The 44,900-nt window shown below is 73.2% G+C and carries 42 protein-coding genes, 1 pseudogene and 1 riboswitch (1 of these 44 only partly in view); of the genes and pseudogenes, 22 read left to right on the top strand and 21 right to left on the bottom strand.

What is annotated here, in order from left to right; translation table 11 throughout:
* The 3 genes and pseudogenes from RM812_RS27040 to RM812_RS27030 form a co-directional block, all read left to right on the top strand.
* Window positions 1–382: pseudogene (locus RM812_RS27040) on the top strand (hydrogenase expression protein); the annotation flags it as partial.
* The gene (locus RM812_RS27035) at window positions 358–828 is read left to right on the top strand and encodes a hypothetical protein (RefSeq protein ID WP_311577299.1); all 471 of its coding nucleotides are present in this window, start codon (window positions 358–360) and stop codon (window positions 826–828) included. The pseudogene RM812_RS27040 and the gene RM812_RS27035, both read left to right, overlap by 25 nt.
* Window positions 829–930: 102 nt before the next feature.
* On the top strand, window positions 931–2,397 hold the full coding sequence (locus tag RM812_RS27030; RefSeq protein WP_311577284.1) for an RICIN domain-containing protein: 1,467 nt from the start codon (window positions 931–933) through the stop codon (window positions 2,395–2,397).
* Window positions 2,398–2,533: 136 nt separating this feature from the next.
* On the opposite strand, the gene RM812_RS27025 is transcribed toward RM812_RS27030, so the two are convergent.
* From RM812_RS27025 to RM812_RS27015, 3 genes are all read right to left on the bottom strand, one after another.
* On the bottom strand, window positions 2,534–4,558 hold the full coding sequence (locus RM812_RS27025) for an ATP-binding protein (RefSeq protein ID WP_311577296.1): 2,025 nt from the start codon (window positions 4,556–4,558) through the stop codon (window positions 2,534–2,536).
* A gap of 140 nt (window positions 4,559–4,698) precedes the next feature.
* Window positions 4,699–5,385 (bottom strand): DUF4255 domain-containing protein, encoded by a 687-nt coding sequence (locus tag RM812_RS27020; protein ID WP_311577281.1) that lies wholly within the window; start codon window positions 5,383–5,385, stop codon window positions 4,699–4,701.
* 152 nt (window positions 5,386–5,537) lie between these two features.
* Complete coding sequence (locus RM812_RS27015; protein WP_311577278.1) at window positions 5,538–6,293, bottom strand: helix-turn-helix transcriptional regulator; 756 nt, start codon at window positions 6,291–6,293, stop codon at window positions 5,538–5,540.
* A gap of 357 nt (window positions 6,294–6,650) precedes the next feature.
* Here RM812_RS27015 and RM812_RS27010 point away from each other — a divergent pair, with 357 nt between their 5' ends.
* Window positions 6,651–9,494 (top strand): AAA family ATPase, encoded by a 2,844-nt coding sequence (locus tag RM812_RS27010; protein ID WP_311577276.1) that lies wholly within the window; start codon window positions 6,651–6,653, stop codon window positions 9,492–9,494.
* A 294-nt stretch (window positions 9,495–9,788) separates the two neighbouring features.
* On the opposite strand, the gene RM812_RS27005 is transcribed toward RM812_RS27010, so the two are convergent.
* The 4 genes from RM812_RS27005 to RM812_RS26990 all read right to left on the bottom strand — a co-directional run bounded on the left by RM812_RS27005 (window position 9,789) and on the right by RM812_RS26990 (window position 14,714).
* The gene (locus tag RM812_RS27005; protein WP_394816522.1) at window positions 9,789–10,709 is read right to left on the bottom strand and encodes an aminoglycoside phosphotransferase family protein; all 921 of its coding nucleotides are present in this window, start codon (window positions 10,707–10,709) and stop codon (window positions 9,789–9,791) included.
* Window positions 10,710–10,930: 221 nt separating this feature from the next.
* A complete protein-coding gene (locus RM812_RS27000; RefSeq protein WP_311577271.1) occupies window positions 10,931–12,433 on the bottom strand; it encodes an MFS transporter in 1,503 nt (500 codons plus the stop codon).
* A 64-nt stretch (window positions 12,434–12,497) separates the two neighbouring features.
* A complete protein-coding gene (locus RM812_RS26995) occupies window positions 12,498–13,478 on the bottom strand; it encodes a zinc-binding dehydrogenase (RefSeq protein WP_311577268.1) in 981 nt (326 codons plus the stop codon).
* Between the two features lie 75 nt (window positions 13,479–13,553).
* Window positions 13,554–14,714 carry an NAD(P)-binding protein gene (locus RM812_RS26990; protein ID WP_311577265.1) on the bottom strand — a complete coding sequence of 387 codons (1,161 nt, stop codon included), beginning with the start codon at window positions 14,712–14,714 and terminating at the stop codon, window positions 13,554–13,556.
* 163 nt (window positions 14,715–14,877) lie between these two features.
* Here RM812_RS26990 and RM812_RS26985 point away from each other — a divergent pair, with 163 nt between their 5' ends.
* Window positions 14,878–15,567, top strand: coding sequence for a pentapeptide repeat-containing protein (locus RM812_RS26985; RefSeq protein WP_311577262.1), 690 nt, complete (start codon window positions 14,878–14,880; stop codon window positions 15,565–15,567).
* Window positions 15,568–15,741: 174 nt separating this feature from the next.
* Here RM812_RS26985 and RM812_RS26980 read toward each other — a convergent pair whose 3' ends face one another.
* Complete coding sequence (locus RM812_RS26980) at window positions 15,742–16,242, bottom strand: hypothetical protein (RefSeq protein ID WP_311577258.1); 501 nt, start codon at window positions 16,240–16,242, stop codon at window positions 15,742–15,744.
* Between the two features lie 63 nt (window positions 16,243–16,305).
* On the opposite strand from RM812_RS26980, the gene RM812_RS26975 reads away from it, so the two are divergent.
* Entirely contained in the window at window positions 16,306–17,286 is a 981-nt protein-coding gene (locus RM812_RS26975) for an NUDIX hydrolase (RefSeq protein ID WP_311577255.1), read from the top strand.
* Between the two features lie 21 nt (window positions 17,287–17,307).
* Here RM812_RS26975 and RM812_RS26970 read toward each other — a convergent pair whose 3' ends face one another.
* Both RM812_RS26970 and RM812_RS26965 read right to left on the bottom strand, forming a co-directional pair.
* Window positions 17,308–18,690, bottom strand: coding sequence for a M1 family metallopeptidase (locus RM812_RS26970; protein ID WP_394816523.1), 1,383 nt, complete (start codon window positions 18,688–18,690; stop codon window positions 17,308–17,310).
* Window positions 18,691–18,795: 105 nt separating this feature from the next.
* Window positions 18,796–19,353 (bottom strand): GlcG/HbpS family heme-binding protein, encoded by a 558-nt coding sequence (locus tag RM812_RS26965; RefSeq protein WP_311577249.1) that lies wholly within the window; start codon window positions 19,351–19,353, stop codon window positions 18,796–18,798.
* Between the two features lie 266 nt (window positions 19,354–19,619).
* Between RM812_RS26965 and RM812_RS26960 the strand changes: the two genes are divergently transcribed.
* Together RM812_RS26960 and RM812_RS26955 are read left to right on the top strand one after the other, a co-directional pair.
* On the top strand, window positions 19,620–20,846 hold the full coding sequence (locus RM812_RS26960; RefSeq protein ID WP_311577247.1) for a sensor histidine kinase: 1,227 nt from the start codon (window positions 19,620–19,622) through the stop codon (window positions 20,844–20,846).
* A 31-nt stretch (window positions 20,847–20,877) separates the two neighbouring features.
* Window positions 20,878–21,594: a response regulator transcription factor gene (locus tag RM812_RS26955; protein ID WP_311577244.1), complete on the top strand. Its 717-nt coding sequence runs from the start codon at window positions 20,878–20,880 to the stop codon at window positions 21,592–21,594.
* 62 nt (window positions 21,595–21,656) lie between these two features.
* On the opposite strand, the gene RM812_RS26950 is transcribed toward RM812_RS26955, so the two are convergent.
* Window positions 21,657–22,232: a TerD family protein gene (locus RM812_RS26950; protein WP_311577241.1), complete on the bottom strand. Its 576-nt coding sequence runs from the start codon at window positions 22,230–22,232 to the stop codon at window positions 21,657–21,659.
* A gap of 158 nt (window positions 22,233–22,390) precedes the next feature.
* Here RM812_RS26950 and arfB point away from each other — a divergent pair, with 158 nt between their 5' ends.
* A complete protein-coding gene (arfB, locus tag RM812_RS26945; protein ID WP_311577238.1) occupies window positions 22,391–22,828 on the top strand; it encodes an alternative ribosome rescue aminoacyl-tRNA hydrolase ArfB in 438 nt (145 codons plus the stop codon).
* Between the two features lie 90 nt (window positions 22,829–22,918).
* Here arfB and RM812_RS26940 read toward each other — a convergent pair whose 3' ends face one another.
* Both RM812_RS26940 and RM812_RS26935 read right to left on the bottom strand, forming a co-directional pair.
* Window positions 22,919–23,389: a GNAT family N-acetyltransferase gene (locus RM812_RS26940; RefSeq protein WP_311577235.1), complete on the bottom strand. Its 471-nt coding sequence runs from the start codon at window positions 23,387–23,389 to the stop codon at window positions 22,919–22,921.
* A gap of 48 nt (window positions 23,390–23,437) precedes the next feature.
* Window positions 23,438–23,929 (bottom strand): flavin reductase family protein, encoded by a 492-nt coding sequence (locus tag RM812_RS26935; RefSeq protein ID WP_311577293.1) that lies wholly within the window; start codon window positions 23,927–23,929, stop codon window positions 23,438–23,440.
* A 442-nt stretch (window positions 23,930–24,371) separates the two neighbouring features.
* Here RM812_RS26935 and cdgB point away from each other — a divergent pair, with 442 nt between their 5' ends.
* Window positions 24,372–26,036, top strand: coding sequence for a diguanylate cyclase CdgB (cdgB, locus tag RM812_RS26930; protein WP_311577233.1), 1,665 nt, complete (start codon window positions 24,372–24,374; stop codon window positions 26,034–26,036).
* 119 nt (window positions 26,037–26,155) lie between these two features.
* Window positions 26,156–27,118: a carbohydrate-binding protein gene (locus RM812_RS26925; protein WP_311577230.1), complete on the top strand. Its 963-nt coding sequence runs from the start codon at window positions 26,156–26,158 to the stop codon at window positions 27,116–27,118.
* A gap of 43 nt (window positions 27,119–27,161) precedes the next feature.
* On the opposite strand, the gene RM812_RS26920 is transcribed toward RM812_RS26925, so the two are convergent.
* The 3 genes from RM812_RS26920 to RM812_RS26910 form a co-directional block, all read right to left on the bottom strand.
* Window positions 27,162–28,094 (bottom strand): 1-phosphofructokinase family hexose kinase, encoded by a 933-nt coding sequence (locus RM812_RS26920; RefSeq protein WP_311577227.1) that lies wholly within the window; start codon window positions 28,092–28,094, stop codon window positions 27,162–27,164.
* A 174-nt stretch (window positions 28,095–28,268) separates the two neighbouring features.
* A complete protein-coding gene (gene nagA / locus RM812_RS26915) occupies window positions 28,269–29,414 on the bottom strand; it encodes an N-acetylglucosamine-6-phosphate deacetylase (protein WP_311577225.1) in 1,146 nt (381 codons plus the stop codon).
* Complete coding sequence (locus tag RM812_RS26910; RefSeq protein ID WP_311577290.1) at window positions 29,414–30,331, bottom strand: ROK family protein; 918 nt, start codon at window positions 30,329–30,331, stop codon at window positions 29,414–29,416. Before RM812_RS26910 ends, nagA begins: the two co-directional genes overlap by 1 nt.
* 153 nt (window positions 30,332–30,484) lie before the next feature.
* Here RM812_RS26910 and RM812_RS26905 point away from each other — a divergent pair, with 153 nt between their 5' ends.
* From RM812_RS26905 to otsB, 3 genes are read left to right on the top strand one after another with little or no spacing between them, the layout of a single operon-like run.
* Window positions 30,485–31,750: an ABC transporter substrate-binding protein gene (locus RM812_RS26905; RefSeq protein WP_449657848.1), complete on the top strand. Its 1,266-nt coding sequence runs from the start codon at window positions 30,485–30,487 to the stop codon at window positions 31,748–31,750.
* Between the two features lie 47 nt (window positions 31,751–31,797).
* Window positions 31,798–32,022 (top strand): DUF3263 domain-containing protein, encoded by a 225-nt coding sequence (locus RM812_RS26900; protein WP_311577219.1) that lies wholly within the window; start codon window positions 31,798–31,800, stop codon window positions 32,020–32,022.
* 35 nt (window positions 32,023–32,057) lie between these two features.
* The gene (otsB, locus tag RM812_RS26895) at window positions 32,058–32,927 is read left to right on the top strand and encodes a trehalose-phosphatase (RefSeq protein ID WP_311577216.1); all 870 of its coding nucleotides are present in this window, start codon (window positions 32,058–32,060) and stop codon (window positions 32,925–32,927) included.
* A gap of 71 nt (window positions 32,928–32,998) precedes the next feature.
* Here the strand turns inward: otsB and RM812_RS26890 are convergent, their stop codons facing one another.
* Both RM812_RS26890 and RM812_RS26885 read right to left on the bottom strand, forming a co-directional pair.
* A complete protein-coding gene (locus RM812_RS26890) occupies window positions 32,999–34,387 on the bottom strand; it encodes an alpha,alpha-trehalose-phosphate synthase (UDP-forming) (protein WP_311577213.1) in 1,389 nt (462 codons plus the stop codon).
* 67 nt (window positions 34,388–34,454) lie between these two features.
* Window positions 34,455–35,426: a glucosyl-3-phosphoglycerate synthase gene (locus RM812_RS26885; RefSeq protein ID WP_311577210.1), complete on the bottom strand. Its 972-nt coding sequence runs from the start codon at window positions 35,424–35,426 to the stop codon at window positions 34,455–34,457.
* Between the two features lie 141 nt (window positions 35,427–35,567).
* Window positions 35,568–35,715: riboswitch (SAM riboswitch) on the top strand.
* An 18-nt stretch (window positions 35,716–35,733) separates the two neighbouring features.
* Between RM812_RS26885 and thrC the strand changes: the two genes are divergently transcribed.
* From thrC to RM812_RS26855, 6 genes are all read left to right on the top strand, one after another.
* Window positions 35,734–37,050, top strand: coding sequence for a threonine synthase (thrC, locus tag RM812_RS26880; protein WP_311577207.1), 1,317 nt, complete (start codon window positions 35,734–35,736; stop codon window positions 37,048–37,050).
* Window positions 37,047–37,322, top strand: coding sequence for a MoaD/ThiS family protein (locus tag RM812_RS26875; RefSeq protein WP_311577204.1), 276 nt, complete (start codon window positions 37,047–37,049; stop codon window positions 37,320–37,322). The genes thrC and RM812_RS26875 overlap by 4 nt, the downstream gene beginning before the upstream one ends.
* A 406-nt stretch (window positions 37,323–37,728) precedes the next feature.
* Window positions 37,729–37,932, top strand: coding sequence for a cold-shock protein (locus tag RM812_RS26870; protein WP_004929928.1), 204 nt, complete (start codon window positions 37,729–37,731; stop codon window positions 37,930–37,932).
* Between the two features lie 443 nt (window positions 37,933–38,375).
* Window positions 38,376–40,001: a chaperonin GroEL gene (groL, locus tag RM812_RS26865; protein ID WP_311577154.1), complete on the top strand. Its 1,626-nt coding sequence runs from the start codon at window positions 38,376–38,378 to the stop codon at window positions 39,999–40,001.
* 240 nt (window positions 40,002–40,241) lie between these two features.
* Window positions 40,242–41,771: a carboxylesterase/lipase family protein gene (locus tag RM812_RS26860; RefSeq protein ID WP_311577151.1), complete on the top strand. Its 1,530-nt coding sequence runs from the start codon at window positions 40,242–40,244 to the stop codon at window positions 41,769–41,771.
* On the top strand, window positions 41,768–42,103 hold the full coding sequence (locus RM812_RS26855; RefSeq protein WP_311577149.1) for a hypothetical protein: 336 nt from the start codon (window positions 41,768–41,770) through the stop codon (window positions 42,101–42,103). Before RM812_RS26860 ends, RM812_RS26855 begins: the two co-directional genes overlap by 4 nt.
* On the opposite strand, the gene RM812_RS26850 is transcribed toward RM812_RS26855, so the two are convergent.
* Window positions 42,078–42,296 (bottom strand): DUF397 domain-containing protein, encoded by a 219-nt coding sequence (locus RM812_RS26850; RefSeq protein WP_311577146.1) that lies wholly within the window; start codon window positions 42,294–42,296, stop codon window positions 42,078–42,080. The genes RM812_RS26855 and RM812_RS26850 overlap by 26 nt on opposite strands.
* Window positions 42,280–43,119: a helix-turn-helix domain-containing protein gene (locus RM812_RS26845; protein WP_311577143.1), complete on the bottom strand. Its 840-nt coding sequence runs from the start codon at window positions 43,117–43,119 to the stop codon at window positions 42,280–42,282. The genes RM812_RS26850 and RM812_RS26845 overlap by 17 nt, the downstream gene beginning before the upstream one ends.
* Window positions 43,120–43,237: 118 nt before the next feature.
* Between RM812_RS26845 and RM812_RS26840 the strand changes: the two genes are divergently transcribed.
* Window positions 43,238–43,627: a hypothetical protein gene (locus RM812_RS26840; RefSeq protein WP_311577140.1), complete on the top strand. Its 390-nt coding sequence runs from the start codon at window positions 43,238–43,240 to the stop codon at window positions 43,625–43,627.
* A gap of 19 nt (window positions 43,628–43,646) precedes the next feature.
* Here the strand turns inward: RM812_RS26840 and RM812_RS26835 are convergent, their stop codons facing one another.
* Complete coding sequence (locus tag RM812_RS26835) at window positions 43,647–44,255, bottom strand: TetR/AcrR family transcriptional regulator (RefSeq protein WP_311577137.1); 609 nt, start codon at window positions 44,253–44,255, stop codon at window positions 43,647–43,649.
* A 96-nt stretch (window positions 44,256–44,351) separates the two neighbouring features.
* Between RM812_RS26835 and RM812_RS26830 the strand changes: the two genes are divergently transcribed.
* Window positions 44,352–44,900, top strand: partial view of an SDR family NAD(P)-dependent oxidoreductase gene (locus RM812_RS26830; RefSeq protein ID WP_311577134.1) — the 5' portion only. The gene runs 201 nt beyond the window's last position; only the first 549 of its 750 coding nucleotides appear in the window; its start codon is at window positions 44,352–44,354; its stop codon lies beyond the right edge, outside the window.

Genomic DNA, 44,900 nt, shown 5'->3' with positions numbered 1-44,900 from the left:
TGTGGAGGGTACGTACATCCAGCGGGGGTTCCTGCCGCGCTGGCTCGCGACGTTCTTCGGGATCGCGCTGGCGTTGACCATCGCGTTCGTGATGATCTGGATCGCGTACAAGCCGCAGGTCCGTACCAGTGCCACGGAGCAGGTCCAGCAGGCGGGCACCGCGCTCGCGCCGAGTCCCAGCGCCAGTGCCGCGCTGGAGGTGGCGCCCCCCAGCACGGCCGAGTCGCCCGTCCAGGCGCCGCCCCAGCAGCCCGAGACCGAGGAACCGAAGGCGACGGCGGCGACGGCGGAGGGGACAAGGACGGCGAGGGCGGCAAGGACAAGGGGAGCGGCGATTCCGAGAAGCCCGAGCCCCCGGTGCGCACCGCGGCCACGGCGGTGAAGGAGGTCGCCGCCCGCAGCGAGGGCCGGCACATCTGCTACCGCGCCTACGTGGCGGACCACGGCTGGCAGGACCCGGTGTGCGACGGCGCCGAGGCCGGCACGGTCGGCAAGAACCTCCCGATCAAGGCCCTGAACATCGCGGTGTCCGGGACCAAGGGCGTCTTGGGCAACGGGGCCCACGTCGTCGAGGGATGGCTGACCGGTTCCCGGTGGAGCAGCGCCGCCGAGGGCGTCGACATGTACCTCGGGAGCACCAAGGAGGTGGTCTCGCCCCTCGAGGGGTTCACCCTCAAGACCGTGGAGGGCACCGTCTGCCCGAACACCCACGTGAAGGACAAGGGCTGGCTGCGGCAGGGCTGCACCGAGCCCGCCGCTTGGCGGTACTTCGGCAGCGACATGGCGAAGGACAAGCTCCAGCTGGAGGCGGTCAGGATCACGGTCTGACGGCGCCGGGGTCCGGACAACCGTGTCATCAGGTACATCCGGGCAACCAGTACTGCCCCGAGGTCCGCTGACGGTTCGCCGACCCGCCCGTAGCCTCGCCATGTGAGCCTTTGGACTTCCCTGGAGCCCGCGTCCGCCACCGTCGACCCAGGCAGCAGCACGCGTGTGCGCCTGAGGGTGCGCAACACCGGTGACGTGGTGGACGAGTACCGGTTCGAGCCCGTCGGGGACGTGGCGCCCTGGACGACGATCGAGCCGCCGACGCTGCGACTGTATCCAGGGACGACGGGGACGGTGGAGCTGACCTTCGCGCCGCCCCGCACCCCTGACGCGACCGCGGGTCCGAATCCGTATGCGGTGCGGATCACGCCGACGGAGCATCCGGACGCGGTGACGGTTCCGGAGGGGAACCTGACGATCACTCCGTTCACCGAGGTGCGGGCGGAGTTGGTGCCTCCCACGGTGAAGGGGCGGTTCAGGGGGCGGCCCAGGCTGGCGGTGGACAACCTCGGCAATACGAAGGTGACGGCGTCGGTGTCCGGCAGTGACACCGGGGACCATCTGTCGTACGAGATCCGGCCGGGGAACGTGCAGATCGAGCCGGGGCGGGCGGCGTTCGTCGAGACGACGCTGAAGCCGCGGCAGATCATCTGGTTCGGGTCGAAGGAGGAGCGGCCGTACACGCTGGCCGTGCGCCGTTCCGGGGTCGATCCGACGGATGTGGAGGGTACGTACATCCAGCGGGGGTTCCTGCCGCGCTGGCTCGCGACGTTCTTCGGGATCGCGCTGGCGTTGACCATCGCGTTCGTGATGATCTGGATCGCGTACAAGCCGCAGGTCCGTACCGGTGCCACGGAGCAGGTCCAGCAGGCGGGCACCGCGCTCGCGCCGAGTCCCAGCGCCAGTGCCGCGCTGGAGGTGGCGCCCCCCAGCACGGCCGAGTCGCCCGTCCAGGCGCCGCCCCAGCAGCCCGAGACCGAGGAACCGAAGGGCGACGGCGGCGACGGCGACGGTGACGGGGGCGGAGGCGGCGGAGGGGGCGGTGAGGAGAAACAGCCCAAGAAGCCCGACGCGGAACCGGCCGTGGTGCCGGCCAGCAACGTCGTGCTGCGCAACACCACCACCACGTTCTGTGCCGAACTCCCGGGATTCGGGCAGGGGAAGGTCGACGGCCCCGTCCAGCAGTCCCACTGCGACCGGACCGACGGCGACAACCAGCTCTGGGACCTGGAGGTGAGGTACCCGAAGGGCGGCCCCGGCGGGACGGCGCTCTTCCAGATCCGGAACGTCAAGGACCGGCTCTGCATGGACCTCCCGAACAAGGGGTCGAACCCGTACACGACGCCCGTCACCGAGTTCCCCTGCGCCGGCACGACCGAGGACAACCAGCTCTGGTGGGTCGAGAAGCAGGAGAGCGGTGCCTACTGGATCCGCAACTTCGCCAGCAACAACGCTTGCCTGGACGTCGCCGGCTCGGCCGTCGAAGTCGTCGACGCCAAACTGGTGATCTTCGACTGCTCCGGCTCCGACGACGCGGAGTGGGAGATCCTCCCGAAGGAAGACGCCTGAGCCCCGCGCTCACCGGCCGCCTCGCCCCCACGGGGCCGGCGGCCGGGCGGGCAGGGGTGACCGGGGGACGGTCAGGGTAGGGGGAGACCAGGGGACGGCCAGGACGGTCAGGGGAGCCGAGGCGGGCGGTGGCCCGCTACCAGTTCGCCTCGCCCGGAACCAGCCGCCCCGCCTTGCGGTACTCACGGCGGGCGCCCTCCAGGAGGTCGCCCGCCGTCACCTTGTCCCCGCGTCCGGCGGCGAGGTAGGCGGCGGTGACCACCGCGCTGCGGATCGACCCGCCGGCCAGCTCGAAGTCCCGGGCCAGCGGGGCCGGGTCGATGTCGTCGGCGGACGGGACGTGCGACAGGCCGTGCCGCCACAGCGCCAGGCGCTGCCCGGCGTCCGGGAACGGGAAGTCGACCACCAGGTCCAGGCGCCGCGTGAACGCCTCGTCGATGTTGGCGCGCAGGTTGGTGGTGAGCAGGGCGATGCCGTCGAAGGACTCCAGGCGCTGCAGCAGGTAGGCGCTCTCCATGTTGGCGTACCGGTCGTGCGAGTCCTTCACCTCGGAGCGCTTGCCGAAGACGGCGTCGGCCTCGTCGAAGAGGAGCACGGCGTCGGTGCGGTCGGCCTCCGTGAAGATCCGTTCGAGGTTCTTCTCGGTCTCGCCGACGTACTTGTCCACGATCGACGAAAGCTGGACCACGTAGAGGTCCAGGCCCAGGTCGGCCGCGACCACCTCCGCCGAGAGGGTCTTGCCGGTGCCGGACTCGCCGGCGAACAGACCGAGGACGCCCCGGCCGCGCCCGCCGCCCGCGCTGAGCCGCCAGTCGCCGAGGACGCGGTCGCGGTGACGGGCGCGCAGGGCGAGTTCGCGCAGCTGGGTGAGGGGCCCTTCGGGCAGGACCAGGTCCCGCCAGTCCACGGCGGGCCGGATCCGGCGGGCATGGCTCTCCAGGCCGGAGGCCGACTGGCGGCGGGCGGCGAGCCGGACGTGGTCGGCGGTGAGCGGGCCGCCGTCGAAGGCCGCGAGGGCGCGGGCGGTGTGCGCGGCCCGCTGGATGCGGTCGCCGCCGAGGCGGTACGGGGCGACGGTGGCGGCCAGGTCGAAGCCGTCGGCGTCCGTGCCGAGCGCGGCCTGCCAGGCGCTCGTGCCGCCGGCCCGGCGGCCCGGCGCGTCGAGGACCAGGGGGTCGTCGGGGGACCAGTGCGGGTCGTACGGGCGGGGGTCCGTCATCAGCACGGTCACGTCCGTGGCGGCGGTCAGCGTCCGCAGCAGCGGGCCCGGTTGCTCGGGCAGCCCCACCACCACGACGGCACGGCCGCCGAGGCGGGCCTCGCGCAGCAGTTCGGGGACGTGGTCCTCGGGGGCGGAGCAGCGCAGTGCGTCGAGTCCCGCGGCGCGCAGGGTGGAGGCGAGGACGGCCAGACCGTCCCCCTCGCGCTGTTCCCGCAGGTAGGCGGTGAGCGGGCCGTCGTGGAGCCGGGCGGCCAGCCGGTGCGCGAAGGCCTCGGCGTCGGGGCCGGCGGGCAGCGGTTCCGGCATCGGGCGCAGCTTGCCGAGGAGCGCGGCGTCCGGGGTGTCGTCGCCGAGGAGATGGCCGATCAATCGGTCGGGAACGCGCAGGGAACGGGAGAGGAAGGGGCGCTCGGGCTCCTCGACCTCCAGCAGACCGAGGGCGCGCAGCGGTGCCGAGGAGTGCAGGCGGGCGCGGGCCGCCGACGTGTGCGCGGGCACCCCGCACAGGTCGAGGGCGAGGCCCACGGTGGCACGCCGGCGGCTCACGTCGTCGTTGAGGTAGCCGTAGAGCGGCTCGAACGAGCGGTCGACGTCGGGGGCGAGGGCGATGAGCAGGACGAGGGTGTCCCACTCGGTCAGCCCCATCCGCCCGGCCAGTGACACCAGCCGGTCACCCGGGTCCGCCGGGCCGTCGCCGACCCGGTGCGGCGGTGGGGCGTCGGCGGCCTCAGGGGCGTCCGGGGCGTCACCGGACGGCCAGGTGCGCAGCAGATGGCGTACGGCCTCGTCGGACAGGTACAGGCCGCGCAGCGGGTCGTCGGCCGTCGGGTCGCCGGCGGCGCGGCTCTCGACCAGCGCGGCCACCCGTTCCCGCAGGCCGCTGACGTGGGCGAGCAGCGCGTGGGCGGGGTCGTCGCGCGCGTCGGGGACGTCGGGCACGCCGTCGTACGTGTCCGGCGTCGGGGCGGTGGCGTACGTGTCCGGCGTCGGAGCGGCGGCGTACGTGTCCGGCGCCCGGACACCGGGGTCGTTCTCGTCCGGGCCGGGCGACGGGGCACCGGCGGCGGCGTACGGGGCGCTCACGGCGAGTCCGGGCGGCGGTCCGTCGTGCCGCGGCCGATGCCGCGGGCCGCGCGGGCGGCCGCCACCTGGTGGGGCCGGTGGGAGCGCCCGGTGGTCTCCGCCGCGTCGCCGTCCAGGTCGTGCACCCGGACCGTCACGCCCTCGGTGACCGGCGGTCCGGCGTCGTACTCCGGGTAGGCCGGGAAGGGCGCGGTCACCACCAGGTCCAGGGACGGCTTCAGCTCGCCGCCCAGCGCGGACCAGATCTCGGCGAGGGAACGGGACTCCGTCTGGACCCCGGACACCGTCAACGGCACCGACAGGCCCAGGGACCCCAGGGCGCCGGGGAGTTCGGTGGGGGGCAGGGACTCGCGCGGCAGCAGCGTCGCCAGGACCGCGGAGAGCAGCCGGTGTTCGTCCTGCGGGGTCTTCGTCCAGGCCGTCACCAGGTACGACAGCCGGAACCAGCGCGGCGGCTGGCGGCGGCGCACCACGATGTCGCGCTCGTCGCGCACCGGCACGTGGCCGCGCCGACGCCGGGCCACGTCCTCCCGTATGTCGTACAAGTACGTGTTGACCACGGGGGCGTTGCGTCGGGCCGCCCAGTCACGGGTGGGTGCCTCGAAGGCCACGTCGATGCCCGAGCCCGTCAACGCCCCGCCCGCGAGGAGGCGCTTGAGGGCCTCGTCCACCTCGTGGATCACACTCGTGCTCCCGCTCTGCCGTACTGCACGCTGCCGTCCGTCACCGATCGTGCCCCGGGTGCCGTCCTGCCCGCAGGCGCGTCAGGGACGGCGTCCGGGCAGGTCGCCTTGCCCGTGCGGCCCCGGAGGGCCGCTCTCGATTGCCCGTTCGGTCAGATGTAGCCTTCCCTGAGGGCATAGGCCACGGCGTGCGCACGGTTGCGCAGATGCAGTCGCGTGGTGAGCCCGTGCATGACGTTCTTGACGGTCCGTTCGGAGTAGGACAACTTGCCGGCGATCTCCCCGGTGTCGAGGCCCTCGGCGACCAGTCGCAGGACGTCCACCTCTCGGGGTGCGAGACCCAGCGACGGGGCGCCGGGGCGGCCCGCCGCGCCCCGGTGCAGCGTGCCCACCTGGCTGATGAGCCGGCCGAGCAGGTCCGCGGGCAGGTCGCCGTCGCCGCGGGAGGCGGCCAGCACCGCCTGCACCAGCCGGTGGGCGGTGGCCTCGTGGCGCCAGACGATCGCGCCGACACCGCACTCGACGACGTCCAGCAGTTCGTTCTCGCGGATCGCGCCGACCACGAGCACGGCGCGCGAGCCCTCGCTGCGCACGATCCGGCGCAGCCGGGTGAGCGCCGCCTCGTCGAGCGCGTCCTCGATGAGCAGGGCCACCGTGCCGGGGCCGGACTCCTCGCGCAGGTCGATCTCCGGGTGCCGGCGCAACTGGCTGATCGCGCCCTCGCGGCTGATCGGGTCCGGGGCGGTCACCGCCACCGGGACGCGGCGGTCGGGGACGCCGACGGCACCGGTGGTCGAGCCGACGGTGCCGGTGGTCGTGCCGGCGGTGCCGGTGGTCGTGCCGGCGGTTCCGATGGCTGCGACCGCCCCGATGCTGGATGTGGTGGTGCTCCGGGGTGAGTTGAGCAACCGTTTCCCCCCTGTTCACGAGCCCGCCATGCGGCACGGGCCTGCGGCGGATGAGCGTGTCCCACACTTCTGGGACTGCTGGGACCGCGCAATCGTGGAGCACCACGAGGGACACCACGAGATCAGTGCGGCGACCCCCGAGAGGTGGCCGTCGAGCGCGTGTTTCAGCAGGTCAGCAGGGTCTCGCGCGAGGGTGGGCGGGATCGTGGCGCGGCATGCGCACCACCGTGAGCATCGCCACAGCCACCGGTCCTGCCGCGGCACTTCCTTCCCCGGAGTGGGCCACCTCACACCACCCTCGTCCGCGTTTGCACGTCTCACAGGCCGGGGGAGCGTCATCCACCACAGGAGGCACCGATGACCGGACCGCTCCGCGAACGCGACGACGCGCTGGCGCTGCTCGCGGCCGAGACCGAGCGCGCCCGGACGGGCACCGGCGGCCTCGTCCTGCTGCGCGGCGCCACCGGCACCGGCCGTACCGCCGTACTGGAGGCCGCCGCCCGGCACGCCGCGGACCGCGGCCTGCGGGTGCTGCGCGCGCGCTGCTCGCCCGAGGACACCGGGGTGCCCTTCGCCACGGTCCTCGACCTCCTGGGAACGGTGCCGGACTTCGCCGACGTGGCTCCCGGCGGCGACGACCGCGGCAGCGCGGCCCGGCTCTGGCGGCTGCTGCGCTCGTACGCGGCCGAGTGCCCGCTGCTGGTGGCCGTGGACGACGTCCACCTCGCCGACGACGCCTCGCGCCGCTGGCTGGTGGAGGCGGCCCGGCGCGTCGACCGGTTACCGGTACTGCTGGTGGTCACCGAGCGCAGCCAGTACGACATCGACCCGCGGCCCGCCGGGCTCACCCAGGCCCTGTCGCCCTCCCTGGTGCGCACCCACACCCTCGCCCCGCTCAGCGACGCGGCGGCGGCCGGGCTGGTCCGCGCCGTCTTCCCCACGGCCGGACCGCGCTGGACGGCGGAGTGCGTACGGGCCGGCGCCGGCAGTCCGCTGCTGCTGCACGCCCTGCTCGACGACCTCGGCGGCACCCCGGGACAGGGGGGTGCCGCGCCCGACGGCGCCCCGCCCCTGCCCGACACCTGCGCCGCGCTGTACCCCGGGGCCTACCCGGCGGCCGTCTCCTGGTGGCTGAACAGCGCCGGGTCCGCCACGGCCGACGTGGCGCGGTGCCTCGCGGCGCTGGAACAGGCGACGCCCGCGGGACCGGCCGGCGGTGACCCGGCCGACCTCCTCGCCGAGGCGGCCGGCGCCGACCCCGCCCGGGTCGCCGGCTGGCTCGCCGCCATGACCCGGCTCGGTCTGCTGCGCCCCGACGCCACCGGCCGCCCCCGCTACGCGCATCCGCTGCTGCGCGACGCCGTGCTGACCGGCTGGCCCCGGCCCCGCCGGGAGGCGGCGCACCTGGCGGCGGCCGAGGCCATGCTGCGCCGGGGCGACCGGGTCGAAGCGGTCGCCCGGCACCTGCTGCGCGCACCGGCCGTCGGGCTGCCCTGGGCGCTGCGCGTCCTGCGGGACGCGGTCACGGTCGCCGTGCACGACGCCCGGCCCGGCGACGCCGTCGGCTATCTGCGCCGGGCGCTGGACGAGCCGCTGCGCGACGACCTCCGGCAACGGCTGCTGACCGAACTGGGCTCCCTGGAGTACGCGTCGGCCGACGCCCCGGCGGCCATCGCGCGCCTCGCCGAGGCCCAGCACCTGCCGGCCGAGCCCCGCAACCGGGTGCGTACGGCCGTCGCCCTCGGCACCGCCCTGGCCGCCCGCGGCGAGGTCCGTACGGCCATGGAGGTGCTGCGCCGCACGGAGAGCCGGCTGTCCGGCCACCCGGAACTGGCCCGCACCGTGCAGGCCGCCGGCGCGCTGCTGTCCGACGAGGACCTGGCGACCCGGCAGGAGGTGTACCGGTGGCTGTGCGAGACCGGCGAGCGCTCCCCGGAGCTGGTGGGCACCGCCGGACAGGCGCTCCTCGTGCGGTACGCGTCCACGGCCGGGCTGGTCTCGGCCCAGGAGGCGATGCGGCGGGTACGGACGCTGCTCGCGCAGCCCACCGACCCGCTCGCCGAGCCGTTCCTGCTGGGCACGGCGGCCGCGGTCGCGCAGTGGGCCGACGAACTCGACGAGGCGGACCGGCTCGTGGAGCGGGGTCTGGCCGGGCAGCACCCCGCGCTGCTCCATCCGATGCAGCACGCGCTCCTCAACACCCGGGCCGACATCGCCGCGGCCCGCGGCGACTACGCGCGCCTGCTCGCCGCCGGGCCCGGAACCGACGCGGTGGGGGACCCGGCCCGCTCCCGCACCGGCCCCTCCAACCGGGACGCCCACGCCCTGATGGCGCTCGTCCACACCGGCCGCACCGACGAGGCACAGCGCCTCGCCGACCGGTTCGACCTGCGCGAGGTGGCGGAGAACTGGGAGTTGAACCGCTACCTGTACGCGCGGGGCGTGCTGCGGGCCGCCACCGGCGACCCGGCGGGCGCGCTCCACGACTTCCTGGAGTGCGGACGGCGCCAGGCGGCCCGCGAGGTGGTCAGCCCGGTCGTCACCCCGTGGCGGACGGCGGTCGCGGAGTGCCGGATGGCCCTGGGCGGCGGCCCGGAGGCGCTGGCCCTGGCGACGGAGGAGCTGCGGCTGGCCCGGGTGTGGAACACCCCGCGCACCGTGGGCCGCGCCCTGCGGGTGCTGGGCACCGCGACCGGCGGACGACGCGGCCTGGAGCTGGCCGAGGAGGCCGTACGGACCCTGCGGGACGCGCCCGTCGACACCGGCACGGAGCTGATGGCCGCGCTGCTCGCCCAGGGCCGCCAGCTCCTCGCCGCCGGTGAAGGCACCCGCGCCCGCGCCCGCCTGCGCGAGGCGGCCGAACTGGCCGAACGCAAGGGCGCCCTGCGCTGGCTCACCCTGGCCGGGCAGGCCCTGCGCGAGGGCGGCGCCCGGGGCCCCGTGGCGTCCCGCACCGGCGCCGGGGCGCTGACCGGCAGCGAGCGCCGGATCGCCGAACTGGCCGCCGCCGGCCGCACGAACACCGAGATCGCCGACCTGCTGCACCTCGCCCGGCGCACGGTGGAGACCCACCTGACCAGCACCTACCGCAAGTTGCGGATTCGCCGCAGGACGGAACTGCCGGGCGCGCTGGGCCGGGAGGGGCGCCGGGAACGAGGGCAGGAGCGGCCCCGGGACGCCTGCCACAGCCCTGGGGGCTGAGGACCGGCCGGTGCTGTCAGGTGTCAGGCACCGACCTGTGGCGCAGGCGCGCAGGCGCGCAGGGGCGCCGGGTGCGCGGCCCCGAGCCGCCCCTCGGATTCCGGCCGGGCGCACGTCCCACGCCGGGCGCCCGTGGGTGTCGCCCGCGGGCGCCTTCCTCGCGCGCGCGTCAGCGTGGGGGCGCGGAAACGAGCGGCCGCACGGGGTACCCGACCGGGCCCGGGGAGGTCGCCGCATCGTCGTCGGACGCCCTTCCGCCGGTCGACCGCGGCACGTCCGCGGGCAGGTGACGGTTCACGGCGTTCGCAGCAGCCGCCCGATCCCCAGTTGTTCCTCCTCCAGCGGGTCGCCGTCCTCCACGTTCCACAGGCAGTTCTGCAGGACGCGGCCGAGGGACCAGGCGCGGGCCCGCTCCCGGTCCAGCCCGAGGACGTCGGTCATGGCGTCGAAACGCCACTGGGTCTCGCCCGGGTCGTAGCGGTTGTCGAGGGCGGGCATCAGGTCGAAGCCGGGGTCGCCGCCCAGCGGTTTGGGGTCGATGGCGATCCAGGGGGCGCGGTCCGCGGCGAGGACGTTCTCGTAGTGCAGGTCCCAGTGCAGCAGCCGGTCGCCGGGCTCGTCCACGACCTCGCGCACGGCGGCGGCGCAGTCGGCGACCAGGCGGCGGTCCGCCGGGTCCGGGATGCGCTCCAGGACCCACGGCGTCCGCTCCAGCATGCCCCGCGCGATGTCGCCGAGCCGGCGCAGACCGGGCGGGGCGGGGGTCGAGGTGAGGTGGGCGAGCAGCCGGGCGATGACGAGGACGGCCTCGCGGGAGTCCTCGACGTGGCTGAGCATGCGGGTCGGATCGAGGCGCTCCAGGAGCATGGTGCCGGTGGCCGCGTCGTGGTCGAGCAGCCGTACCGCCCCGTCGCCGTCCCACAGCCGCAGGGCGACGGGCTCGCCCTCGGACTCCTCGTCGAGGATCTGGAGCTTGAGCACGGCCGGGGTGTCGTCCCGGGCCCGTACGACGGGCAGTACCAGGGCCGCCCAGCCGTGCATCGACGGCCCGTCCGGGCGCAGCCCCCAGCGGTCCAGGAAGCGGGCCGCCAGGTCGGGCAGCGCGTCGATGAAGGCGCGGCCGGCCTCGCCGTTGTACTTCGCCTGCGTGGCGGCGAGCGCGTCAGGAACGTCGATCACACCGGTGACGCTACCGGCGTGCGGCGACGCGGGCACCCGAATTATCGGGTCCCGGGCGGCCCGGGGGCCCGGGGACCCGGGGCGGACGGAGTGCGGACGGCGGCGAAGACGCGCGGCGGCGCCGGGGCGCCGCACGGAGCACCCGGCGCCGGGCGCCGCTGGCCGTGCGTACGTCCCGTATCCGTCCCGCGCCGCCCGCATCCGTCCTGACGGCGGTCAGAAGCATGCCGCGGGCGGTGCCCTGGGCCCGCTCCCCCTCAGGCCACCGGTTCCGGCACCGGCCGGTCGGCCGGGGGGCCGTGGTCCGGGGCCTTGGCCGTCACCATCAGGCCCGCGACCAGGGCCGCCAGCAGCATGATGCCGGCGGCCAGCCAGATGGCGACCGTGTAGCCGTGGACGATGCCCTCCCGGACGACCGACACCCTCCGGGACGGGTCGGTGAGGTGGGAGGTGATGTAGGAGGCACTGGTGCTGGTGGCCACGGTGTTGAGCAGTGCCGTGCCGACCGAGCCGCCCACCTGCTGCGAGGTGTTGACCGTCGCGGAGGTCACCCCGGAGTCCCGCGGGGCGACCCCGGCGGTGGCCGTGGAGAAGACGGGCATGAACGTCAGGCCCATGCCGAGCCCCATGAGCACCAGCGCGGGCAGGATCTCCGAGACGTAATGCGAGTGCACCGTCATCCGCGTGAGGACCACCATGCCGCCGGAGGCGAGGAGCATGCCGGGGGCCATCAGCATGCGCGGGCCCACGCGGCGCAGCAGGCGGGCCGAGATCTGGGTGGAGCCGATGACGATCGAGGCGGTCAGCGGCAGGAAGGCGAGACCGGTCCGCACGGGGGAGTAGCCGAGGACGACCTGGAGGTAGTACGTCATGAACAGGAACATCCCGAACATGCCGATGACGGCCAGCATCATCGTCAGGAAGCAGCCGGCGCGGTTGCGGTCGCGGATGACGTGCGGCGGCAGCAGCGGCACCGGGGCCCGGGTCTGCCACCACATGAACACCGTCAGGAGGACGACGCCCGCGGCGAACAGCGCCAGTACCAGCGGGTCGGTCCAGCCGCGGGGCTGCGCCTCGCTGAGGCCGTAGACGAGGGCGACGAGACCGCCGCAGCCGAGGAGCACGCCGGGGACGTCGAGGCGGGCGCCGTTGTGGCCGGGGCGGTCGTGCAGCAGGGTGAACGCGCCGATCACGGCGGCGACGGCGACGGGAATGTTGACGTACAGGCACCAGCGCCAGTTCAGGTACTCCGTGAGGACGCCGCCGACGATGAAACCGACCGCGGCGCCGCTGCCGGCCAGCGCGCCGTAGATGCCGAAGGCCTTCCCGCGTTCCCTCGGGTCGGTGAAGGTGGTCGTCAGCAGCGACAGCGCGGACGGCGCGAGGACGGCGGCGAAGACGCCCTGCAGCGCCCGCGCGCCGAACAGCATCGCCGGGGTGGTGGCGGCGCCGCCGAGCGCGGAGGCGGTGGCGAAGCCGATCAGCCCGATGACGAAGGTGCGTTTTCGCCCCACGAGGTCCGCGATCCGGCCGCCGAGCAGCAGCAGGCCGCCGAAGGCGAGGGTGTACGCGGTGATCACCCACTGGCGGTTGGCGTCGGACATGCCCAGGGCGCGCTGCGCCGACGGCAGCGCGATGTTCACGATGGTCGCGTCGAGGACGACCATCAGCTGGGCCAGGGCGATCACCATCAGCCCCCACCAGCGGCGGGGATCGACGTCCGTGGGCGCGGCCGGCTCACCTGTCCGGGTGCCACTCATCTGGCCAGAACACCATGATTCGGTGCGTACCGCATCCGGTTGGGCCGGCCGGCGCCCACCGGGCTCACGGCACGAGGACCACCTTTCCGGTCGTCCCCCGGTTCTCCAACGCCCGGTGTGCGGCTGCCGCGTCGGCGAGCGGGAAGCGGTGCACGGCCGGGGTGAGCCGGCCCTCGGCGGCCTCGGTGAGGGCGCGCAGTTCGAGGGTGCGCAGGGGGTTGGTGCCGCCGGCCCGCTCCATCATCACCGGGCCGAGCACCTGCTGGGAGACGCCGTCGACGAGGTGGGGGGAACCGTCGTGCATCCCCTCGCCCGACCAGCCGAAGACCAGGTGCCTGCCGCCGGGCCCCAGCAGGGCGACGGCCTCCCGGGCGACGTCCCCGCCCACGCCGTCGAAGACGGTGGACGCCGTACGGCCGCCCAGGTGGGCGCGGACCTCGGCCGGCCACCGGGGGTCCCGGTAGTCGACGGCCAGGTCGGCGCCGTTCGCAGCGACGCGGGCGGTCTTCTCCGGGCCGCCGGCCAGACCGATGACCGTGGCGCCGGCGTTCTTGGCGTACTGCACCAGCAGGGTGCCGATGCCGCCGGCGGCGGCCGGTACCACGGCCACGGAGCCGGGGCCGAGGTCGGCGAACTGGAGGATCCCCATCGCCGTACGCCCCGTGCCGATCATGGTGACGGCCTCGGCGAAGTCCAGGTTCCCGGGGATCTCGTGCACGCGGGCGAGTTCGGCGACGGCGAGTTCGGCGTAGCCCCCGGGGGCGAAGCCGAGGTGGACGACGACGCGTCTGCCCAGCCAGCTCTCGGGCGTGCCCTCCCCGAGGGAGTCGACGACACCGGCCACCTCGCGGCCCGGGACCGTGGGCAGGACGGGCAGCGCGGGCGACGGGCCCTGGACGCCCTCGCGCAGGGCGGTGTCCAGGAGGTGGACGCCCGCCGCGCGGACGGCGATCCGGACCTGTCCCGGACCCGGCCGCGGGTCCTCGACCTCCTCGAGGACGAGGTTGTCGGCCGGGCCGAAGGCGTGCAGACGGATGGCGCGCATGGGGTCCCCCAGGTGAGGCGGGCTGGGCGGGCCCCACTGCGGTGGGGCCGGCTGGTCGTGCCCCAGTCAACGACCTCAAGCCTGCTTGAGGTCAAGCTCCCTCCGGCCGAGGGCGAGGGACACCGCCGTCAGGGCGCTGTTGAACGAGACCTCCGACAGCAGACCCGGCGCGGCCACCTGGTCACCGGCGAGGTAGACCCCGTCGCCGCGGTCGACGGCGGGCCGGTCGCGCCAGGTGGTGCCGGGCAGGTCGACGGCGCCGGTACGGCCGCCCGCGACCGCCTCGCGCCGCCAGGTGAGGCGCTCGCGCCAGCCGGGGAAGCCGAGGTCGAGCAGTTGCTCGGCACGGGCGGTGCCGTCGGCCTTCGACTCGTGGGGCGCGAGGGGGATCTGCCCCTGGATCAGCTGCTCGCCCGCCGGCGCCAGGGTGCGGTCCTGCGCGGTGAACCGCTCGATCCAGCCCGGCGCGTCCAGGTCGGAGACCGCGAAGGCGTCACCGCGCCGGGTCCGCACCGCGAGGTCGATCAGGGCGGTGCGCCCGCTCGGCCAGGTCAGCGAGGGGTCGTCCAGCAGACGGCGGGCGGCGTCGAGGGAGGTGGCGACGACGACGGGGGTGTCGGTCGGCACGGCGTCGACGCGGGAGAGGGTCTCCACCCGGACCCCGAGGTTCCACGCCAGGGCGGCCATCCGGTCGATCATCCCGGACCAGCCGCCGCGCGGGTAGTGCGCCTCGGGCGGCAGCTTGGTGGCCCGGCGCAGGCGTTCCTGCACGAAGGCGGCGGACAGCGACCCGGGATCGTGGTGGAAGAGGGCGACGGCGCAGTAGTGGGCGGCGGCACGGGCACCCTCCTCGCCCGCGACGCCGGTCGCCCAGGTCAGGAAGTCGGTGTCGACGGGCGCCTGTGCGAAGCCCCGGCGCAGCAACTTGAGCATGGCGAACGGCGGGGTGCGGCGCAGCGTGCCCCGGTGGCGCAGCCGCAGCCGGGCCCCCTCCCGTGGCGGGAGCGGCGCGAGCGGACCGATCAGGTCGCGCTGCTCGAGCCACGCCCAGTGCGGGCCGCCGTTGTAGAGGGCGTGCGGGCCGTTGTTGGTCCGGTAGGGGCCGTCTGCCGTCCGGGCCCGTCCGCCGAGCGTGTGGTGGGCCTCGTGGACGGTCACCTTGGCGCCCGCCTCGGCGGCGGTGATGGCCGCGGTCAGTCCGGCGAAGCCGCCGCCGATGACGGTGATGCGGTGCATGGCTGGGGTCTCCCTCGGGTCGGGGTCGCCTTGCGTGGTGCTTGTCTGCGAGTACGACGGTCCCGGCGCCGCGGAATGTGACATCGCCCCTGCATCGGCCCTGCGAAGGAGGCGTTTGCGCAGGTCGCGGGCGATTGTCGGTGGTGGGGTGCACCATGGGGGCATGGCGAGGAGAGCGGCGGGCGGCGGTACGACGACGGTGCGGGCGGCGCGGCGCCCCGAGCTGAGGCCGCCACCGCTGGAGCCGTACGACGGCGCGGAGCTGGAGCGGGACGGGGACTACGACGGGCTGGAGTTCAGGGAGACGGACCTCACCGGCCAGGACGGCGGGGGCGCCCGCTTCATGGACTGCGCGTTCAGCGACTGCGCGCTGGACGAGGCGTCCCTGACCCGGGCCCGGCTGCTCGACTCGGTCCTCACCGGCGTACGGGGCGTCGGTACGCAACTCGCCGAGGCCACCCTGCGCGACGTCGAGCTGGTCGACGCCCGCCTGGGCGGCGTCCAGTTGCACGGTGCCGCCCTGGAACGGGTCCTGATCCGCGGCGGCAAGATCGACTACCTGAATCTGCGCCGGGCCCGGCTCAAGGACGTCGTCTTCGAGGGGTGCGTCCTGGTCGAGCCGGACTTCGGGGGCGCCAGCCTGGAGCGGGTCGAGTTCGTCGACTGCGCCCTGAAGGGCGCCGACTTCAGCGCGGCGACCCTCAGGGACGTCGACCTGCGCGGCGCCGCCCCGCTGGAACCGGCCCGGGGCGTGGACCGTCTGTCGGGCGCGGTGATCAGCCCGGCCCAGCTGCTGGACCTGGCCCCGCTCCTGGCGGCGGAACTGGGGCTGCGGGTACTGGCCCCCGAGTAGCGGGCGGACCGTCACGCTTGTCCCGGGCGTCGGCAGACCCGCTCGTCCCGGGGCCAGGAGGCGCTGGCTCCGGGCGTCGGCAGACCCGCTCGTCCCGGGGCCAGGAGGCGCTGGCTCCGGGCGTGAGCAGTCGCGCTTGACCTGGGGTGTCAGGAGACCCGTGTGTTCCGGGCGTCAGGAAACCCGTGGGAAGCGGGCCTGGAGGGTCCAGATCGCCGGGTTGTCCGCCAGGCCCTCGTGCATGTCGGTGAGGTCGGCGATCAGGTCGTGCAGGAAGTCACGGGCCTCCCGGCGCAGTTCGGCGTGGGAGAAGGACAGCGGGGGTTCGGCCTCCGGCAGCCACTCCGCCTCGATGTCCACCCAGCCGAAGCGGCGCTCGAAGAGCAGACGGTCGGTGGACTCGGTGAAGTCCAGCTCGGCCCGCTGCGGCCGGGCCGCCCGGGAGCCCGCCGGGTCCCGGTCGACGCCCTCGACGATGTCGCACAGCGCCCACGCGAAGTCGAGCACCGGCACCCATCCCCAGGCTGTGGAAATCTCCCGGTCCGCCTTGGTGTCGGCGAGATACACGTCCCCGCAGAACAGGTCGTGCCGCAGCGCGTGGACGTCCGCGCGCCGGTAGTCGGTCTGCGGGGGGTCGGGGAAACGGGTGGAGAGGGCGTAGCCGATGTCGAGCACGCAGGTGATGGTGTCATGGCATCGGGGCCGCGCGCGCCGCCGCGGTTCGGATAGGTTGCCCCCGTGATCCTCACCCCCCTCCGGCTCACTCCCGACCACGACATCCCCGGCCCCCTCCTCACCGAGCTCACCGCCCTCTACGCCTCCCATCGCGCCTTCCACGCGCTCAGCGGTGACTTCCCGGACCCGGACGACATCCGTCCGGAACAGGTGGCGGCGGCGCTGGCCGACGAGTTGGCACAGTCGGCGGCCGAGGTGCTGCTCGCCCGGGACAAGGGCCGGCTGGTCGGGGTCGCGATCACGCTCGCCCGGCATCCCGACCCGGCCGACCCCGATCCCTGGATCGGGCTGCTGATGGTGGACGCGGGCCTGCGGCGGCGCGGGTACGGCAGACGCCTCGCGTCCCTCGTGGAGGACCGCTTCCGGGCCGCGGGCCGCACCGCCGTACGGCTCGCCGTTCTCGACGGCAACACCGACGGACTCGCCTTCTGGACCGCCCTCGGCTACGCGGCCGTGGACCACCGCCGGGACCTCCGCCTCGACCGCCCCTGCACGGTGCTGCGCAAGCCGCTGGGCGAACCGGCGGACCGGCCGCCGCGCACCCCGCGCCGCGCCGCCCGCGTCGCCGTGCTCGACCCCGTCGGCGCGGTCTTCCTCTTCCGCTACGACAACGTCGAGGTCGGCGTGCACTGGGCGATGCCCGGCGGCGGCCTGGAGGCGGACGAGAACCCCCGCGAGGGCGCCCTGCGCGAACTGCGCGAGGAGACCGGCTGGACCGACCTGGAGCCGGGCCCCCTGCTGTGCACCTGGGAACACGACTTCACCCACCTGAGCGTCGGCCCCGTCCGCCAGCACGAGCACATCTACGTCGCCCGGGGCCCCCGCCGCGAACCCACCGGGCCCCATCTCGCCGCCGCCCACGCCGCGGACGGCATCCTCACCTGGCGCTGGTGGACCCGGCAGGAACTCGCCGAGGCCCCCGAGCCCCTCTGGCCGCCGGACCTGGCCCGGCTGCTCGACGCGTTCGAGGCGCCCGAGGAGTGAGGCACGGGGAGGGGGGCCGTCCTACCCGCTCTTCGGCCGGCCGTCCCCGTACAGCCAGTCCTCCCAGATCTCCGTGAAGTCCTCGTCCGGTGCCGACTTCTCCACGTACGCCGTGAAGTCCTCGGTGTCCGCGTTGCCATGGCGGTGGGCGGCGGCCCAGCCCCGCAGCAGGGCCCAGAAGGCGTCGTCGCCGACCGTCCGGCGGATCTTGTGCAGGACCATCGCCCCGCGCTGGTAGACGGGGCTCTCGGAGATGTGCGCCGCGTCGGGCGGGTCAGCGGGCGGGAACGCCCAGACCGAGTCGCTCTCGTCCTCGTCGGGGTAGTAGGTCCCGTCGTAGAGCGCGTCGAACGTCTCCTGCGCGCTGTCGCCGCCCTCGTCCTCCTCCCACAGCCACTCCGCGTAGGTGGCGAACCCCTCGTTGAGCCACATGTCCCGCCAGGTCTTCGGGCTGACGGAGTTGCCGTACCACTGGTGGGCGAGTTCGTGGACGAGGAGGACGGTGTCCGGGGCGCCGGGGAAGTAGGGCCGGTTCTGGGTCTCCAGGGCGTAGCCGGCGTCCTCGACGCGGTCGACGATCGCACCGGTGGAGGAGAAGGGGTACGGGCCGAAGTTCTCCTGGGCCCACTCCATGATCTCGGGGATCCGCCCGAGGACCTTCCGGCTCGCGTCGGCCTGCTCCGGGTCGACGGCCGTGTACACCGGCAGCCCGTCGCCGGTGGTGGAGCGGCCGGTCTTCCACTCGCCGACGGCGACCATGGCGACGTGGCTCGACATCGGCTCGGCGACGTGCCAGGTGAACGTCGTACGGCCACCCCGGGTGGCCTCGCTCGTCAACTCGCCGTTGGAGACGACCCCGAAACCCTCCGGCACGGTCACCGCGAGGTCGTAGGTCGCCTTGTCCGAGGGGTGGTGGCTGCCGGGGAACCAGGCCATCGAGCCCGTCGGCTCCCCGAGCCCGACCGCGCCGTCCTCGGTGGGCAGCCAGCCCTCCTCGGACCCGTCGGGGTCGGTCACCGTCACCGGGTCGCCGGAGTAGCGCACGGCCACACGGAACGTCTCCCCGTCGTCGAGCTCGTCGGACGGTCGGACGGTCACTTCCTGACCCGCCTGGTTGAAGCGGGCGCCCCGGCCCTCGACGGTGACCTTCTCGACGTCCAGGCCCTTGAGGTCCAGGTTGAAGGCGGACAGGTCCTGGGTGGCGCGGGCGGTGATCGTCGCCGTGCCGGCGAGTCGCTCGGTGTCGGGGTCGTAGGCGAGGGCCAGGTCGTAGTGGCCGATGTCGTAGCCGCCGTTGCCCGCCTTGGGGAAGTACGGGTCCCGCACCCCCGAGGCGCCGGGGGTGCCCCGCACGCCGTCGCCGCTGCACGCCGTGAGGGCGGCGACGGCGACGGCGGTCATCATGACGAGCGGTCGGGGGATGCGCACGCCGTGATCCTATGGGGCGTTTCACGTGAAACACCCGTCGGCAGAGGAGGCCAGGGACCCGAACCGCCGGCCTGGGGCTAGCTAGCCCAGCGCCGCCGCGCCCGCCTGCGCGAACTTCTCGTCCAGGGTGCCGGACGGGGCGCCCGCGACACCGATACCGGCGATCGGCGTCTTGTCGGCGGTGACCGGGACACCGCCGCCCAGGAACAGCGTGCCCGGGATGTCCTTCAGGTTCGGGGCGCTCTCGAGGCGACCCTCCAGCTCGGTGGTCGGGGCGTTCCAGGAGACCGCGGTGAACGCCTTCCTCACCGCCGACTCGTACGACTGCGGGCCGGCACCGTCGCCGCGCATGGTGAGGATCGTGTTGCCGTTGCGGTCGACGACGGCCACCGTGATCCGCTGGCCGTCCTTCTTCGCGGCCTTCAGCGCGGCCTGGGCCGCCTCGGTCGCGGCGTCGATCGTCAGGTGCCGGGTGGTGGTGGTGTCACCACGGCCCGCGGACGCCGCGGAGGCCGCGGCCGGGGCGGCCTCCGGGGCCGCGGCGTTCGCCGCCACCGTGCCGAAGGTGCCGGCGGCGACGGCGGCGAGGACGGCGCCGCCGGTGGCGATGCGGGCGCGCCGGGAAAGGGTCTTCTTCATGGTGCATCTGCTCCTCGGGATCGGGCCGGACGGTCCGCGTCGAGGTCCCTCGGGGCCGCTTCCGTCCGTCTGCTCCCCACTCTCCGTCCGGCTCCCGGGGCACACGGTCGCCGTTCCGGCTGCTCGTCGGCGACGGAACGGATGACGGCCGGGTCGTCCGATCGGCTGACCCGCGGGCCGTCCCAAGGGGCCACCATGGGGGGAAAGCCGAGGGAAAGCGCAGCTCAGCGCGGAAGGACACAACGGTGACAAGGAGGCGCGCGCGGATGCCGAAGCCGTACGACCCGGACTCCCGGTGGCTCGGCGCCGTCATGCACGCGGCGTTCTTCCTGCTGCTCGGCGGTGCCCTGGCCCGCTTCCTGCTGCGCCACCCGGGCGAGCCCCGGACGCCGTGGATCATCGCCCTGTCCCTCACGCTCGCGGTACTGCACGTGCTCGGGCCCGTGCTGAGCGGCCCGGGGACGCGGCCCACCCGGCGGCGCCTGGCCTGGCTGGGTCTGGTCGTCGTGGTGTGGATGGTGCTGGTCGTCCTCGCGCCCAGCTTCGCCTGGTGCGCGGTACCCCTCTTCTACACCGGCCTGCGCACCCTGCCGGCCCGGGCGGCGCTCGTGCTGGTCACCGTCCTGACGGTGTTCGTCGTCGCCGCGCAGGTCCGGCTCGCCGGGCGCTTCGACCCGAACCTGCTGCTGGCCCCGCCCGCCGTCGCCGCCATCGCGGCGGCCGTGTTCCTGCACACCGAACGGCAGGCGGCCCGCCAGCGCGCCCTCATCGACGACCTGATCCGCACCCGCCGCGAACTCGCCGCCTCCGAGCGCCGCGAGGGCACCCTCGCCGAACGCCAGCGGCTGTCCATGGAGATCCACGACACCCTCGCCCAGGGCCTGTCCAGCCAGCGGATGCTGCTCCAGGCGGCCGAGCGGGTCTGGGACCTCGACCCGGGCAAGGCCCGCACCCACGTCCGGGGCGCCGCGTCCGTCGCCGAGCACAACCTCGCCGAGGCCCGCCGCTTCGTCCACGACCTCGCCCCGGCCGACCTCGCGGGCGGCGGCGGTCTGGAGGCGGCGCTGCGCGCCCTGGCCGCGCGGGAGTCCGGCGACGACCTCACCGTGCGCGTCCACGTCGACGGCGGTGCCCGCGTCCCGCCGCTGCCCGACCGCGTCCAGTCGGCGCTGCTGCGCATCGCCCAGGGCGCCCTGGCCAACGTCCGGGAACACGCGGGGGCGTCCACCGCCGCGCTCACCCTGACCCTCCTCGACGACCAGGTCGTCCTGGACGTCACCGACGACGGGCACGGCTTCGCCCCGGCCGCCCTCCCCGACGCCCCCGCCGGGACGCGCGGCCACGGCCTGCCCGCCATGCGCGCCCGGCTGCGCCAGCTCGGCGGCACCCTCACCGTCGAGTCCGCCCCCGGCGAGGGCACCGTCCTGTCCGCCGCGGTCCCCTTGGCCGCACCCCCGGCCGATCCGGCCGACCCGTCGGAGACGACCCGATGACCCACCCGGCCGATTCCCCGGAGGCACCCCGATGACCGACCCGACCGACCCGACCGACCCGACCGACCCGGTCGGCTCCCGCCCGGCCCCCGTGCGCATCCTGGTCTGCGACGACCACGTCGTCGTACGGGCCGGGCTGCTCGCCCTGCTCGACAGCGCCCCCGGCATCGAGGTGGTCGGCGAGGCGGGCACCGGCGAGGAGGCGCTCGCGCTCGCCGCGCGGCTGGCGCCGGACGTGGTGCTGATGGACCTCCAGCTCGGCGAGGGCATCGACGGCGTGGAGACCACCCGCCGCCTGACCGCCACCGCCACCGCATCCGCATCCGCATCCGCGGCAGCAGGTCCCGGGAGGGCGCCGCACGTCCTGGTCCTGACCACGTACGACACCGACGCCGACATCACCCGCGCCATCGAGGCCGGCGCGACCGGGTACCTGCTGAAGGCCGAACGCCCCGAGGAACTGTTCGCCGCCATCCACGCCGCCGCCCAGGGCCGCACCGCGCTGTCCGGGCCGGTCGCCAGCCGGGTCATGGCCAACCTGCGCAGCCCGCGCCCCACCCTCACCGACCGCGAGCACGACATCCTGGCCCAGCTCGCCACGGGGCTCGGCAACCGGGAGATCGCCCGCGCCCTGTTCATCAGCGAGGCCACCGTGAAGACCCATCTGCGCCGCATCTACGACAAGCTGGGCGTCGACACCCGCGCGGGCGCGGTCGCGGTGGCCAAGGAGCAACGGCTGCTGCCCTGAACGCCGAAGGCCCCCCGGCGCGACCGGGAGGCCTTCGTACGCGACGAACGGGCGGGTGGACGTCAGACGTTCACGCCGAAGTCCTGGGCGATGCCCACCAGGCCCGAGGCGTAGCCCTGGCCGACGGCGCGGAACTTCCACTCGGCGCCGTTGCGGTAGAGCTCGCCGAAGACCATCGCGGTCTCGGTGGCCGCGTCCTCGGACAGGTCGTAGCGGGCGATCTCGGCGCCGCCGGCCTGGTTGAGGATGCGGATGTAGGCGTTGCGCACCTGGCCGAAGTTCTGCGAACGGTTCTCGGCGTCGTAGATCGAGACCGGGAAGACGATCTTGTCGATGTCGGCCGGGAGGCCGGCCAGGTTGACGTTGATCGCCTCGTCGTCGCCGGCGCCCTCGCCGGTGCGGTTGTCACCGGTGTGGACGATCGTGTTGTCCGGCGTCTGCTTGTTGTTGAAGAAGACGAAGTGGGCGTCGGAGTAAACCTTGCCCTGCGTGTTGACCGCGATCGCGGAGGCGTCGAGGTCGAAGTCGGTGCCGGTGGTGGTACGGACGTCCCAGCCGAGGCCCACGGTGACTTCGGTCAGGCCCGGAGCCTCCTTGGTGAGCGAGACGTTGCCACCCTTGGACAGGCTTACAGCCATTGTTGGGAGTCCCTTCCCTCGTTTACGTACGGCAAGAAAGCTACAGCTACCCCCATGAACGACGAGAGGGGTGCGCAAGGTTCCAGCTCCCTTTACTTTCTTTACCGAGAACGGGACCGAGGATATTCGGGTGACGTGGACCGCACGGGGACGGGAACATGGACGGCATGTCCGGTCCCCATGTCATCCGCGGCTCCGTCTCCCTGCCCGAGGCCGAGCTCGTCTGGCGTTTCTCGCGCTCCTCGGGACCCGGCGGACAGCACGTCAACACCACGGACACGGCGGTGGAGCTCCGCTTCGACCTGGCGAGGACCGAAGCCCTGCCCGAGGTGTGGAAGCGGCGGGCGCTGGAGCGGCTGGCCTCCCGCCTGACCGACGGGGTCGTCACCGTCCGCGCCTCCGAGCACCGCTCCCAGTGGCGCAACCGCGAGGCCGCCGCCGTACGTCTCGCCGCCCTGCTCGCCGAGGCCACCGCGCCCCCGCCCAGGCCCCGCAGGCCGACCCGCATCCCGCGCGGCATCAACGAACGCCGGCTGCGGGAGAAGAAGCAGCGCTCGGAGACCAAGCGGGGGCGCTCCGCGCGGGAGTGGGACTGACCGACCAGCGGTCCCGGGGCGTCCGACGAGTGTCCCCGCAGGTCCGTGGCGGCTGGGCGCGCGGTTCCCCGCGCCCCTCGTGCGGCGCGTTCAGTCCAGCGCCAGCACGCCCACCGTCTCGCCCTCGCTCGTCTCCCCGTTGGGCCGGAAGCCCAGGCCCAGGTAGAAGCCCTCGGGGCCGTTCGGGCCCGGATGCCACGTCACGTAGCACTCCTTGCCGCCGCGGCGGCGGACCTCCCGGGCCATCGACTCCACGGCGAAGCGGCCGTAGCCCTTGCCCTGCTCCTCGGCCGCGATGTTCAGCCGCCACAGGCCGGAGCGCCGGACGCTGCCGTCCTCGTACCAGTCGATGTCGAAGAAGGCCATGAGGAAGCCGACGGGCCGGTCGCCGTCGACGATCAGGCGGGGCCAGGCGACGTCGGCGTGGACGTAGGCCTCGGCCAGGGACTTCACCACCGGGGCGACGGCGAATTCCTGCTCGGGGCGCACCCGTATACCGGTGGCGGCCTCGAAGTTCGCGGGAGTGATCTCTTCGAGGCGGAGTGCGGGACTGGTCGTCATGCGCGCACCCTAAGCAGGCGGTACGGCGACGGGCGAGCGAATTCCGGCTCACCCCAACTGCCGGTACCGCCCCCGGAAGTACGCCAGCGGCTTGCCGTCCGCGCTCGGCACCCGGGCGGTGAGCACGCGGCCGATCACCAGGGTGTGGTCCCCGGCCGGCACGTGCTGCTCGGTGCGGCACTCCAGGGTGGCCAGGGCCCCGCCCACCAGTGGCGCCCCGGACGCCTCGCCCCGCGTGTAGGGGATGTCCTCGAAGAGGAGCCGGTCGCTGACCCGGCCCTTCATCGCGAAGCGGCCGGCGATGTGACGCTGGCTCTCGGACAGGACGGAGACCGCCCACAGGGGCTGTTCGTCGAGGAGGTCGTCCATGCGGGAGCCCTCGCGCAGGCTGACCAGGACCAGCGGCGGGTCCAGGGAGACCGACACGAACGCCGTGGCCGTCATCCCGACGTCCTCGCCGCGCGGCGCCAGCGGGTCGTCCGGGTCGAGCGGCGGCTCCTGCGCGGTCACCAGGACCACTCCCGAGGCCAGCCGGGACATCGCGGCACGGAACTCGTCGTTGCTCACCCCCTCAGCATGCCCGGCGGCGGGCGACTGCGACGGGAGCGCGGGGGACGCGGGGGACGTGGGAGACGTGGGGGACGCGGTGTTCGGCACCCCGCCACGCTAATCGTCGGCCCGCCGGGGCGGCATCGGACCCCGGACCGAACCGGCACCCGAACCGGGACCTAGGACCACGGGACGAGCCGTGCGCATGCCTACAGGATTTGCTTTCGGTAAACGCACCGGGGAAACACGGAACCACCACTCAATTGTTCATCTTTTGCTGTGACTTGAGTCACAAGGAGCGACAATTGTTGACCCTGTGTACCGAGTGGGCAGCGCGCTGTGATTCAGTGGCGGGGAACCTGCAAGGGCACCATCAGTAAAGGCGCCGAAGAGAACCCTTGATTCGCTGCGAGGTCTCGGGGGGAGGGCGAGCATGGAGACCGAGTCGGAGCCCTACGTCCGTCTTGCGTCCCTGCGGCAGCTGCACCAGGCCATGGCCGACATGAACAAGGCCCGCAGCCTGGCGGACACCCTGCAGGCCGTCGCCGACGGCGTCGTCCAGGCCCTCGGGTACGAACTGGCGTGCGTCAACCTGGTCCGCCCCGACGGCGACCTCGTCGTCGCCGCGTTCTCCGGCAACCAGGCCGCCGAGGCGCTGATCACCGGCCGGGCGGGCTCCCGCGAGTCCTGGGACCGGCGCCTGGGCATGGGCGAGCAGTGGGGCGACCTGATCTTCATACCCCACACCGAGGGCTGGGTCCTCGACGACGACGACGTCCCGCAGTGGTACACCGACGGTCCCGCGCCCCGCTTCGAGGACGAGTGGCACCCCTCGGACCGGCTCTTCGCCCCGATGTACGCGCCCGGCCCGCAGGGCGGCGGCGCCAGCGGCGAGCTGATCGGCGTCCTGTCCGTGGACCGGCCGCGCAACGGCCGCCGCCCCGGCGCCTGGGGCCGCGAGGCTTTGCAGATGTACGCGTTCCAGGCCGCCATCGCGATCAGCAACGCCCGGCTCCGCTCCAACATGCAGCGCGCCCTGGTCCGCCTGGAGCGCGACCAGCAGGCGCTCAGGGCCAGTGAGGAAAGCTTCCGGCAGGCCTTCGAGTACGCCCCCTCCGGCATGGCCATCGCCGAGATGGGCGGCGACCAGCACGGCCGGATCCTGCGCACCAATGACGCGCTGTGCCGTCTGCTCGGCCGCCCGGCCTCCGCGATGCGCCGCTACGCCTTCTCCGACCTCGTCCACCCCGAGGACATCGGCACCCTGCTGCGGACCTCCGCCGAGGGCGGCCGGGCCGAGCTGCGCCTGGGCCGCCGCGACGGCACGTACGTCTGGGTCTCCCTGCGCAACAGCGTCGTCGCCGACGCCGCCGACGGGCCCCGCTTCCTGCTCACCCACGTCGAGGACATAGAGGAGCGCAAGCGCCGCGAGCTCCAGCTCGCCCACCGCGCCTCCCACGACTCCCTCACCGGACTGCCGAACTCCGCCGAGCTGCGCTCCCGCCTGGCCGCCCGGCTGTGCCAGCGCCCGCAGTCCTCCCACGCGGCCGTGGCCGACGCCATGGACGCGGCCTACGGGCACTCCGCCGTGTTCGACTCCGGGGGGCACACCTTCGACTTCGGCGCGGCCACCGAGCCGTACGGCGCCTTCGACCACCATGTGCACGCCGTCGCCCCCGAGGACGGCCCGGACGACGGCACCAAGGGGCTCGCGGTCCTCTTCTGCGACCTGGACGGCTTCAAGTCGATCAACGACCGGTTCGGGCACAACGCCGGTGACGCCGTGCTCATCGAGGTCGCCCGCCGGCTCAGCGGCGGCGTGCGCGACGGCGACACGGTGGCCCGGCTCGGCGGCGACGAGTTCGTGATCCTCGCCAACGGGCTCGGCCGGGCCGACGCCCAGGACCTCGCCGTCCGGCTGCGCAACGAGATCATCCAGCCGATCCGGGCCGAGGGCCGGGCCGTCCGCGTGGGCGCCAGCTTCGGCATCGGGTGGGCCCACTGCGGCATGACGGCGGACGAAGTCCTGAAGTCGGCGGACGAACGGATGTACGTCGAGAAACGATCTCGTCCCAAACAGCACCGCCGTGCGGGCTGAACCGCAGGTCAGCGGGCTGAAGCGGTCCGAGTCACCCGTTCGGGTCAGTCGGAGCGGGTAGGCTCGCCCTCTCACCATCCATACCGCACACGCACCGCACCTGGTTAGGAGACCTAGGGATGACGCCCGGCAACAACGGCGCGAGCACGCCCGAGGACGACGACCCCTTCGGCTACCTGTACGCCGACGGGCAGGCCAACGGGGCCCAGCCGCCGTCCGGTGGCTACGGCTACCCGAACTCCGTCAACCGGGTGCGTCCCGTCGGCACACGGCAGTACGGGGCACCGCAGGGCCAGCCCGCCCCGAACGCCGCCTACGGCCAGGCCGCCCCCCAGCAGCAGGGTGCCTACGGGCAGCCGAACGCGCACTACGCCGCGCCGGAGACGTTCCCCGGCGGCGGTGCTCCCACGGCCCCGCAGCAGTCCGGGCACGGAGGCGGCGGCGGGCGCCGCGGCCCCAACACCAAGGGCCTGCTGATCGGCGCGGTCGCGGTCGTCGCCGCGGTCGTCGTCGGCATCGCCGTGGCCATGACCAGCTCGGACTCGGACGACGACAAGGGCGGCAACGAGGCCGGCGGCACCACCGCCCCCACCCAGTCCGAGAGCGCCGGGCCCAGCCCCTCGGCCAGCGACAAGGCCGAGGAAGAGGCGGAGCTCCCGACGATCGACGCCAAGGCGCTGCGGCTGTCGCCCGGTGTGGCGACGGCCTCGGACATCAAGGGAGCCCGGTCCGACGGCGGCGTCTACGTGGCGAATCTCAACCAGCCCGGCGCCTCGGTCACCTGGACCGTGAACGGCATCCCCGAGGACGGCCTCTACACCCTCTTCGCCGGGTACAGCGCGGCCGGCGAGGACCAGTCGATGACCCTGACGGTCAACGGCAAGGAGTTCGGCAGCAAGCTGAACCTGGGCAACTTCACCGGCGCCGAGGACGGCGACTTCGCCAAGGGCTGGACCAAGACCTACGCCTGGCCCACCCTCAACAAGGGCACCAACACCATCTCGCTCTCCTGCAACGACGGCGACAAGTGCAACGTCCTGCTGGACCAGTTCTCCCTGAAGAAGGGCCAGGTCAAGGAGTAGCGCTCACGGCCGGGCAGCGGTGCTCACGGCCGGCCGGCAGCGCTCACGCCGCGTCGGCCTCCGCCGTCACCGCGACCCCGCGGCCGAGCAGCTCCTCGTACGCCCCCCGGTCGAACTCGCCCGCCACCGGCGCCAGCACCGTCGCCGCGGACAGGGCGACCGCGCGGGCCAGGCGGTCCGGCCAGGGCAGGTGCTCGACCAGGCCGGAGAGCAGGCCCGCGACCGCCGAGTCGCCCGCGCCGGTCGGGTTGCCGTGGACGTGGGCGGCCGGGGCGGCGCGCCAGCGGCCCTCCGGGGTCACCGCGAGCAGCCCCTCGGCGCCCAGCGAGGCCACCACGGAGCGGGCGCCGCGCCGCCGGGCCGCCTGGGTGGCCCGCAGCGGCTCGTGCGAGCCGGTCAGCTCGGCCAGCTCGTCGGCGTTCGGCTTGATGATGTCGGGGCGGGCGGCCACCCCCCGCCGCAGCGGCTCCCCGCTGGTGTCCAGCAGCACCGGCACGCCCGCCGCCCGAGCGGTGCGCACCAGCCCGGCGTACGCGCCCACCGGCACGCCCGGCGGCAGGCTGCCGCACAGGGCCACCGCGGCGGCGCCGGGGAGCAGGCCCTCGTACGCCTCCTGGAAGGCGTTCCACTCGGCGGGTGCGACGGCCGGGCCGGGTTCGTTGAGCTGGGTGGTGTCGCCGGTGCGCTCGTCGACGACGGCGAGGGTGCGCCGGGTCGCCCCCGCGGCCGGGACCAGCGCGTCGGTCACCCCGCGCACGCCGGCGAGCCCCGCGCGCACGACGTCCCCGGTGGCGCCGCCCGCGAAGCCGGTGACCGTCACCTCGTGGCCGAGGGCCGCCAGCACGCGGGCCACGTTCAGCCCCTTGCCGCCGGGGCGCTCGGTGACCTCGGTGACCCGGTGGGAGGCGTGGGGCCGGAGGTGCGGGACGCGGTAGGTGATGTCGACAGCGGTGTTCAGCGTGACCGTGAGGATCACCGGCGCCGACCTCCCCCGATTGCCCGTGTCCGTCTGTGCTCCCGGACGTGACGTGTTCCGAGAGCCCTCCCCGGAGATGATTTCCGGGGACACGATCATGCCAAACAGTCGGCGGTCGGCCCAGCCCCCGGATCGGCCACCGTGGGACGGCCCGGGAGCGGAGTCGGGGACGGATCAGCCCAGTTGGGGATCGACCACCCATTCGCCCCGGCGCATCACGCCCACCAGGTCGAAGCCCTCGTCCAGGATCACCAGGTCGGCGTCCTTGCCGGGTTCCAGCGAGCCGATCCGGTCGGCCATGCCGAGCAGCCGGGCCGGGTTGGCGGAGATCGCGGCGACGACGTCCTCGACGGACAGCCCGTCCACCGTCACCGCCCGCTTGAAGGCGCGGTCCAGGGTCAGCGTGGAGCCGGCGATCGAGCCGCCCTCCACCAGCCGGGCCACGCCGTCGGTGACCTCGACCTCCAGCGGGCCGAGCAGGTAGCGGCCGTCGCCGAAGCCGGCCGCGTCCATCGCGTCGGTGATGAAGGCGACCCGGGCGGCGCCCGCGTGGTGGAAGGCGAGCTGGAGCGCGGCCGGGTGCAGGTGCGTACCGTCGTTGATCAGTTCGACGGTGATCCGCTCGTCCTCCAGCAGCGCCGTGATCGGGCCGGGGGCGCGGTGGCCGACCGGCGGCATCGCGTTGAAGAGGTGCGTGGCGACCGTGGCGCCCGCGTCGATGGCCTGGAGCGTCTGCTCGTACGTCGCGTCGGTGTGCCCGACCGCCGCGATCACGCCGTGCTCGGTGAGCAGCCGTACGGAGTCCAGGCCGCCCGGCAGCTCGGTGGCCAGCGTCATCATCTTCGCGTGCCCGTGCGCGGCGTCGATCAGCTTGCGGACCTCGGCCGGGTCGGGGTCGCGCAGCAGCTGCTCGTCGTGCGCGCCCTTGCGGCACGGGGAGATGAACGGCCCCTCGAAGTGGATGCCGGCGACGTCGCCCTGCTGGGCCAGCTCGGCGAGCATCCCGGCGTGCCGGGCGAGGAAGTCCAGGTCGCCGGTGACGGCGGAGGCGACCACCGTGGTGGTGCCGTGCAGGCGGTGGGTGTGGACGCCCTTGAGGACGTCCTCGGCGGTGCCGCCGGTGAAGGAGGCGCCGCCGCCGCCGTGGTTGTGGAGGTCGACGAAGCCGGGGACCACCCAGTGGCCCGACACGTCGAGGACGTCGGCCCCGGGGGGCGCCGTGTCCGCGATCCGCGTGCCGTCGACGATCACGCGGCCGTCGTCCACGGTCCCGGTGGGCAGTACCACCCGGGCACCGGCGAGAACCTTGCTTGGGGCCATCAGGTGGTTACCTCCGGGGGAGTCGCGGTCGTAGGAGTGGCGCTGAGCAGGTCCCAGGCGAGCAGCCCGGCACCCAGACAGCCGGCGGTGTCCCCCAGCGCGGCGGGGACGAGTTCCGGCAGCTTCTGGAAGGTGACGCGGCGCCGGACGGCGTCCCGCAGCGGTGTGAACAAGGTTTCCCCGGCCTCGGCGAGGCCGCCACCGATGATCAGGACGCGCGGGTCCAGCAGAGTGAGCGCGGTGACCAGCCCGTCGGCGAGCGCGTCCACCGCGTCCTGCCACACGGCGAGGGCCCGGGCGTCACCCGATTCGACGGCCTTGGCGCAGTCGGCGGCGTCCGCGTCCGGGTCGCCGCAGGCCTCGGCCCACGCCTCGCTGACCGCCGACGCGGACGCGAACCGCTCCAGACACCCGCGCTGCCCGCACGGACACGGGGTGCCGCCGGGGCGTACGACGATGTGGCCGATCTCGCCCGCGAAGCCGTGGGCGCCCGACTCCACCCGGCCGTCGATGCCGATGGCGCCCGCGATGCCGGTGCCCAGCGGCACGAAGAGGAACCGGTCGGCGCCCTTGCCGGCCCCGATCCGGCCCTCGGCGAGCCCGCCGGTGCGCACGTCGTGGCCGAGGGCGACCGGGATGCCGCCGAGCCGCTCGCCGAGCAGTGCCCGCAGCGGCACGTCGCGCCAGCCGAGGTTGGCCGCGTACACGGCGGTGCCGTGCTCCTCGTCGATGATGCCGGGGACGGCGACACCGGCGGCGCGGGCGGGCTCGCCGAACCGGTCGGCGCCGTAGGCGCGCAGTTCGGCGGCGAAGTCCAGGATGCCCGCGACGACCGCCTCGGGCCCGCGGTCCCGGCCGGTGGCCCGGCGGGCCTGGTGCAGCAGCTCGCCCCCAGGCCCCGCCAGGGCGGCCTTCATCCCGGTGCCGCCCACATCGAGGGCGATGACATGTCTCACGGGGACAGTGTGGCCCGTTGACCCGGGAGAGGTCTAGTCCACTGCCGTGGTGTAGACCTTAATCCGTTAAACGGACAGTGAACGACGTGTCGTCGGCAGGGTGGGGTAGTTACGGTGCAGCGGCGTAGGACAGGAATGATCGCGGTGGTGTCCGCACTGGGCATGACGGCGGTCCTCGGCGGCTGCGGGCTCACCGGCGACTCCGGCGAGGTGACACTGAAGCTGGTCGCCGCCGACTACGGCGACACCAAGGCCAACAGCTCCCAGCACTACTGGGACGAGCTGGCCAAGGCCTACGAGGCCAAGCACCCCGACGTGCGGGTGGACGTCACCGTCTACTCCTGGAACGACGTCGACCGCAAGGTCCGCGAGATGGTCGACGCCGGCGAGGCGCCCGACATGGCGCAGATCGGCGCCTACTCCGACTACGCGGACGAGGACCTGCTCTACCGGGCCGACGACGTGCTCTCCATCCCGGTCCAGGCCGACTTCGTCTCCCAGCTGGCCGGCGCCGGCCAGGTCAACGGCGTGCAGTACGGGCTGCCCTTCGCGGCCTCCACGCGCGTGCTGTTCTACAACAAGACCCTCTTCGACAAGGCCGGCGTCAAGCCACCCAAGAGCTGGGACGACCTCGCCGAGGCCGCCGAGGCCCTCAAGGACAAGGGAGTGAAGTACCCCTACGCGCTGCCGCTGGGCGCCGAGGAGGCACAGGCCGAGACGATGCAGTGGATGCTCAGCGGCGGGGGCGGCTACACCGACGACGTCGGCACCTACGCCGTCGACTCGCCGCAGAACGTCACCACCTTCACCTGGCTCCGGGACGAACTGGTCGGCAAGGGCCTCACCGGCCCGGTCGCACCCGGCAAGCTCAACCGGGCCGACGCCTTCGCCGCCTTCGCGAACGGCGACGTCGGCATGCTCAACGGGCACCCCTCGCTGATGAAGGCGGCGTCCGACAAGGGCGTGAAGTACGGCATGGTGACGACCCCCGGCATCGACGGCGAGAGCAAGAACACGCTCGGCGTCACCGACTGGATGACGGCCTTCAAGAAGAACGGCCACCAGGACGAGATCGGCGACTTCCTCGACTTCGTCTACAGCGACGAGAACGTCCTCGACTTCTCCCGCCGGTACGACCTGCTGCCGGTGACCACCTCCGCGTCCCAGGTCATGAGCGGGGCGGCGGAGGACAAGGACCTCCAGCCGTTCCTGGACGAACTGCTGCTCTCCGAGCTCTACCCGGTCGGCAAGACCTCCTGGGCCTCGGTCAGCGCGGACGTCAAGAAGCTCATCGGCCAGGCGGTCGCCCCCGGCGCCAGCCCCTCCGCCGTCCTCGGCCAGATCCAGGCGACGGCGATGCGGGCGGGCAGCGCGGAGTAGAACGCGGCGGCGGCCGGGTGTCGGTGCCCGGCGTTACGGTGCCGTACATGGACCTGGGACAGAGGGAGCGCGACATCCTCGCGCTGGAACGCCGTGGCTTTCCCGGCCCCGGCGCCAAGGAGCGCGCGATCCGCGAGGAGCTGGGCCTGGCCCCCGTCCGCTACTACCAGCTCCTCAACGCCCTTCTGGACGACCCCCGCGCCCTGGCCGCCGACCCGGTGACGGTCAACCGGCTGCGCCGGGTCCGGGAGTCGCGCCGCGCGGAACGCTGAGGTTGCGTTCCGCTCCGGCGGGATAGGTTCGCGGTATGGGCAGCCACCAGGACTCCACCCGAGACGACTCGCCGGACCGCCTGCCGACGCCCGCGACCCGGGCCGGACGCGAAGGGCTCGACGCCCTGCTCGCCCGCCCCGGCCGCGCGGTGATCGCGCTCGACTTCGACGGCACGCTCGCGCCGATCGTGCCGGACCCCGACCAGGCCCGCGCCCACCCGGACGCGGTGCCCGCCCTCGCGGCCCTCGCCCCCGAGGTCGCCTCCGTCGCCGTGATCACCGGCCGCCCGGCCGAGGTCGCGGTCCGCCACGGGGGCTTCGCGGACGCCCCCGGCCTGGAACACCTCGTCGTCCTCGGCCACTACGGCGCCGAGCGCTGGGACGCCGCCACCGGCGCCCTCACCACCCCCGAGCCGCACCCCGGCGTCGCCGCCGTCCGCGCCGAGCTGCCGGGACTGCTGGAGCGGTCCGGGGCGGGTACGGGCACGTGGATCGAGGAGAAGGGCCACGCGGTCGCCGTCCACACCCGCCGCGCCCCCGACCCCCAGGCCGCCTTCGAGGCCCTGCGCGCCCCCCTCGCCGACCTGGCCTCCCGCCACGGCCTGATCGTCGAACCGGGCCGCATGGTCCTGGAACTGCGCCCACCCGGCATGGACAAGGGCGCCGCGCTGCGCGAGTACGTCCGGGACACCGGCGCCGCATCCGTCCTCTACGCCGGCGACGACCTCGGCGACCTCCCCGCCTACGCGGCGGTCGACGAACTCCGCGCGCAGGGCACCCCCGGCCTCCTGGTCTGCAGCGGCAGCGACGAGGTGACGGACCTCAGCGAACGAGCCGACCTGGTCGTCGACGGCCCACCGGGCGTGGTGAACCTCCTGCGCGCCTTGACGACCCACATCGCCTGACCCGGCCCGCGGGCCCGCGTGCCTCCCCCAGTGCCTGAACGGCCCGGGAGGCACCGACGGTCACCCGGAGATCAGGACCTCAGCGCGTCCAACTGCTCCAGGAACCACCGCGCCGGAGGCAACGCCGTCCCCGCCGCGGCCAACCGCTTCGACCGCTCCGCCCGCTCCCCGGCCCCCACCGACAACGCCTCGTGCAACGCCTCCGCCGTCCCCGACACGTCGTACGGATTCACCACCACCGCGTCCTCGCCCAGCTCCTCGTACGCCCCCGCCTCCCGCGACAGCACCAGCACGCATCCCTCGTCGGAGACGACCGGCACCTCCTTGGCGACCAGGTTCATCCCGTCCCGGATGGGATTGACGAGCGCCACGTCGGCCAGCCGGTACGCCGCCAGCGACCGCGCGAAGTCGTCCTTCACGTGCAGCACGACCGGCGTCCAGCCCGCCGTCCCGAACTCCGCGTTGATCTCCTGCGCCACCCGCCGCACCTCGGCGGTGTAGTCCCGGTACACGGCGAGGTCCTGCCGCGAGGGGTAGGCGAACGCGACGTGCACGACCCGTTCGCGCCACTCGGGCCGCCCGGCCAGCAGCTCCCGGTACGCCAGCAGCCCCCGCACGATGTTCTTGGACAGCTCGGTCCGGTCCACCCGCACGATCGTCCGGCGTCCCTCGCCGATCTCCGCCCGCAGCGCCGCCATCCGCTCGTCCACGTCGGCCTCGTGCGACCGCTTCCGCAGGAAGTCCGCGTCCGCGCCGAGCCCGTGCACGCCGATCTCCGTGCCGCCGAGGCCGCCCACCAGCGCCTCGCAGCAGGCGGTGAACGCGTCGGCCCACCGCCGGGTGAGGAACCCGAGCCGGTCGGCGCCGAGCATCCCGCGCAGCACCTGCTCGGCGATGTCGTCCGGCAGCATCCGGAAGTAGTCGACCGGCGCCCACGGCGTGTGCGAGAAGTGCCCGATCCGCAGGTCGGGCCGCAGCTCCCGCAGCATCCCCGGCACCAGCGTGAGGTGGTAGTCCTGCACGATCGCGACCGCCCCCTCGGCGGCCTCCTCGGCCAGCGCCTCGGCGAAGGCCCGGTTGTACGCCTCGTAGGACGCCCACTGCCGCCGGAACTCCCCGTCGAAGACGGGCTCCACGGGCGTCTGGTACAGCATGTGGTGCACGAACCACAGCACCGAGTTGGCGATCCCGTTGTACGCGTCCGCGTGCACGTCGGCCGGCACGTCCAGCATCCGTACGCCGTCCTCGCCGACCCCGCGCCGCACCGCCTCCCGGTCGCCGTCGCCCAGCGCGGAGCACACCCACAGCGCGCCCGCGTCCGGCCCGATGGCCGACAGTCCGGAGACCAGCCCGCCACCGCCCCGTTTGGCGTGCAGCGAACCGTCCTGACGCACCTCGTACGAGACCGGTCCCCGGTTGGAGGCGACCAGCACCTGAGCAGCACCGAAGCTTGAAGCCATACGCCTCAACCTAGCCCGGCCCCGTAAACCTCAAACGTTCCCGCGCGCACCTCGGGTGGAGATCCGGTCACGCCACCCTGCGCGCCGCGTACTCCGCGATCTCCGCCATCGGCGGCCGTTCCTCGGTGTCCACGGAGTAGGTGCGCGGCTCGAAGCCGTCGGCGCCCCGTTCGAACTGGGTGAGGGAGGGCCGGACCAGATGGCCGCGGGCCAGCCGGAGCTGTGCGGTGCGGTAGATCGCGGCGGACATGCGGCCCAGGGCCTGGCCGTCCTGGTGCCGGTGCCGGCGCACACCGACGTCGACCTGCGCGAGGGCGTCCAGGCCCACCAGGTGCAGGGCGTCGACCAGCATGCCGAGCTCGACGCCGTAGCCGACGGGGAAGGGGAGCTGTTCGAGGAGGGAGCGGCGGGCCGCGTACTCGCCGCCGAGCGGCTGGACGAAGCCGGCCAGCCGGGGCCAGTGCATGTTGAGCAGCGGGCGGGCCATCAGTTCCGTGACCCGGCCGCCCTGCCCGGCCGCGTCCGTGCCGCGGGCCGGCCCGTCGGACACCGTGAGCGGGCGGTCGTACATGGCCTTGACCAGCTGCACGTCGGGCTCGGTGAGCAGCGGGCCCACGATCCCGGAGACGAAGTCGGCGCGGAAGTCGCGCAGGTCGGCGTCGACGAAGCAGACGATGTCGCCGCGGGTGACCAGCAGCGAGCGCCACAGCACCTCGCCCTTGCCGGGCACGGCCGGTATGCGCGGGAGGATCGCGTCGCGGTGCACGACGCGCGCGCCCGCCGCCGCGGCCACCGCCGACGTGCGGTCGGTCGACCCGGAGTCCACGACCACGATCTCGTCGACGAGCGGGATCCGGCCCATCAGGTCCCGGCGGATCACCGTGACGATGTCGCCGACCGTCGCCTCCTCGTCGAGGGCGGGGAGCACCACGCTGACCGACTGTCCCGTGGCGTGCTTGGCACTCAGGATCCGCTGGATCGGCCGGTCCGCGGCGGACCAGGAGCGTGCGTTCAGCCAGCGCTCGACTTCTTCCAGCACGGTCGGTGGCTCCTTTGTGATCCATCTCGCGGTACGGACGACTATCTCAAGTGTCCTGGCCTTCGGTTACAGTCTTGAACAACGCGGAGGACCCCCGCATGCCGGGGTCGCCGCGCGCACAACCGAAAAACAACCACATACCGCTCATCCAGAGGGGCAGAGGGATACGGCCCGATGAAGCCCCGGCAACCCTCCAGTCGGTTCTTGTCACACGGACGTGGCGAGGCTCCCGACTAGGGAAGGTGCCAAATCCGTCTCACGGCGAGATGCGTCGTGAGGAAGATGAGGAGAAAGGGCCTCGCCTCACATGGCTGTGCAGACCGTCGAGAGCACCACCGACACCGACGACGCCACCCCCACCGCTTCCCCCGCCTCCCCTGTCGACCTGGGGCCCGCCACGGCGCTCTCCTGCCGGGAATGCGGTCACCGCGTACCGCTCGGCCCGGTCTTCGCCTGCGAGGAGTGTTTCGGCCCGCTGGAGATCGCCTACGACTTCTCGGCCTACGACACCGAGGAACTGCGGCAGCGCATCGAAGCGGGCCCCGCGAACATCTGGCGTTACGCGCCGCTGCTGCCCGTCCCCGCGGACGTCGCCGACAAGCCGAACATCAACCCCGGCTGGACCAAGCTGGTCAAGGCCGACAACCTGGCCCGCGAGCTCGGCGTCACCGGCGGCCTGTACGTCAAGGACGACTCCGGCAACCCGACGCACTCCTTCAAGGACCGTGTCGTCGCCCAGGCCATCGAGGCCGCCCGCGCCTTCGGCTTCACCACCCTCTCCTGCTCCTCCACCGGCAACCTCGCCGGTGCCGTCGGCGCCGCCGCCGCCCGGGCCGGCTTCCGCTCCTGCGTGTTCATCCCGCACGACCTGGAGCAGGGCAAGGTCGTCATGGCCGCCGTCTACGGCGGTGAGCTCGTCGGCATCGAGGGCAACTACGACGACGTGAACCGCTTCTGCTCCGAGCTGATCGGCGACCCGGCCGGCGAGGGCTGGGGCTTCGTCAACGTCAACCTGCGCCCGTACTACGCGGAGGGTTCAAAGACCCTCGCGTACGAGATCTGCGAGCAGCTCGGCTGGCGGCTGCCCGACCAGATCGTCGTCCCGATCGCCTCCGGCTCGCAGCTCACGAAGATCGACAAGGGGCTGCAGGAGCTGATCGGGCTGGGCCTGGTCGAGGACAAGCCGTACAAGATCTTCGGCGCCCAGGCCGAGGGCTGCTCGCCGGTGTCCACCGCCTACAAGGCGGGCCACGACGTCGTACGCCCCCAGAAGCCGAACACCATCGCCAAGTCCCTCGCGATCGGCAACCCGGCCGACGGCCCGTACGTCCTCGACATCGCGCGCCGCACCGGCGGTGCCGTGGAGGACGTGACGGACGAGCAGGTCGTCGACGCCATCAAGCTGCTCGCGCGCACCGAGGGCATCTTCGCCGAGACGGCGGGCGGGGTGACGGTCGGCGTCACGAGGAAGCTGATCGAGAACGGCGTGCTGGACCCCTCGCTCACCACGGTCGTCCTCAACACCGGGGACGGCCTCAAGACCCTCGACGCGGTGGCCGGCACCGGCCTCACCGCCACCATCCGCCCGAACCTGGACTCCTTCCGAGAGGCTGGCCTCGCATGAGCGTGACCGTCCGCATCCCGACCATCCTGCGCACCTACACCGGCGGCAGGGCCGAGGTCGCCGCCGAGGGCGCGACCCTCGGGGAGGTCATCTCCGACCTGGAGAAGAACCACACCGGCATCGCCGCCCGCGTCCTGGACGACCAGGGCAAGCTGCGCCGGTTCGTCAACGTCTACGTCAACGACGACGACGTCCGCTTCGAGCAGGGCCTTCAGACCGCGACCCCGGACGGCGCGGGCGTCTCCATCATCCCGGCGGTCGCCGGCGGCTGATACGCCTCGTGGCGCGCATTGCCCTCTCCGTAAGAGAAGCGGAGAGGGCAATTCCATGTGATTGAGCGCGGTAGAGTTGGGGAACGCGCCCCTGACCGCGTGATCGGGAGCCCTGAATTCCTGCCGCCCGTCCGAACAGTTGTAGCCAAAGTGTGGGCGTATTTCGCGGCTTTTGTTCCCTTTGTGTACCCCGACTTGACACGAATTCAGGCGAATTCTCGCCATATTCCCGACCGGGTGCGTCCAGATTTCTCGTCCGATTGACCTGTTGCAGAGGGCAGTTGGACAGATACATTCAGCCGCGGTCGACGCGTTCCGGCGCACGCCCCCAGTCGTGGGGGGTGAGGTCTGACCCGGGTCCGCGAAGTGCGGATCTGTGCAAGGGCCAGTAATAGGGGAGTTAGGCATGGCTCAGGGCACCGTCAAGTGGTTCAACGCGGAGAAGGGGTACGGCTTCATCGCGGTCGACGGTGGTGCGGATGTTTTCGTCCACTACAGCGCGATTCAGATGGACGGCTACCGCACCCTCGAAGAAGGCCAGCGGGTCGAGTTCGAGATCTCGCAGGGTCAGAAGGGCCCGCAGGCCGACATGGTTCGCCTCAGCGCCTGAGACGCGCGGCCGACAGCAGGCGAGCGGTCTTCTCCGAAGGGCCCGTACCTCCCGGGGTACGGGCCCTTCGGCCTGCCCGGACCCGGCACCCCCGGCGTTCGCGGGTGGCTGAGCGCCCCCGCTGATCCCCGGGAGGCGCTTGCGCCCACCCGTCACCCGACCACCGCCCCTCAACGAGCCCGCTTCGCGGGCGCACCTTGTGCCCACCCGTCACCCGACCACCACCCCTCAACGAGCCCGCTTCGCGGGCGCACCTTGCACTCGGACGGGGCGAGTGCTAATCATTGGCGTTAGCACTCTGAAGGTGAGAGTGACAACGAAGGACCGGGTCGGTGAGGCCCGCAGGCCGGGTGGGGAAGGAACCACGAGGCAGGCGAGCCGTCCGTCGCGGGCGCGGGCGCGGTCCGAAGGAATCACCCCCAGTCCTGGAGGGACCACTTCACATGGCCAAGATCATCGCGTTCGACGAGGAGGCGCGGCGCGGCCTCGAGCGCGGCATGAACCAGCTCGCGGACGCCGTCAAGGTGACGCTCGGCCCCAAGGGCCGCAACGTCGTCCTCGAGAAGAAGTGGGGCGCCCCCACGATCACCAACGATGGTGTCTCCATCGCCAAGGAGATCGAGCTCGAGGACCCGTACGAGAAGATCGGCGCCGAGCTGGTCAAGGAAGTCGCCAAGAAGACGGACGACGTCGCCGGTGACGGTACGACCACCGCGACCGTCCTGGCCCAGGCCCTGGTCAAGGAAGGCCTGCGCAACGTCGCGGCCGGCGCCAACCCGATGGCCCTCAAGCGCGGCATCGAGAAGGCCGTCGAGGCCGTCTCCGCCGCCCTGCTCGAGCAGGCCAAGGATGTCGAGACCAAGGAGCAGATCGCCTCCACGGCCTCCATCTCCGCCGCCGACACCCAGATCGGCGAGCTCATCGCCGAGGCCATGGACAAGGTCGGCAAGGAAGGCGTCATCACCGTCGAGGAGTCCCAGACCTTCGGTCTGGAGCTGGAGCTCACCGAGGGTATGCGCTTCGACAAGGGCTACATCTCGGCGTACTTCGCCACCGACATGGAGCGTATGGAGGCGTCGCTCGACGACCCGTACATCCTGATCGCCAACTCCAAGATCGGCAACGTCAAGGACCTGCTGCCGCTCCTGGAGAAGGTCATGCAGTCGGGCAAGCCGCTGCTGATCATCGCCGAGGACGTCGAGGGCGAGGCCCTGTCGACCCTGGTCGTCAACAAGATCCGCGGCACCTTCAAGTCCGTCGCCGTCAAGGCCCCGGGCTTCGGCGACCGCCGCAAGGCCATGCTCGGCGACATCGCCATCCTCACGGGCGGCGAGGTCATCTCCGAGGAGGTCGGCCTCAAGCTGGAGAACGCCACGCTCGACCTGCTGGGCAAGGCGCGCAAGGTCGTCATCACCAAGGACGAGACCACGATCGTGGACGGCGCCGGCTCGGCCGACCAGGTCCAGGGCCGCGTCAACCAGATCCGCGCCGAGATCGAGAACAGCGACTCGGACTACGACCGCGAGAAGCTCCAGGAGCGTCTGGCGAAGCTGGCCGGCGGCGTGGCCGTCATCAAGGCCGGTGCCGCCACCGAGGTCGAGCTCAAGGAGCGCAAGCACCGCATCGAGGACGCCGTTCGCAACGCGAAGGCGGCCGTCGAGGAGGGCATCGTCGCCGGTGGTGGCGTGGCCCTGCTCCAGGCCTCCCAGGTCTTCGAGAAGCTGGAGCTCACGGGTGACGAGGCGACCGGCGCCAACGCCGTGAAGCTCGCCCTGGAGGCCCCGCTGAAGCAGATCGCCGTCAACGGTGGTCTCGAGGGCGGCGTCGTCGTGGAGAAGGTCCGCAACCTCCAGGTCGGCCACGGTCTGAACGCCGCGACCGGCGAGTACGTCGACATGATCGCCGAGGGCATCATCGACCCGGCGAAGGTGACCCGCTCTGCCCTGCAGAACGCCGCCTCCATCGCCGCGCTGTTCCTCACCACCGAGGCCGTCATCGCCGACAAGCCGGAGAAGGCCGCCGCGGCCGGTGCTCCGGGCGGCATGCCGGGCGGTGACATGGACTTCTGATCGACCCCTGGTTGATCACTGTCCTTTCGTTCCGAGGGCGGCACTTCCTGTTCCGGCTGGTCCGGCAGGGGGTGCCGCCCTCGGGCGTTTCCCATGGTCCTCGCCGGCCGATTCGACGCGCTCGCCCCGTACGGCGAGGCGTCGCCGCGGACCCTCGGCCGAGCGCGGTGCGCACCACGGCGTAGGGTCCACAGATCACCAACTGGTGTACGTCCAGCGGCAACCAGCGAGGAGTGATCGATGAGCACGACCGAACCCGTGGTGCGCACCGTTGCCGGTGCGGTACGCGGACGGACCGAGGACGGTCTGACCGTCTTCCGCGGCATCCCGTTCGCCGAACCGCCGGTGGGCCCGGCCCGGTTCGCCGCCCCGCGTCCCGTCCGCGCCTGGGACGGCGTGCGCGAGGCCCACGCCTTCGGCCCGCCGCCCCCGCAGGACCTGGGCATCGCGGGCACCACCGGCGTACTCGACGCCCCCGTGGGCGACGACTGGCTGACGGCCAACGTCTGGACCCCCGCGCCCGACCCGGCCGCCCGCCGCCCCGTGATGGTGTGGATCTACGGCGGTGCCTACAAGCTCGGCCACGCGGGCAGCCCCGGCTACGACGCCCGTCGCATCGCCGAGGACGGCGACCTCGTCGTCGTCACCTTCAACTACCGCGTCGGCATGGAGGGTTTCGCCCGCATCGAGGGCGCCCCCGCCAACCGGGGCCTGCTCGACCAGGTGGCCGCGCTGGAGTGGGTGCGGGACAACATCGCGGCGTTCGGCGGCGACCCGGACCAGGTCACCGTCTTCGGCGAGTCGGCGGGCGCCGGCTCGATCGCCTCCCTGCTGGCCATGGACCGCGCGGCCGGGCTGTTCCGGCGGGCCATCGCCCAGAGCGTGCCGGGCACGTTCTTCTCGGACGAACTCGCCCGGGACATCGGCACCGCCCTCGCCGCCGAGGCCGGCCTGCGCCCGACCGTCGCCGACCTGTCGGACGTGGCCCCGGACCAGCTCGTCAAGGCGGGCCAGACCCTGTCCGCGAAGATGCCCCGGTACGTCGACCGCTGGGGCCGGGCCGCGCCGACGGTCACCCCGTACGCGCCGGTCGTGGACGGCGAGATCCTGCCGGTCACGCCCTGGCAGGCGCTCGCGTCCGGCGCGTCCCGCGACGTGGACCTGGTCGTCGGCCACAACCGCGACGAGTTCCGCCTCTTCGTTGCCATGGCCGGCCAGTTGGGCCAGATCACGGACGAGCGTGCCACGTCGGCCCTGCGCCTCTTCGGGCCCGGCCCGGACGGCGAGCGGGCCTACCGTGCCGCCTTCCCCGGGGCGTCCCCCGGTGAGCTGTACGAACGCGTCCAGACCGACTGGCTGTTCGCCATGCCGTCCCTGCACCTGGCCGAGGCCCACCTCGCGGGCGGCGGCCGGTCCCACGCCTACGAGCTGACCTGGCCGGCCCCGGGCAACGGCGGCGCCCTCGGCGCCTGCCACGCCCTGGACCTCCCCCTCCTCTTCGGCACCTACCAGGCCGACCTCGGCGCCCTCCTCTTCGCCGGTGCGGAGCCGTCCCCGCAGGCGCTGGCCCTGTCCTCCCGGTTCCGGGCCGCGTGGACGTCCTTCGCGCGCACGGGCGACCCCGGCTGGCCCGCGTACGACACGGAACGGCGCCTGGTGCAGGTCCTGGACGCCGAGCCGGTCGTCGCGCCGTACCCGGAAGAGGCGTCGCGGCGGTTGTGGGAGGGCCACGAGTTCGCGGCGCTGCCCTTGCTGAGGCCCGGGGCGTGACGCGTCGAGGCCTCGCCCTGGCCCTCTTCCTCCTCGTGCCCGCGGTCGTCGGCGCGGTCATCGTCGTCAGGGCGGCGACCGCGGACGGCACGCCGCGCTGCGACGGCATCATCAAGGAGTACGGCGACGCCGAGAGGTCCGGTGTGATGAAGCCGGGCGAGACGTGCGACCTCTACGACTTCGCCGACGGCCGGTCGGCGGGCACCCGGACGTACGACCAGCAGAAGAAGGCCCAGGAGGAAGAGGCGTCGGACGACTATCTGGTCGGCGGCCTCCTCCTCGTCTACGGCCTGGCGGCCCCGGCGGTCACGTGGAAGTCGAGGAGGCCTTGAGGCCGTTGACGAAGACCGCCCAGGAGTCGGCCCGGAAGAGGAGTTTCGGGCCGTGGGGGTTCTTGGAGTCGCGGACGGGGACGGTGGTCGGGTTCCCGGCGGCGACTTCGAGGCAGTCGCCGCCGTCGCCTGCGCTGTAGCTGGACTTGTGCCAAGCGGCGGTACTGAGATCGGCCTCAGGGATGCTCGTCATGCTCGTAAGTCTGTGCCACCGACAGGATCAGATCCAGGGAGTCAGGTGGTGAGAGAGCAGTGGCCTGGAGGAGGCTGAACGTCAGTGTGTGACGGGCGACCGTGGCCGGATCGTCCAGCAGGTTTCCCATGTCCAGCCCCTCGACGAAGCAGAGCGGGGCAGCGTCGGCGAACTCCATGAGCTTCAGGGAGCCGCCCATCGCAGCATGGGTTCCGGCGCTGAACGGCAGTACCTGCGCGATGATCCGGCGGCGGCCCGCCAAGTCCGCCACGTGGCGGAGGGTTGCAGCCATGGCTGCTGCTCCACCTACTGGTCGACGGAGCGCGGCCTCGTCAAGCACCACCCACAACAGCGGGGGTGTTGGACCGTCCAGTAGACGGGCCCGCTCCATGCGGGTGGCAACCAACTGTTCGATCTCGGAGTCGGATGCCACGGGCCGATAGGTGCGGAACAGGGCCTCGGCGTAGGCCGGGGTCTGCAAGAGGCCGGGGATGAGGAGAGGCAGGTAATGCCTGATCGTCGTAGCGACGGCCTCCGCCTCCGCCGCCTCGGCGAAATGCTCGGGATACTTCGACTTCGCCGAGGCCACGCAGTTCCGTTGGAAGAAGTCCTCCGTCCCCAGCGCCTCGTCCAGCAGCCGCGCGTACTCCGGCTGCATCCTGCGCGTACCCGACTCGAGCTGTCCGATGAACGAGCCGCTGACGAACAACCGTCCGCCCAGCTCTTCCTGGCTCAGTCCGGCCTTCTCGCGGGCGTGGCGCAACTCGGCGCCCAGCAAGGCGCGGGGGGACGACGACGGGTCGAGGTCTTTCGGTCCAGGCATGGCAACGAAACTCCGGGTCGTACAGCAGCGGTTGTTGGTGCGCCTTGTATGGCCAGGTTAGAGGCGGGGCAGACACGCTGTGTAGCGAATCGGAAACTCAGCGTGGAGGTGAGGAAGGGTGCGGTCGACCGAAGAAGTCGTCGAGTCCCTGCGTCAGGCCCTGGTGGACGCCGGTGTCGTGCTGCCGTCCCTGTGCGTCGATCCGGTGACCGGCGCCAGCGAGGAGCCGTTCGCCCTGGTCGAGCTGGGGCGTTGCAACGTCCGGGTCGCCGAGCGGCTGGCGTCGGTGGTGCGGGGTGAGCGGCCGGCGATCGGGACGCACGCCGTGGACGTGAGGGACGGGCGCGTGGGGGAGGTCATGGGGCACGCCGGCGGCAGCGTGCGGTTGCGGCCGGTCGGCGGTGGCCGGGAGTGGGACTGCCCGAGGGCGTCGGTGGCGGACGCGCCGCCGGAGGAGGTGATGCGCGCCCGGCTGCGCCGCACCAACCACGAGAGCGTGCGGCCGTAGAGGGCGCCGTGCCTCGTCGTCAGGCGGGCGGCCAGCCCCGCAGGGCCATGTCGGCCACCCGCTGGAGGTCTTCCGGGCCGGCGCCGCCGGCGGCCTGGACGGCGATGCCGTTGGCGACGGTCATCAGGTAGCGGGCGAGGTCCACGGGGTCGGCGCCGGAGGGCAGGTCGCCGTCGTCGACGGCTTGCCGGAACCGGTCGCGGAGGCGGGAGACGCCCTCGTTGCGCCAGTCGGCGAGCAGGTCCCGGACGGGGAGTCCCGTGTCGCCGGCGGCGAGGGAGCCCTGGACGCCCAGGCATCCGGGCGGGCAGTCGGGGCGCGTGCTGGTGCGGACGGCCCCGTTCAGGAACGCGGTGGCCACCTCACGGGCGGTCGGCTCCTCCAGGGCCCGGGCGACGTATGCGGCGGGGCCCTCCTCGTAGCGTTCCAGGGCCTTGCGGAACAGGTCCTCCTTGTTGCCGAAGGCCGCGTACATGCTGGTGCGGGTGATGCCCATGGCGTTGGTGAGGTCAGTGAGGCTGGCGGCCTCATAGCCCTGCCTCCAGAAGACCCGCATGGCCTGTTCGAGGGCCTCGTCGGCGTCGAAGCCCCTCGGCCGGCCGATCGTCCCCTTCTGTCGCGTCTCCATGACCCCAGTCTACGCCTTCGGTACCGACCGGTGCAGATGTGCTACGGTCCTTTTCAGTACCGATCGGTACCGAATTCTCTGTGGAGGTCATGCGTCATGGGACAGCTGGAAGGCAAGACCGCCGTCGTCACCGGCGGCGGTACCGGGATCGGCCTCGCCTCCGCCGTACGGCTGGCGGACGAGGGTGCGCACGTGTTCATCACCGGCCGGCGCAAGGCCGAGCTGGACGCGGCTGTGGAGACCATCGGTTCGGCGAGGGTCACGGCGGTGGCCGGGGACGTCACGGACCTGGCCGACCTGGACCGGCTCTACGACGCGGTCCGCGCTCGGGGGAAGGGGCTGGACGTGGTCTTCGCCAACGCGGGGACCGCCTTGCTCGCGCCGCTGGAGCAGATCACCGAGGAGCACATCGACCAGATCTTCGGCGTCAACGTGCGGGGCACGCTCTTCACCGTGCAGAAGGCGTTGCCACTGCTCAATGACGGTGCGTCGGTGATACTGAACGCCTCGACCGCCGGCGACAACGGTGCCGAGGCGTTCAGTCTGTACGCCGCCTCCAAGGCCGCCGTCCGGTCCTTCGCGCGGGGCTGGGCCAACGAGCTCAAGGGCCGTGGCATCCGGGTCAACGCCGTTTCCCCGGGCCCG

It is taken from the genome of Streptomyces lancefieldiae, assembly GCF_031845825.1.
GTDB classification, from domain to species: Bacteria; Actinomycetota; Actinomycetes; order Streptomycetales; family Streptomycetaceae; genus Streptomyces; species Streptomyces lancefieldiae.
The sequence above is the reverse complement of the archived record's forward strand: the minus strand, read 5'-3'. Positions and strand labels throughout refer to the sequence as shown.

Bases quoted from the DNA above. Each gene is read 5' to 3' on its own strand.
- RM812_RS27010 (WP_311577276.1), top strand. From the start codon at position 6,651: ATGACCGGACCGCTCCGCGAACGCGACGACGCGCTGGCGCTGCTCGCG.
- RM812_RS27000 (WP_311577271.1), bottom strand. From the start codon at position 12,433: ATGAGTGGCACCCGGACAGGTGAGCCGGCCGCGCCCACGGACGTCGAT.
- RM812_RS26995 (WP_311577268.1), bottom strand. From the start codon at position 13,478: ATGCGCGCCATCCGTCTGCACGCCTTCGGCCCGGCCGACAACCTCGTC.
- RM812_RS26990 (WP_311577265.1), bottom strand. From the start codon at position 14,714: ATGCACCGCATCACCGTCATCGGCGGCGGCTTCGCCGGACTGACCGCG.
- RM812_RS26985 (WP_311577262.1), top strand. From the start codon at position 14,878: ATGGCGAGGAGAGCGGCGGGCGGCGGTACGACGACGGTGCGGGCGGCG.
- RM812_RS26970 (WP_394816523.1), bottom strand. From the start codon at position 18,690: ATGATGACCGCCGTCGCCGTCGCCGCCCTCACGGCGTGCAGCGGCGAC.
- RM812_RS26965 (WP_311577249.1), bottom strand. From the start codon at position 19,353: ATGAAGAAGACCCTTTCCCGGCGCGCCCGCATCGCCACCGGCGGCGCC.
- RM812_RS26960 (WP_311577247.1), top strand. From the start codon at position 19,620: ATGCCGAAGCCGTACGACCCGGACTCCCGGTGGCTCGGCGCCGTCATG.
- RM812_RS26955 (WP_311577244.1), top strand. From the start codon at position 20,878: ATGACCGACCCGACCGACCCGACCGACCCGACCGACCCGGTCGGCTCC.
- RM812_RS26950 (WP_311577241.1), bottom strand. From the start codon at position 22,232: ATGGCTGTAAGCCTGTCCAAGGGTGGCAACGTCTCGCTCACCAAGGAG.
- arfB (WP_311577238.1), top strand. From the start codon at position 22,391: ATGGACGGCATGTCCGGTCCCCATGTCATCCGCGGCTCCGTCTCCCTG.
- RM812_RS26940 (WP_311577235.1), bottom strand. From the start codon at position 23,389: ATGACGACCAGTCCCGCACTCCGCCTCGAAGAGATCACTCCCGCGAAC.
- RM812_RS26935 (WP_311577293.1), bottom strand. From the start codon at position 23,929: ATGTCCCGGCTGGCCTCGGGAGTGGTCCTGGTGACCGCGCAGGAGCCG.
- cdgB (WP_311577233.1), top strand. From the start codon at position 24,372: ATGGAGACCGAGTCGGAGCCCTACGTCCGTCTTGCGTCCCTGCGGCAG.
- RM812_RS26925 (WP_311577230.1), top strand. From the start codon at position 26,156: ATGACGCCCGGCAACAACGGCGCGAGCACGCCCGAGGACGACGACCCC.
- nagA (WP_311577225.1), bottom strand. From the start codon at position 29,414: ATGGCCCCAAGCAAGGTTCTCGCCGGTGCCCGGGTGGTACTGCCCACC.
- RM812_RS26910 (WP_311577290.1), bottom strand. From the start codon at position 30,331: ATGAAGGCCGCCCTGGCGGGGCCTGGGGGCGAGCTGCTGCACCAGGCC.
- RM812_RS26900 (WP_311577219.1), top strand. From the start codon at position 31,798: ATGGACCTGGGACAGAGGGAGCGCGACATCCTCGCGCTGGAACGCCGT.
- otsB (WP_311577216.1), top strand. From the start codon at position 32,058: ATGGGCAGCCACCAGGACTCCACCCGAGACGACTCGCCGGACCGCCTG.
- RM812_RS26890 (WP_311577213.1), bottom strand. From the start codon at position 34,387: ATGGCTTCAAGCTTCGGTGCTGCTCAGGTGCTGGTCGCCTCCAACCGG.
- thrC (WP_311577207.1), top strand. From the start codon at position 35,734: ATGGCTGTGCAGACCGTCGAGAGCACCACCGACACCGACGACGCCACC.
- RM812_RS26875 (WP_311577204.1), top strand. From the start codon at position 37,047: ATGAGCGTGACCGTCCGCATCCCGACCATCCTGCGCACCTACACCGGC.
- RM812_RS26870 (WP_004929928.1), top strand. From the start codon at position 37,729: ATGGCTCAGGGCACCGTCAAGTGGTTCAACGCGGAGAAGGGGTACGGC.
- groL (WP_311577154.1), top strand. From the start codon at position 38,376: ATGGCCAAGATCATCGCGTTCGACGAGGAGGCGCGGCGCGGCCTCGAG.
- RM812_RS26860 (WP_311577151.1), top strand. From the start codon at position 40,242: ATGAGCACGACCGAACCCGTGGTGCGCACCGTTGCCGGTGCGGTACGC.
- RM812_RS26850 (WP_311577146.1), bottom strand. From the start codon at position 42,296: ATGACGAGCATCCCTGAGGCCGATCTCAGTACCGCCGCTTGGCACAAG.
- RM812_RS26845 (WP_311577143.1), bottom strand. From the start codon at position 43,119: ATGCCTGGACCGAAAGACCTCGACCCGTCGTCGTCCCCCCGCGCCTTG.
- RM812_RS26835 (WP_311577137.1), bottom strand. From the start codon at position 44,255: ATGGAGACGCGACAGAAGGGGACGATCGGCCGGCCGAGGGGCTTCGAC.